This is a genomic window from Comamonas humi (assembly GCF_054782535.1).
Genome location: NZ_BAAGSH010000007.1, coordinates 278,320 through 333,286, shown reverse-complemented (window position 1 = coordinate 333,286; position 54,967 = coordinate 278,320). Strand labels below are relative to the sequence as shown.

The following is a 54,967-nucleotide window of genomic DNA, read 5'->3' as shown; positions in this document are numbered from 1 at the left end:
GAGCCGGTCAAGGGCCGGCTGCAGCACGAGGGCGCCGATCCGGCGCGCCTCGCACCCGCCGCGTTCGGCGAAACGCTGCAGCAGGAGCTGGCGCTGTGGCGCAAGGTGGCCGCCGCGCCTGGCATGCAGTTGCGCTAGGCGCCGAATCCGGCCAGGCCCGCAAGCGCGTTCTTCAACCTGTCAACGAATGGAAACCCTTCATGAAAATCGTCGTACTTCCCGGGGACGGCATCGGCCCGGAAACCATGGCCGCCACGGTCGAGGCGCTGCAGGCCGCCTCGCAGCGCTTCGACCTGAACCTGGCGCTCGACCACGACCTGGCCGGGCATGAGAGCCTGCGCCGCCACGGCGCCACGGTGACGCCGGCGCTGCTGGCCAAGGTCAAGGCCGCCGACGGGCTGATGCTCGGCCCCATGTCCACCTACGACTTCAAGGATGAAAGCAAGGGCGAGATCAACCCATCCAAGTTCTTCCGCAAGGAACTCGACCTGTACGCCAACATCCGGCCGGCGCGCACCTGGCCCGGCGTGCCCAACAAGGTCGGCGCGTTCGACCTGGTGGTGGTGCGCGAGAACACCGAGGGCTTCTATGCAGACCGCAATATCGCCTCGGGCGGCAGCGAAATGCTGATCACGCCGGATGTCGCGGTCTCGCTGCGCCGCATCACGCGCGAATGCTGCGCGCGCATCGCGCGCTCGGCGTTCGAGCTGGCGATGACCAGGCGGCGGCACGTGAGCATCGTGCACAAGGCCAATGTGCTGCGCATCGGCGACGGCATGTTCATCGAGGAATGCCAGCGCATGGCGCGCGATTTTCCCGAGGTGCTGGTGGACGAATTCATCGTCGACGCCATGATGGCCCACGTGGTGCGCGCACCGCAGCGCTTCGACGTGATCGTGACCACCAATATGTTCGGCGACATCCTGTCGGACCTGACCGCGGAGCTGTCCGGCAGCCTGGGCCTGGGCGGCTCGGTAAATGCCGGCCGCGACCACGCCATGGGGCAGGCCGCGCACGGCTCGGCGCCCGATATTGCCGGGCAGGACATCGCCAACCCGTTCTCGCTGATCCTTTCGGCGGGGCAACTGCTGGGCTGGCACGGGCAGCGCCACGGCCTGCAGGCTTTCCTGGCCGCGGCCGAGGCCATCGAGCGTGCCGCCGGCGCGGCCGTGCAGGCGGGTGAGGTCACGCGGGATGCGGGCGGCCGCCTGGGCACGGCCGCCACCGGCCAGGCCTTCGCGCGGCGCCTGCTGGCGGCCTGAACGTGAACGGAGCCTAGACGGGCGCCGGGACGGGCTGGGCCGGGTGCGACCACTGCCACAGCAGTTGCGCCACCTGTTCCACGCCCTGCTTCTTGAGGGCCGAGAACAGCATCACCTCGCCGCCGCCGGCATTGAGTCGCGTAATGGACAGCACCTTGGCCTGCTCGGCGCGGGTCAGCTTGTCGGCCTTGGTCAGCAGCACCAGGAACTTCAGGCCCTGCTCGACGCGCGGGCGGATGATCTCCAGCAGCGCCTCGTCCAGCTCGGTCAGGCCCAGGCGCGGATCGCACAGCAGCACAATGCCGGTCAGGCCCGGCCGGCTGACGAGGTAGTTCACCATCACCTGCTGCCAGCGCAGCTTGTCGTCGCGCGACACGGCGGCGTAGCCATAGCCCGGCAGGTCGGCCAGCACGGCATCCGTCACGCCCTGCTTGCCCAGCGCGAACAGGTTGATGTGCTGGGTGCGGCCGGGCTTCTTCGAGGCGAAGGCCAGCTGCTTTTGCTGCGTGAGCGTGTTGATGCAGGTGGATTTGCCTGCGTTCGAGCGGCCCACGAAGGCGAACTCCGGCACCTGCGCCTCGGGCAGGTGGTGCAGCTGGGCAGCCGTGGTCAGGAAGCGGGCGGTGTGCATCCAGCCCATCGCGGCCTTGCCGTCGATGGTTTGTGCTGCGTCAAGCGCGGGCGCGCTACTAGGTGTTGTCGTCATGTGCAGTTGAGCTCTAATGAGGCATCATTGTAGAATCGCGCCGATTTGGCCTCATAACCATAAACATTAGACAAAGACCCCCGATATGAAGTTGCTAGCCTCCCTGCTGACTGCTGCTGCTCTGGCTGTCCCTGCTTTTTCTGCATTTTCCGCATCGGAGGCGCCTGCCGCGGCAGCCAAGCCGGACCTGGCCAAGGGAGAAGCCAGCTACACGGCGGTGTGCGCCGCCTGCCACAACGCCGACGGCAACGCATCGATCGCCATCAACCCCAAGCTGGCGCAGCAACACCCCGAATACCTGATCAAGCAGCTGCAGGAATTCAAGTCCGGCAAGCGCAACGACCCGGTCATGAAGGGCATGGCGGCCGCGCTGTCCGATGCTGACATGCGCAACGTCTCGTACTGGCTGGCCACCAAGCCCGCCAAGGCCGGCTTCGCCAAGGACAAGGACACGGTCGCCATGGGCGAGCGCATCTTCCGCGGCGGCATCCCCGACCGCCAGATCGCCGCCTGCGCCGGCTGCCACAGCCCCAACGGCGCTGGCGTGCCGGCCCAGTACCCGCGCCTGTCGGGCCAGAATGCGGACTACACCGTCAAGCAGCTGCACGACTTCCGCGACGGCAAGCGTGCCAACAGCACGCCGATGGTGCAGGTCGCCGCGAAGATGAACGACAAGGAAATCAAGGCAGTTTCCGACTACATCGCCGGCCTGCGTTGATCGGCGCGATCCGGCAGGCTTGCCGGGCATGTGTGATATTCAATCGGGGCGAATCCATCTTCTGAGATGATTCGCCCTTTGTCTTTGTTGTGAGATAGGTCGTCTATGTCGGAAATGTCCGGCAGCCCGCCAAGGGGCGCCGCCGTGTCGCGGCGCTCGCTGCTGGAGCTGCTGTCCTCGATGCGCTTCGCCATCGCCTTGCTGACGGTGATCTGCATCGCCTCGGTGATCGGTACCGTGCTCAAGCAGGGCGAGCCCGCCGTCAACTACGTGAACCAGTTCGGGCCGTTCTGGGCGCAGCTGTTCCTGGCGCTCAAGCTCAACACGGTATACAGCGCCTGGTGGTTCCTGCTGATCCTGGCCTTCCTGGTCACCAGCACCTCGCTGTGCATCTCCAAGCACGCGCCCAAGTATTTGGCTGACCTGCGCAGCTACAAGGAGAACATCCGCGCGCAGAGCCTGCAGGCCTTCCACCACAAGGCCGAGGCCACGCTGGCCGAGGCTCCCGGCGAGGCCGCGCAGCGCATCGGCCAGGCCATGGCCGGCGGCGGCTGGAAGGTGCGGCTGCAGCAGCGCGAGACCCCCGCCGGCGCGGGTTGGATGGTGGCCGCCAAGGCCGGCGCGGCCAACAAGATCGGCTACCTCGCCGCGCACAGCGCCATCGTGCTGATCTGCCTGGGCGGCCTGCTCGACGGCGACCTGATCGTGCGCGCGCAGATGCTGCTGGGCGGCAAGAGCACCTACAGCGGCGGCGGGCTGATCTCCGAGGTCGCGCCCGAGCACCGGCTGTCGGCACGCAACCCCACCTTCCGCGGCAACCTGCTGGTGGCCGAGGGCACGCAGTCCGGCTCGGCCATCCTCACGCAGTCCGACGGCATCCTGGTGCAGGAGCTGCCCTTCGCGATCGAGCTGAAGAAGTTCATCGTCGAGTACTACTCCACCGGCATGCCCAAGCTGTTCGCCAGCGAGGTCGTGATCCACGACAAGGAAACCGGCGCGCAGCTCGAAAAGCGCATCGAGGTCAACCACCCGGCGAGCTACAAGGGCGTGGAGATCTACCAGTCGAGCTTCGATGACGGCGGCTCCAAGATCAAGCTGCAGGCCGTGCCGCTGGCCACCGGCTTCAAGCCCTTCGACGTGAGCGGCGTGGTGGGCGGCTCCACGCGCATCTCCACCGGCGAGGGCAAGCCCCCGCTGACGCTGGAGTTCACCGGCCTGCGCACCATCAACGTCGAGAACCTCACGGGCGCCAGCGGCAGCAGCGGCGCCGACGTGCGCAAGGTCGACATCAAGACCACCATCGAATCGCACCTGGGTGCGGGCAACAAGACCACGACCAGCAAGGAGCTGCGCAACGTGGGCCCGAGCGTGAGCTACAAGCTGCGCGACGCCGCGGGCCAGGCGCGCGAGTTCAACAACTACATGCTGCCGGTGGACACCGGCGACGGCCAGCCGGTGTTCCTGTGGGGCGTGCGCGAGGCCGTGGCCGCGGAGTTCCGCTACCTGCGCATTCCGGCGGATGGCGACCGCAGCTGGCGCGGCTTCTTCGCGCTCAAGGCCGCGCTCGACGACCCGCGCCAGCGCGAGGAGGCTGTGCGGCGCTACGCCGAGATGTCGGTGGCGGGCGACCGCGCCGATCTGCGCGCGCAGCTGAGCCAATCGGCGCTGAAGGCCGTGACCATGTTCGCCGGCCAGGCGGGCGACAAGGGCGAGCGCGTGGGCGGGCTGCAGGCGGTGTCCGACTTCATGGAGGCCAACGTGCCCGAGGCCGAGCGCTCCAAGGCCGGCGAGGTGCTGGTACGCATCCTGAACGGCGTGCTGTTCGAGCTGGCGCAGATGAGCCGCGAGCAGGCCGGCAAGCCGCCGCTGCCGCAGGACGACGCGACCCAGCGCTTCATGACCCAGGCCGTGCTCTCGCTCAGCGACATCCAGCTCTACCCCGAGCCCATGGTGTTCGAGCTGGCCGACTTCCAGCAGGTGCAGGCCAGCGTGTTCCAGGTGGCGCGCGCGCCGGGCAAGAACGTGGTCTACCTGGGCTGCCTGCTGCTGATCCTGGGCGTGTTCGGCATGCTCTACGTGCGCGAAAGGCGCGTGTGGGTGTGGATATCGCCCGGGGCCTCGGGCGGCGCTGTCGCTAAGATGGCGCTGTCGTCGAACCGCAAGCTGCTGGACACCGACCGCGAATTTGAACAGCTGGCGCAGCAACTGATCGGCGCCACCCCATACCATTCTCCGGGCACCAGGCCCGCGCAAGGATCGTGATGAATACCATCGCTACCCCGTCGCCGCAGCAGCCGCGCGGCCAGACGGTGACGTTGAACCAAGGCTATTTCGCGCGGCGCAATGTGCTCGACTGGGTGTTCGCGCTCGCTGTCGTCCTGGGCGGCGCGTTCGCCTTCCAGCGCTACGGCCACGCCATGGACGTGTACGAGAAGGGCATCCTGATCGGCACCGTGCCCAGCGCGATCGCGCTGGGCTGGTTCTGGCGCCCGCTGCAGGTGCTGATGGCGGTGGTGGCGGCGCTGTCGCTGCTGGCGCTGTCGCTGTACCAGGCCGACGGCGCCGGCGCACTGGCGCGCTCGGAGACGGTGTTCGGGCTCAAGTACTTCCTGTCCAGCCAGTCGGCCATCCTGTGGATGAGCGTGCTGTTCTTCATGAGCACCATCTTCTACTGGGTGGGCATGTTCTCGCGCGGCGAGGGCGTGGCCATGTCGGCCATGGGCACGCGCATCGCCTGGGTGGCCATCACCATGGCGCTGGTGGGCACCATGGTGCGCTGGTACGAGAGCTACCTGATCGGGCCGGACATCGGCCACATCCCCGTCAGCAACCTGTACGAGGTGTTCGTGCTGTTCAGCTGGATGACGGCGCTGTTCTACCTGTACTACGAGCAGCACTACGGTACGCGCGCGCTGGGCGGCTTCGTGATGCTGGTGGTGAGCGCGGCCGTGGGCTTTCTGCTGTGGTACACGCTGGTGCGCCAGGCGCACGAGATCCAGCCGCTGGTGCCGGCCCTCAAGAGCTGGTGGATGAAGCTGCACGTGCCCGCCAACTTCGTGGGCTACGGCACCTTCGCGCTGTCGGCCATGGTGGCCTTTGCCTACCTGATCAAGCAGCAGGCCGGCGAGACGCGCTGGTACAAGCTCGCGCCGCTGTGGCTGCTGGGCGTGGTGCTGTGCTTCGAGCCCATCGTGTTCCGCCAGACGGCGACCGATGGCAAGGGCAGCAGCTACTGGATCGTGTACTTCGGCATCTCGGCGCTGATCGTGGCCGGCATCCTGCTGGGCCGCAAGCGCATCGCCGAGCGCCTGCCGGCGCCCGAGGTGCTGGACGACCTGATGTACAAGGCCATCGCCGTGGGCTTTGCCTTCTTCACCATCGCCACCGTGCTGGGCGCGCTGTGGGCCGCCGAGGCCTGGGGCGGCTACTGGAGCTGGGACCCGAAGGAGACCTGGGCGCTGATCGTCTGGCTGAACTACGCGGCCTGGCTGCACATGCGGCTCATCAAGGGCCTGCGCGGCACGGTGTCGGCCTGGTGGGCCTTGGTGGGGCTGGCGGTGACGACCTTCGCCTTCCTGGGTGTGAACATGTTCCTGTCGGGCCTGCACAGCTACGGGGCGCTGTAAGCCTTTCCATAAAAATAGCCTCCAGCGCTTATGTAATAAGCGCTGGAGGCTATTGTTTTTATAGCGTCAGCCTTGCTTGGCCAGCGCGGCGCCCTGGGCCTGGCCGGGCAGCGCGTCGATGGCGTTGGCGCGCAGCGCCGCGGGGCGGGCGCACAGCGGCTCGGCATAGGCCTGGAACACCTCCTTCTGCGGCAGCTGGCCCGTCATCATGGACCAGCGCAGGTAGCTCGCCATGTACAGGTCGGCGGCGGTGAAGTGGTCGCCGCAGAGGTAGCGCTTGCCGGCCACGGCCTGCTCCAGCGTGCGCACCAGGTCGTCGAAGCGGCCGTAACTGGCGGAGACGGCCTGCCGCGCGGTCTGGTCCTGCAGCCAGCCTTCGGACTTGGCCGTAGTGGCCGCCTCGACCGGGCCGCCGACGAAGAACAGCCAGCGGTAGTACTCGCCCCGCGCCGCGCTGCCCACGGCGGGCGCCAGCTGCTTGTGCGGGTACTTGTCGGCTAGGTAGGCGAGGATGGCGCCGGTCTCGGTGATGACCGTGCCGCCGTCGGTGATGGCCGGCACCTTGCCCATGGGGTTGATCGCCAGGTAGTCGGGCGACTTCATCGTGGTGCCGAACTCGAGCTGCACGCCCTCGTACTCGGCACCGCATTCCTCCAGCATCCAGCGCACCATGCGGGCGCGGGACATGGGGTTGAAGAAAAAGCGCAGCGTGGAAGATGTCATGGAAGCTCTCCTGAAGGTACCCAGCATGCGGGGTCTCCGTATCGCATGGCGACGGTGCCATGGCGCTACTCTAGGCAGGTATGCTGACAGTTTTTGTCAGCATGCGGCCCGACTTTCAGTCCATGCGGTAGCCCGTCTGCCGCGACCAGCGCTCGATCAGGCTCTGGCGGTGGTCGGGGTAGCGCTGCTGCCGGTCGACCACGCCGCGCACCCGGTCGGCGCGGAAGTGACGGAAGTCCTGGCGCAGCTCGCACCAGGCCGCGACGATGCGGCTGTGGTCGAAGAAGGCCATGGCAAACGGCCACACCAGCCGCTCGGTGGCCTGGCCCTGCTGGTCGGTGTACTGCAGCAGCACCTTGTGCTGCCGCCGGATGGCGATGCGCAGCGCGGCCTGCCAGGGCTCGGGCGCCGGCTCGCCATGCAGGGCCGGCACCAGCAGGCCACTGGTGTCCACGGCGATGCGCAGGTCCAGCGGCAGCGCGCTGCGGATGCGGTCCATGGCCGTGGCGGCCGCGCCGGCCAGCTGCGGGTCGGCCTGGCGGCTGGCCCAGCGCGCACCCAGCAGCAGGGCCTCCAGCTCGTCGGGCGTGAACATCAGCGGCGGCAGCACGAAGCCGGGCCGCATCTCGTAGCCCACGCCCGGGTCGCCCTCGATCACCGCGCCCTGCGTGCGCAGCGTGGCGATGTCGCGGTAGATGGTGCGCAGGCTCACGCCCAGCGCCTGGGCCAGCGCCGGGCCGCTGGTGGCCTGGCGCGCGCGCCGCAGCTGGTCGAGCAGTTGCAGCAGCCGGGCGGAGCGGCTCATGGCGTCAGTGGGCCATCACTTGGGCGGTGATCTCCAGCGAGCGCAGGCGCAGGTCGCCGTCGTAGACGTCGCTCACCAGGATCAGCTCATCGGCGCCGGTGTCGGCCTGCAGCTGCAGCAGGCGCTCGCGCACGCGGTCCGGCCCGCCGATGGAGGCCACGGCCAGGAAGTCGCCGATGGCATGGCGCTCCTGCTCGCTGAGCTGGGCGGTGTAGTTCTCGACCGGGCGCGGCAGCAGGCCGCGCCGGCCGGTGAGTATGCCCAGCACCCGCTGGTAGGTGCTGCTGGCCAGGTACTCGGCCTCGGTGTCGGTGGGGGCGGCGATCACCGGCGCACCCACGGCCACATAGGGCTTGGCCAGCTGGGCCGAGGGCTTGAACAGGTGGCGGTACAGCTGCACGGCCTGGTGCAGCATGCGCGGCGCGAAGTGCGAGGCGAAGGCATACGGCAGACCCAGGTGCGCGGCCAGCTGCGCCGAGAACAGGCTCGACCCCAGCAGCCAGATCGGCACATTGGTGCCGGCGCCCGGAGTGGCCACCAACTTCTGGCCCGGCTGGGCGGGGGCCAGCAGGCGCTGCAGCTCGGCCACGTCGCGCGGGAAATCGTCCTCGGTCTCCACGCGGTCGCGGCGCAGCGCGCGCATGGTCATGCCGTCGGTGCCGGGCGCGCGGCCCAGGCCCAGGTCGATGCGGCCCGGGTACAGCTCGGCCAGCGTGCCGAAGGCCTCGGCCACCACCAGCGGCGCGTGGTTGGGCAGCATGATGCCGCCCGAGCCGACGCGGATGTGCTGCGTAGCCTGGGCGATGTGGCCGATCAGCACGGCGGTGGACGAACTGGCGATGCCCGGCATGTTGTGGTGCTCGGCCAGCCAGTAGCGCGAAAAGCCCAGCGACTCGACATGCTGCGCGGTGCGCACCGCCAGCTGCAGCGCCTGGGCCACCGTGCCGCCCTCGCGCACGGCTACCAGATCGAGCATGGAAAGGCGGACGTCGGTAGCGGATGTCATGCTTGCTCCTCGTTGCGGCGCGCGATCTCGCGGGCGCAGGTGATGCCCAGCACCACGCACCAGACCAGGGGCGTGATGGCGGCGGTGAGATGGTTTTCGCCCTGCTGGATGGCCAGCCAGGACAGCGGCAGCGCCACCAGTGCCGCCAGGCGGATGATGCGGCGCAGCTGGGCCGCGGAGAGGCGGGACTTGAACCGCCACAGGACGAGGTAGCTGACGAGACTCAGCAGGGCAACCCACAGGAACAGGTCGCCGCCATAGGGAGCGCTCCAGGCGCGAAGGGATTCCAACATGCCGGCCATTGTGGCAAAGAGGGATGCCCCTTGCCAGGCAGGGTTGGGGCCGGGGCTACCGGCCGCCGAAGCGGGGCTGGCGCTTGCCGAAGAACGCGGCAATGCCCTCGGGCAGGTCGGCGGTGTGGGCACAGGCATTGAAGGCCGACGCCTCGGCCGCTAACTGCGAGGCCAGGTCGCGGTCGAAGCTGGCGCGCATCAGGCGCCGCATGTGGCCGAGCGCGGTGGTGGGGCCGCTGGCCAGGCGCTCGGCCAGCTGCCGTACGGCGACCTCCAGCTCCGCGGCGGGCACGGCCCGGTTGATGAGGCCCAGGCGCTGCGCCTCGTCGGCTTCCAGGGTGTTGCCCAGCATGGCTATCTCAAGGGCATGGCGCAGGCCGACCAGGCGCGGCAGCGACCATGAGGCGCCTACGTCGCAACTGGTGCCGATGTTGATGTAGGCCAGGTTGAAGCGCGTGCCTTCGGCGGCGAGCACGAAATCGGCCAGCAGCATCAGCGACATGCCCCCGCCGGCGGCCACGCCATGGACCTGTGCGATGACCGGGGCATCGAGCTGCGCCAGCAGCGCGGCCACCTCGTTCAAGGCGCACAGCAGATCGGCCGCGCCCTGCACCGGGTTGGCCTGCAGGGTGGCCAGGTCGCCACCGGCCATGAAGGCCTTGCCCGCGCCCTTCATGACGACGGCGCGCACGCCGCGATCGGCTGCCGCCTCGCGGGCGGCGGCCAGCAGGGCCTGGGCCAAGGGCACGTCCAGCGCATTCAGTGCATCGGGGCGGTTGAATTGCCAGGTGACGATGCCGCCCTGGCGGCTGGTGAGCAGTGGGGATGTGGTCATGGGCGTCGGGTTGGGGCTTGTGCAGGCACGGGCTGGCGCCCGGCGCTACTGGTACATGGCTTCGATGGCTGCGGCATGGGCTTGGTAGATGCTGCTGCGCCGTACCTTCATGGTGGCGGTGACTTCGCCGTCATCGTGGTCCAGCTCCTTGGTGAGCAGATGGAACCGGCGGATGTGCGAGACCGGGGCCAGGCGGGCATTGCCGCGCTGGATCTCGCCGTCGATCAGCTCGCGCACCTGCGGGGCCTCGGCCAGCGAGCGGAAATGCGTGAACGGAATGCGCTGCGCCTCGGCCCACTTGCCGACGGTGTCCAGATCGATCATCACCAGCGCGGCCACGAAGCGGCGGCCCTCGGCCACGATGATGCATTCCTTGATGTAGGGGCTGCCCTTCATCGTGTTCTCGATCTCGGACGGGGTCAGGTTCTTGCCGCCGGCGGTGATCATGATGTCCTTCAGGCGATCGACGATCCTGATCTGGCCATCGGTTTCGCGCACCACGTCGCCCGTGTGCAGCCAGCCGTCGCGGATGGTCTGCGCCGTGGCCTCGGGGTTCTTGTAGTAGCCGGCGAACACCATGTCGCCCCGGATCTGGAGTTCGCCGTTGCCGGCCTCGTCCGTCGGGCCGAGGCGGTATTCCACGCCTTGCGTGACCGGGCCGACGGTGCCGACGGCCACGCGGTCACGCACGTGGCCGGTGACCATCCCGGTGGACTCGGTCAGGCCATAGACCTCCACCAGCGGCACGCCCAGCACGCGGAAGTAGCGCACCACGTCGGGCGGGATGGGCGCTGCGCCGGTCAGGGCCACCTTGGCCTCGCGCAGGCCGATGAAGTTCTGCAGCGCGCGGAACACCAGCCAGTAGCTGGCCGCGAAGCGCAGCCTGTCGCCCAGCGTCCAATCCTGGCGCGGCTTCTCGGCCAGCGGCGTGCAGGCGGCATGGGCCTTGGCGTACAGCGCGCGGCGCAGGCGCCCGGTTTCCAGCATCTTGATGGTGATCGCCGCGTGTAGCTTCTCCCAGATGCGCGGCACGCCGAGGAACATGGTCGGCGCGACCTCGCGCAGGTCCTCCTGCACGGTGCGTATCGATTCGCCGAAGTTCACCTGCGAGCCCAGGTAGATGGGGCAGAAGGTGGTGAGCATCTGCTCGGCCACATGGCACAGCGGCAGGTACGACAGGTGGGTGGTGGCGGCGTCGAGCCGCAGCCGGTCGATGATGCCTGGCGCCACGCCGCGCATGTTGCGCCACGAAATCATCGCGCCCTTGGGCTTGCCGGTGGAGCCGGAGGTGTAGATCATCAACCCGATGTCGTCCAGCGCCTGGCGCGCCAGCGCGGTGTCGATGGCGGCGCGGTCGCGGCTGGCCGCGCCCAGCTGCTCGACCTCCGCGAACGTGCTGATCAGCGCCCGCACCTCGGGCGCGAAGCTGCGCAGGCCCTTGGTCTCCATGACGATGATCCTGCGTAGGCGCGGCAGCTGGCTGCGCGCCTCGAGCACCTTGTCGGTCTGCTCCTGGTCCTCGCAGACCATGATCTCGATGTCGGCATGGCCGACCACGTAGGCGACCTCGGCGGCCGGGCTGGTGGGGTAGACGCCGACGGTGATCGCGCCGATCAGGCCCGCCCCCATCTGCGCCAGCACCCATTCGACGCGGTTCTCCGCGATCACCCCGACATGGCCGCCGGCGCCCAGGCCCAGTGCCGACAGGCCCAGGCCGACATCGCAGGCGCGTTGGTGGTACTGCGCCCAGCTGATGGGTTTCCAGATGCCGAAGTCCTTTTGCCGTATCGCCACGCGCGCGGCGTCGCTCGCGGCCCGCTGGCGCAGCATCTGCGGCAGGGTGAGTTCGGGGAGGTTCATGAGAGCCACCTTTTGCGGCGCTTGTAGTGCTTGAGGTCCTTGAAGCTCCTGGCCTCGCCGCTGCCGCCCATGCCCAGATAGAACTCGCGTACATCCGGGTCGCTCGCCAGGCGGGCCGCGGAGCCGTCGATGACGATCTTCCCGTTCTCCATGATGTAGCCGCTGTGTGCCACGGCCAGCGCGACGGTGGCGTTCTGCTCCACCAGCAGCATGGAGGTGGAGCGCTCGGCGTTGATGCGGGCGATGATGCCGAAGATGTCTTCGGTCAGCTTGGGCGACAGGCCCAGGGACGGCTCGTCGAGCAGGATCAGCTCGGGCTGCGCGATCAGTGCGCGGCCGATGGCCAGCATCTGCTGCTCGCCGCCCGACAGGTAGCCGGCCAGGCCCTTGCGCCGCTCGTGCAGGCGCGGGAAGTAGCTGTAGACCAGGTCGAAATCGGGCCTGGCGGCCTGGCCGCGGCCGGTGAGCGCGTAGGTGGAGGCGACCAGGTTCTCCTCGACCGTGAGGTCTTCGAACACGCGGCGCCCCTCCATCACGTGCGACAGCCCCTGGCGCACCAGCTGCTGCGGTGCGGCGCCAGCGGTGTCCCGGCCCTTGAAGCGCACGGTGCCGGACTCGAGTTCGCCATTCTCCAGCGCGAGCAGGCCCGAGATGGCCTTGAGCGTGGTGCTCTTGCCGGCGCCGTTGCTGCCCAGCAGCGCCACGATCTCGCCGCGCGGCACGGCCAGCGACAGGCCCCGCAGGGCCTGGACGGCCTTGTTGTAGATGACCTCGATGTTGTTCACCTCGAGGACATGGTCGGCATGCGCAGTGGTCATGGCGGGGTTCTGCTTAAATTTTGATAGCTTGCAGCGCTTACTGTTCGGTGGTTTCAATGCATTTCTATTTTGAAAATGCCATGTATCAAGCGCAGGAAGCTATCAAAATTGAGTCCTCTCAGAGCCTGATCCAGTCCGAAGCGGCGACCATCTTCTGGCTCTTCATGTCGGCCCGGTAGACGCGGCCCACGGGAATGGAGTTGCCGCCGATGGTGATCGGCACGCCGATCAGGCCACCGGTGTCGAAATCCTTCAGACTGTTGAGCGCCGCCTTGAGGTTGGCGCCGCTCAGGGGCTTGCCCGCGTCCAGGCAGCGCCTGGCCGATTCGAGGAACAGCATCGCCGCCAGGAAGCCCTGGATGTAGGCGGTGCTCTGGTAGTCGGGGCGCATGGCGCGGATCTTCTCCAGCATCGGCGCCTTTTCGGTGTCGTAGTAGTAGCGGAAGGGCATCACGCCCATGAAGCCGTCGGCGGCCTCGCCCATCTTCATCACCGTGGAGCTGTCCATGGTCCAGAACGTGCCCATCCACTGGCTCTTCATGCCCTGCTGCTTGCCCTGGTTGATGAACTCGGGGATGGGCGCGAGGATGTAGCCGTGGAAGATGGTGTAGTCGGGCGCGGCGCGGCGCAGCTTGATCACCTCGGTCGACACGTCCACGCTGCCTGCGGGCGTCATGATCTTGATGGGCACCGACAGGCCCAGCTTCTTCGCCTCGGCCTCGCTGCGCTCGATCGGGTCGCGGCCGAACTCCGAATCGGAGTAGACGAAGGCCACCTTGGCGCCGGGCTTCTCCTTGGCGATGTGCTTGAGCAGGATGCCGATCTGCTCGGTGTAGTCGGGGCCCACCAGGAACTGGTTGGGGTACTTCTTGGGATCGTTGAGCTCCGACGCGAACGAGGCGCCGGCCATCATGATCTGGCCGTTGCGGTCCAGCTCGGGGTTGATGGTCTTGGCAAAGCCGGTCGAGTCGCCGTAGTACAGGTGGATCTTGTTCTGGCTGGTCAGCTTCTTGAAGGCGGCGACCGAGACATCGACCTTGTAGCCCGTGTCCTCCGGCACGTACTTCACCTTGCGGCCCATGATGCCGCCGGCGTCGTTGATGATCTTCACGTAGTCCTGGATGCCGGCGTTGATGCCCACGCCGGCAAAGGCGAACACGCCCGTCATCGGGATCGATCCGCCGATGACGATGTCCTCGGCGCTCTGCGCCAGCACCGCCAGCGGCTGCGTGAGCGCGGCGGCCCCGCTGGCGGCTGCGCCCAGCATGAGGCGGCGGCGTTGGGTGGAAATGCGTTGCTGTGCCATGTCTTGGTCTCCTAGGGATTTAGTTTCGGAAGGGCCACAGGTGGAAGAAGCGGCGCACGCGGCGCCACATTTCTGCGAGCCCCAGCGGCTCGAACACCAGAAAGGCAACGATCAGCCCGCCGAAGACGATGAGGCGCACGGGCGAGAGAAAGACGGTGAGTTCGGCGCCGCCGGGCAGCAGATCGACGATGAGCTTGAGCAGCTCGGGCACCATGGTCATGAATGCCGCGCCTAGGATGCCGCCCAGGATCGAGCCCATGCCGCCGACGATGATCGCGGCGAGGAAGAAGATGGACATGCTGAGCGGGAAGCTCTCGGGCGTGACGACGCGGAAGAAACAGGCCCAGAGACCGCCCGCCACGCCCGCATAGAACGACGACAGCCCGAACGACAGCAGCTTGTAGCGCAGCAGGGGAATGCCCAGCACCTCGGCCGAGATGTCGCGGTCGCGGATGGCGATGAAGGCCCGGCCTATGCGCGTGCGGAACAGGTTCGCCGCCCCCAGCAGCATCAGCACCGTGACCGGCACGATCAGCCAGTACAGGCGGAACGAGGTGTCCAGCTCGATGCCGAGCAGGCGGGCCGGCTGCATCGAGATGCCCGCCGTGCCGCCCGTGACCTTGAGGTTGGCGAACAGGAAGTGTGCGATGAACGAGGCGGCGATCGTCGCGATGGCCAGGTACAGGCCCTTCACGCGCAACGACGGTATGCCGACGATGATGCCGCCGACCATGGCCACCACGCCACCGGCCAGCAGGTTGAGCGCCAGCGGCGTGCCCCAGCGCGTCTGCAGGATGGCCACGGTGTAGGCGCCCAGCCCCATGAAGGCGGCCTGGCCCAGGCTGACGAGGCCGGTGTAGCCGGTCAGGATGTTGAGCCCCGTCGCGCTGGCCACGTTGATGGCGACCAGGCAGGCCAGGTACAGCCAGTAGTCGCTGGCGACGAAAGGCAGCAGCACCAGCAGCGCCGCGCCCAGGCCCAGCCAGACCTTCTGGGTGCGCGAGTCGAACAGGGCCGCATCGGCGACATAGCTTTCCTTGAGGGTTCCGATGCGCATGGTCTACAGCCTTTCGATTTCATGCGTGCCGAACAGGCCGTAGGGGCGGACCATCAGAATGGCGACCAGCACAACGAAGGTGGCGAGCAGCTTGTATTCGCCGCCCAGGTAGCCGCCCGCCAGCGCCTCGACCAGGCCGATGACGAGACCGCCGACCAGGGCGCCCAGCACGCTGTCGAGCCCGCCCACGATCACCACCACCAGCACCGACAGTCCGAACACCCCCATGCTCGACGAGATGCCGCCGATCGAGCCGACGATGATCCCAGAGATGGCCGCGAGCATGGCCGATGCCGCCCAGGCCAGCGAGAACACGCGGGGCACGTTGATGCCGACCGAATAGGCCGCGGCCTGGTCGCTGGCGGTGGCGCGCAGCGCGACCCCACCCCGCCAGAACCGGAAGACCAGCAGCACGGCGGCGATGAACACGGCGGCCACCACGGCGCCCCAGAAGACCTTGGGTGCGAGGAAGGCCTCGCCGATCACGATGGGCTCGGTCGGCATGAACTCGGGCAGGCGGCGCTGGTCGGCGGTCCAGATCATTTCGACCAGGCCAATCAGCACCGAGGACAGCCCGACCGTGACCATGAAGACGGAGATCGGCGGCTCGCCGAGCAGGGGGCGGATCATGGTGCGCTCGATCACCGCGCCCAGCAGCCCGCAGGCCAGGACGGCCGCCGGAATCGCCAGCCACAGCGGCATCGCCCACATGGCGGCGAAGGTGAAGAACAGGTAGCCGCCGGCCATCAGCATTTCGCCGATGGCGATGTTGACCACGCGCGTGGCCTTGTAGACCATCACGAAGGCCAGGGCGGCCAGCGCGTACAGGCCGCCGCCGGCCAGGCCGGTGAGGCTGATCTCGAACAGGTAGGCCCAGTCCATCACGCGGCTCCCGCGGTGGCGGGCCGTGCAGCGGCCTGCAGCTTGCGGCGCAGTTCACCCACGTCGCCCGAGCCCAGGTAGGCGCGGGCGACCTCGGGGTCGGCCTGCACCATGGCGGGCGTGCCCTGCGCGATCACCTGGCCGAAGTTGAGCACCACCACATGGTCGGACAGGTCCATCACCATGCCCATGTCGTGCTCCACCATCAGCACGGTCACGCCCCATTCGGCCCGCACGTCGAGGATGAAGCGCGCCATGTCCTCGGTCTCTTCGCGGTTCATGCCGGCCACCGGCTCGTCCAGCATCAGGATCTCGGGCCGCATGGCCAGGGCCCGCGCCATCTCCACGCGCTTTTGCAGGCCATAGGGGAGGGCGGCCACCGGCGCATGGCGGATGTGGTCGATTTCCAGGAAATCGATGATGCGCTCCTCGATGTCGCGGCGCAGCTCGGCCTCTTCGCGGCGGGCCCGGCCCAGGTAGAACAGGGCGTCGAACACGTTGGTCCTGAGGTGCGCGTGGCGGCCGAGCTTGATGTTGTCGAGCACCGTCATGCCGCGGAACAGCGCGATGTTCTGGAAGCTGCGGCCCAGGCCCATCCGGGCACGCCTGGGCGCCGGCACCGTGGTGATCTCCGTGCCCTGGAAGCGGATGCTGCCGCCGGTCGGGCGGTAGAAGCCGGAGATGGTGTTGAACAGCGAGGTCTTGCCCGCGCCGTTGGGGCCGATGACGGCGGTGATGGAGCCCGGCTGCACGCCGAAGCTCACGCCGGACAGCGCCTTGACGCCGCCGAAGGCGAGCGTCACTCCGTCCACCTCCAGCAGGGGGGCCGGCGCGGGAGCGCTGCCCGGGTGCGTTGTCTCCATCGGTCTCCTCTACGGGTATGTGCGGGCCGGTGTGGTTTTACTTTTGCGTAGACTGTTTACTTGCGAGTAGATTCTGTAGACCATGACTCGGTGCAGCATCGGGATTTTCCCGGTGCATGGGGATGACGACGATGGCGCCTGCGCGTGCGAAGACCACCAAGAACACCCGGGCCGCGCCCAAGGGCAAGGCGGCCGCCCCGGATTCGCCCTGGGCGGCCCCGGTGGACCGGCGGCAGCAGCGCGAGGCCAAGCGCAATGCGGTCCTGACGACGGCGGCGCAGATGTTCAACGAGCGCGGATTCCAGGCGACTTCGCTCGACGACATCGCGGCGCGCCTGAACGTGACCAAGCCGACCTTGTACTACTATGTCAAGAACAAGGACGAGATCCTGCTGGAGTGCGTGCGCAAGGGCCTGCGCATGACGCTCGACGGCATCGAGGCGTCGCGCCAGGCCGGCGGCAATGCGCTCGACCAACTGCGGGCCTGCATGCGGGTCTATGCGGGCATCGTCGTCCAGCCTTTCGGCACCTGCCTGATCCGCGTGGGCGACGAGCAGGTGCCGGCCGACAGCCGCAAGGAGCTGCGGCGCATGAAGTCGGCCATCGACCAGGAGTTCCGCAAGCTGGTGGCGCTGGGTATCGAGCAGGAGCTGCTGCGGCCGTGCGACCCCAAGATGGCCGCGTTCGTGATCGCCGGGGCGCTGAGCTGGATCGGCCGCTGGTACCAGGAAGAGGGCGAATACACGCCCGAGCAGATCGCGGACCAGTGCATCGAGCAGTTGCTGTCGGGCGTGCTGCTGGCCACGCCCCCTGCCCGCAAGCGTGCGGCCGCGCCCAGGCGCTGAGCATCGCGGCCGCCAGGCCCGTGCAGGGCCCTCAGTCCCGCGTCACGCGGACGACTTCTTCCGCCGTGGTGATGCCCTCGCGCACCAGGCGTTCGCCGTCGTCGCGCATCAGGTGCATGCCGGCGGCCTGCGCGGTGGCGCGGATGTCGCCCTCGGCGGCCTGGTTGTGGATCTGCTGGCGGATGGCGTCGTCCACCACCAGCAGCTCGAAGATGCCGGTGCGGCCCTTGTAGCCGCTTTCCTCGGTGGCGTCGATCTTGCGCACCAGGCGCTGGGCCAGCACGCCCAGCAGCGACGACGACAGCAGGAAGGGCTCCACGCCCATGTCGGTCAGGCGGGTGATGGCGCTGGTGGCGTCGTTGGTGTGCAGCGTGGCCAGCACCAGGTGGCCGGTGAGCGAGGCCTGGATGGCGATCTGCGCGGTCTCGAAGTCGCGGATCTCGCCGATCATGATGACGTCCGGGTCCTGGCGCAGGATGGCGCGCAGCGCCTTGGCGAACGTGAGGTCGATCTTGGGGTTGACCTGGGTCTGGCCGATGCCGGGCAGCTCGTACTCGATGGGGTCTTCCACCGTCATGATGTTGCCCTGCGTGGCGTCCATCTGGCCCAGCGCGGCGTACAGCGTGGTGGTCTTGCCCGAGCCGGTGGGGCCGGTGACGAGCACGATGCCGTGCGGCTGCGCGATGAGCTGGTTGAAGCGCGCCAGCGTCTGGCCCTGCATGCCCACGGCCTGCAGCGTGAGCTTGCTCTCGCTCTTGTCGAGCAGGCGCAGCACGGCGCGCTCGCCGTGGGCGCTGGGCAGCGTGGAGACGCGCACGTCGATGGCGCGCGTGCCCAGGCGCAGGCTGATGCGGCCGTCCTGCGGCAGGCGCTTCTCGGAGATGTCGAGGTCGGCCATGATCTTCAGGCGCGAGATCAGCGCCGCGTGCAGCGCGCGGTGCGGCTGCACCACCTCGCGCAGCGCGCCGTCGATGCGAAAGCGCACGCTGGAGTGGCGCTCGTAGGGCTCGATGTGGATGTCGCTGGCGCCGTCGCGCGCGGCCTGCGTGAGCAGGGCGTTGAGCATGCGGATGATGGGCGCGTCGCCGGCGGATTCGAGCAGGTCTTCCACCGCCGGGATGTCCTGCATCATGCGCGACAGGTCGGCATCCGACTCGACCTCGCTGATCACCGTCGCGGCGTTCGAGTCGCTGTGCGAGTAGGCCTGGCTGATGCGCTGCGCGAGCTGGTCGGCGGCCAGCGGCGCCAGGTGCTGCACCGGGTACTTGCGCAGCACCTCGGACAGCGCGCTGGCATTGGGCTGCGGGCCGTGCCACAGCACGGTCTGGCCGGCGTCTTCCTCCAGCAGCAACTGGCTGCCGCGGGCAAAGGCGTAGGGGAGCGGGTGGCGCATGGGCTGGAAGTGACTATGAAAAAATGAGCTGCTGGCGCTTGTTATTGAAGGGTTTCAAGTATCTTTAGTATTGAAATGCTTTTATACCAAGCGCAAGCAGCTATGGTTTTTGCGGGGGCGCCTTACTGCGGCTGCATGCCCTGCGGCGTGACCACCAGCGGCGCGGCCTGCACCACCGGGGTTTCGGAATGGCCCAGCGGCGCGCCAATGGTCTGCTGCTGCAGCGGCGTCATGATGGCCGACTCGTTGATCGGCACCGTGCTGCTGCGCTCGGGCTGGTGGGCCTGCTGCACGCCGCGCATCAGGTCGTAGCGGTCCATGCTGAGCTGCTGGCTGGCATTGGCGTCGCGCACCACCACCGGGCGCAGGAAGACCATCAGGTTGGTCTTGGTGCGGGTGCGGGTGTCGCTGCGGAACAGCGCGCCCACGCCGGGGATGTCGCCCAGCCATGGCACCTTCTGCACCGAGCCCTGGTACTGGTCCTGCAGCAGGCCGCCGAGCACGATGATGGAGCCGTCCTCGACCAGCACCGTCGACTCGATGGAGCGCTTGGTGGTGGTGGGCCCGTTGGTGTTGTTGGCCGTGCCGTCCTTCACGGACGAGGTCTCCTGGTAGATGGTGAGCTTGACCGTGCCGTTGGCATTGATCTGCGGGCGCACGCGCAGCGTCAGGCCCACGTCCTTGCGCTCCACCGTGGTGAAGGGGTTGACCGTGCTGGTGCTGCCGGTGGTGGCGTACGAGCCGGTCACGAAGGGCACGTTCTCGCCGATCAGGATCTGCGCCTCCTGGTTGTCCAGCGTCAGCAGGTTGGGGGTGGAGAGCACGTTGCCGTCGCCGCTGGCCTGCAGCAGGTTGGCCAGCGCGCCCAGTACGAACTCGCCGTTGTGCCGCACGCCCACGCCCAGGTTCATGCCGGGCGAGGGCTTCACGCCGCTGTAGTCGCCCGAGGCGCTGCCCGCGGCAATGCCCGCCGCCAGGTTGAAGAGGTTGGTGCCGCCCACGGTGAAGTTGCTGCCCACCAGGCCGACCACGCTGTTGCCGCGCCCCAGCAGGCTCTGCCACTGCACGCCGAACTGCGCGGCCTTGTCCACGTTCACCTCGGTGATCAGGCTCTCCACCAGCACCTGGGCGCGGCGGCTGTCGAGCTGGTCGATCACCGCGCGGATCTGCCGGTACAGCGGTTCGGGCGCGGTGATGATGAGCGAGTTGGTCGCCACGTCGGCCTGGATGATGCCACCGGTGGCGCTGGCGCCACCGCTGGTGCCGCCCAGCGAGGAGTTGGCATTGAGCCGGCCGCCGCCCAGGCCGCCGCTGCCGAGGCCGCTGTTGCTGCTGCCCGTGCTGCCGCCGATGCTGGTGCTGCCTGACGACAGGCCCGTGCCGCGGTTGCCCGACGACAGGCCGCCGCTGCTGCCGGTGGACGAGAGCCCGCCGGTGGACAGGCCGCCGCCCGCCCCGCCGTCCTGCCCCGACAGCGCGGCGCGCAGCGTGCCCGCGAGCGCGGTCGCGTCGGCGTTCTTCAGGTAGACCACATGGATGTTGCCCGCGCCCTCGGGGCCGCCGCTGCCGCTGCGCGAGGGCAGGTCGAGCTTGGCCACCAGGGCCTTGACCTGGGCCACGCGCGCCGGGTTGGCCGCGCGCAGCAGGATGGTGTTGGTGCGCGAGTCGGCCAGCAGCGTGGTGCGGTACGAGCTGTCGGCCTGGCCCGTGGCGGTGGCGGGCGCGGCGCCGGAGCCGCCGCCGTCCACCAGGCGCTGCAGCAGCGGCACCACGTCGGAGGCGATGGCGTGCTGCAGCGGGATCAACTCCACGTCGCTGGCGTTGGCCACGTCCATGCTGGCGATGATGCGGGCGATGCGCTGCAGGTTGTCGGCGTAGTCGGTGATGACCAGCGAGTTGTTGCCGGGGTTGACGTTGATGGTGTTGTTGGGGCTGATCAGCGGGCGCAGCACCGGCACCAGGTGGTTGGCGTTCTCGAAGTTGAGCTTGAAGATCTGCGTCACGATCTGGCCGCCGCCTTGCCCGCCGCCCTGCGCGCTGCGCGTGCTGCCGCCCTGGGTGATGCGCACCGTGTTGCCCTGCAGCTTGGCATCGGCCTCGGGCACGACCTTGTACAGGCCCGCGGCCTCGACCACGGTGTAGCTCTGCAGCCGGAGCGCCGCGAGGAACTGTTCGAACGCGGCGGCGGGCGTCACCGCCTTGTCCGTCACCAGGTTCATCGTGCCCTTGACGCGCGGGTCCACCACCACGTTCTTGCCGGTGATGGTGGCCATGGTGCGGGCCACCGATTCGATGTCGGCATTGGCGAAGTTCAGCGTGACCGGTTCGCCGGCGCGCACGCTGCTGGTGCCGGCGTTGACCGCGGTTTGTGCATGGATTTGGCCTGCAGAGCAGATCAGGAAAGCGCCAGCAGCTATGGAATGCAGAGCAAATCGAACGCTGTGCTGTGTCAAGTGTTTCATAAATTCAGCCCACCGAGAGCAAGGAGCGCGTACCCCGGCGCTGCCCAATGATATTCAACAGATTGCCCAGCGCGGCCTCGCTGCCTTCCGCAGCCCAGGCCTCGCCGGTGAAGCGCAGGCGCTGGCCGACCCACTGGCCGCTGCCCTGCACGAAGAACGGCCCCTGCAGGGTCTTGACCGAGAGGGAGGCCATGTCACCGCCTTGCAGCAGTGCCTGGTAGCTGCCCAGCGGCCGCACGGTCGAGAGGCGCGACGTCACCGCCAGCGCCTCCAGCGTGGCCTCGCCGCTCAGCTGCAACCGGCCGGCGTTGAGCTGCAGCTGCAGGCCGCTGCTGCGCAGGCGCAGCTGGCCCTGCGGCTCCATGGTATTCCACGGCGTGCCCAGGCCGGTCAGCAGTGACGCGGGCCACTGGCTTTCGTGCGCCGGCAGCGACAGCGTGGCGCCGCCCCAGCGCGGCGCGATGGCCATGGCCAAGGGCTCGCGCATGCAGCAGTCGGCATGCCAGCGCAGCAGCGCGCCGGACCACGAGGGCCGCAGCTGCCACTGCACACGGCCGGGCAAGGCCATGCGGTCGCGGCTGTGCGCGCCGCCGGTCAGCACCCACTGGGCCGAGCCGTTCCACACGGTGCCGCGCGGCTCGACGAACTGCAGCTGGCCCTGGCTCGCCCAGGCCACGGCGCCGGCCAGCCAGTGTGCCGGCGCCCACAGCAGCGCAGCGGCCGCGCCGCCCAGCAGCGCGCCGGTGGCGGCCCAGCGCCAGGGCGGAGTGCCGCTGTGCGCTGCGGGGAAGGGAGAGCGGGCGCGCCTGGACATTTTGAGCGTGTTATGCACTTTTACGTGCCCGCGAAAGCCGGGGAAAGGCCCGGCAACGCGACGCAGGCCGTGCAGCGGTTCGCACACCGCCAGCGGACTGCAACAAAGTGGCCGGGCCTTTCCCCGGCTTTCCCTCCGGGTTGGCCCGCAGGCCGGCGCTCGCCGCGTTGCAGCGCTTGCCAAGGCACCCAGCCTTGGCTGCGCACTGCGCCTTGCGATCATCCGGCCTGCGGGCCAACGCGGGTACGTAAAAGTGCATAACACGCTCTAGGGCGCAGGCAGGCTGAACACGATGCTGCCCGACCAATGCGACGGCGCAGCGGCATCGGCCTTGGCGTCTGCCTTGCCAGCGCCGGCCGTGCCGCGGGTGATCCGCATGTCGAGGGGCACCGCGTGCGCATTGGCGCGCACCTGGGCCAGCCATTGCTGCAGCGGCGCCGCGGCGGCGTTGGTCAGGGTGACGGTGATGCGGTCGCCCTGGCGGGCCAGCGTGGCGCTCTTGCCGAGCTGCTGGGCGAGCGACGATTCGACCTGCTGCAGCGCCTGCGTGGCGGACAGCCGGGTGCCGCCCTGCAGCTGGCGGGCCTGGGTCTCGAGCGCCTGCATCTCGGCGAGCTGCTGGTCCAGCCGCTGGTGTTCGGCGGGCGCGCCGCGCAGCGTGGCGATGGCGGGCGCCAGCAGCAGCCACCACAGCACGGCGAGCACGACCAGCAGCGCGGCGATGGACACCAGGCGCCGCTCGCGCGGCGCCAGCGCCTGCCAGCGCTGGCGCAGCAGGGTGGTGGCGGCGGAGGCGTTGCGGTTGGATTGGGTGGCGCGCTTCATTGGCGGGCCTCCCGGACCACCCACTGGTCGTTCTGCACGTCGACCTGGGCGCCCTGGGTCTGCAGCCGGCCGCGGAAGGCGTCGAGGCTGGCGGCGGGCAGGCCGCGCAGGCGCAGCTCGTGGTTGGCGTATTCGATCTGCCTGGGCATGCTGCCCGGTGGCAGTGCGGTCAGCGCCTCGCCGGCAGCGGCCAGCAACGGCTCCAGGTCGCCGGGCGTGAGCCCGCCCGAGGCCTGGCGCAGCAGCGCGACCTCGCGCGCCATCTGCATGGGCGCGTCGACCACGACCTGCACCTTGGGAAAGCTGGTGGTCAGGATGTTGCGCACCATGGTCTGCTTGGCCTTCAGTTGCTGGCGCTCTTGCCAGGCGCGGGCGTTGACGCCGACCAGCGCCACCACCGCGAGCGCCAGCGCGCCCCAGCGGGCCGGGCGCCAGGCGGGCGCGTGCAGCACGTCGTTGAGGCCGCTGCCCAATCGCCTTTGCATGCGCTGGCGGCCCGAGTTGGCAAAGTCGAGCTGGGCCAGATCCCAGTCGCTGGCGGCGGCATCCAGCATGGTCTGCGCCGCGCTGTAGAGCAGCACCGGCCGGCCAAGCAACTGCTCGGCCACGGCCACGGCGGCGGGCTCGGCATGAAAGACCGGCGCATCGGATGGAGCCTCGGAAGTGGCAGGCAGCAGCGCGGCGGTCTCGCGCGTGAGCGGCAGCGGCACGACAGCCTCGCCCAGGCCGTAGCACAGCGCCTGGGCCGCCTCGGGCGTGCCGGTGACCAGCACGGTGGCGCCATCGGGCGAGGCCGTGTCGGGGGTGTGGCTGGGCACGATGCGGCCGATGGCGCGGCCCGCGGCCTCGAGCGCCTGCAGGTGCTCGCGCAGCCAGGCGCGGGGGCAGGTGGCCACCCACACGGGCGCGCCGGCATGGGCCTGGGGCTGCAGCGCAAAGTGCAGCTGGCCCGGCTCGTCGAGCAGCCATTCTTCCAGCAGGCCCTCCAGCACGGCGCGCAGCCGCGGCGATTGGGCCGAAACCCCCTGCGGCAGCGTGACGCGGTGCCACGACAGCAGGCGCGCCGGCACCACGGCCACGGTCTCGCCGGCCCGGCCCGGGTGGGGCAGCAGCGCGGCCGTGGTGCTGCCATGCTGGGCCATGCTGCGCCCGTCGGGCGACAGCGCGTAGCTGTACAGCGCCTCGGCGCCGTCCGGCATGGGCAGGGTAAGGATCAAGGTACTCATGGTGTGCGCCGCATTGTAGGGGTGCAGGGTTCACACAGATGCAATATGTTTGTCACGATCGGCTTCCCGGTTCGCTGGGTAGCGCGGCGCCGCGCTCGCGCACCACGGTGGTCACCGCCAGGCCCTGGCGGTAGACCAGCGAGCGCTCCTGCACCACCAGGTCGTCGAAGCGCAGCCGCGCCCAGACCTCGAAGTAGTTGGTGCTGGTGGACAGCGGGTTGCCGGCGCGGTTGACGGCCTCCTGCAGCGCCGGCCGGGGTACGCGCTGCAGCAGGTCGGCCGTGTCCTTGAACGGCGCGCTCTGGCGCAGCTGCGTGATCTGCTGCGCGGCGGCGGGGTCGAGCTTGTCCACCGCGGCGTAGAGCACGGTGGCCGACGCGGTGTTGATGTTGACCGGGGTCTTGATCGGCAGGATGGTCGCGTAGGGCTCCAGCGCCTGCAGCGTGGCGGGCGACAGGCCCCACCAGGCCAGCTCCTTCCAGGTGCGCGGCACCAGCGGCGCCGTGCCTTCGACCTTGTCCTCGCGCAGCGCGAGCAGGGCGGCCTGGGTCAGCCGGGTCAGCTCGGCGCCGGACAGGCCCAGGCGGGAGAACAGGCGCGAGAACTGCTGCAGCGCGAATGGATCGATCTGGTTGGCGCTGATGAGGTTGCGCACATTCAGGCGCGATTGCGCGTCCACCACCATGCCCGAGAGAAAGGCCGCCTGCGCATCGATGGTGTCGTCGCCCACCTGGCTCTGGTTGTTCTGCGCCTGCAGGAAGGTGGACAGGCGCGCCTCGGCCAGCGGCACGGCCCAGGGTTCGGAGAGGTCGTCCACGCCGCCCTGGCGCGCGTCCTCGCGCAGGATCAGCCGCGAGAAATCCAGCCCCGCCAGCAGCAGCCATGCGGCCTGTACGCGGGTGCGCTCGGCGCCCTCGACCTCGAGGTTGCGCCACTGCTGCCAGACGGCGGCGGCGGCGATGGTCGCCACCAGGGTGACGGTGAGCATGGCGGCCAGCAGGGCCACCCCGCCTTGCTGCAGCCGGGAGCGGCGCCTCATGACTTGTTGCTCCCCAGCAGCGGGTTCACCCAGTCCTGCACCAGGGTGCCGGCCAGCGCGCCCGGCGCGGGCAGCTGCAGCGTCAGGCGGATGCCGTCGGGCAGCGGCTGGCGGTTGCCGCGCGCGGTGGGGTCGTTCACGTCGGCCGGGGCGTTGACGTTGCCGGCCGACAGCGGGTTGGTCCAGCTGTTCTCGCGGAAGTACAGCAGCTGCCAGCCCAGCACCGGCATCAGCCGTGTTTCGTTGCTGCGCAGGTCGGCCCCGGGGCTGCCGGACCAGACGGCGGCGCTGGCCCAGGCCTGGCGCCATTCGTCGACGGTGCGCAGCGGCGGCGACTGCCAGCGCAGCCAGTAGGTGGTGCCGTCGCGCTCCTGCTGGCTCCAGGCCACCACGCGCAGGCCGCGCTCCTCGATGTCGCTGCCGCGCCGGGTCATGCGCAGCAGGCGGCCGTCCCACTCCAGCGGCGTGGTCTGGGCCACGCGCTCGATGGCGTTCAGGTCGGTGCTCCACTGCGCCAGCGCGGCCTGCGCCACCATCACCTCGTCGCTGTAGGCGCGGGCCTGCTGCTGGGCCTGCACCATGCCGTCGATGCCGCGCCAGCTGAGCACCGTCATGCCGGCCAGGATCGCGATGGCGATCAAGAGCTCGATCAGCGTGAAGCCGCGGTGGATATTGCGCATGCTGCTATGGTTTCAGTTGCGGCCGACGACCGTGGAGACGCGCACGATAGGGCTGCCGCCGCGCAGCGCCTGCGCATCGATGCGGCGGAACAGCGGGTTGGGCGTGGGGAAGACATCCACCCGCACCTCGTAGGCGCGGCCGGCCTGCTCGCAGGGCACGGTGGTGTTGCCCAGCCCCGGCAACTGGTTGGACAGGCGCGCGGCCACCAGCTGGTTCTCGGCGCAGATCTGCGCCAGCATCACGTCGCTCTGCCGATCGGCCGTCTGCGTCAGCGCCTGCATGGCCTTGCCGCCCGCGAGCAGCGCGATGGCGACGATGGCCAGCGCCACCAGCACCTCGATCAATGTGAATCCGTGTGCGCGCCGGGCCATCACTGGGGCTGGACCGCAAAGGGCCGGGCGCCGTCGGTGGCCACGGCAATGGCGGCGGCCGGGCTGCCGGGCTGGCTGAGCCAGATGGCCTGCGGGCCGATCAGCGGCTCGGGGCCCAGCACCACGTCTGCACCGGTGCGGACAGTCACCGGCGGGTACAGCCAAGCGACCTGGCGGCTGCCGCCGAGCAGGCCTTCGATGATGAAACCCTGGCTGTCGGCACGCCAGCGCGCGGGCAGGCCGCTGGCGCGCGACTGCGCGCGGGCCGACTCGAGCTGCGCCGCGAGCCGCTGGCCTTCGCGCTGCAGCCGGTCGCCGCTGCCGTCGCCGATGGCGAAGACCACGCCGACGCCGACCAGCGCCATGAGCGAGATCACGACGAGCATCTCGACCAGCGTGAAGCCGCGGGCAGGCCTGGCGGTCATGCGGAGCAGGTGACCGGTTATTGCCAGCTGCCCAGGTCGGCGTTGTTGCCTTCGCCGCCCGACTGGCCGTCGGCGCCGAAGCTCATCACGTCGACCTCACCCTTGATGCCGGGGTTCAGGTACTGGTACGGATGGCCCCAGGGGTCGTTGGGCAGCTTCTCGAGGTAGGGCTTCCAGTTCATGGGCTGGGGGCCGGACGTGGGGCGCGCGATCAGCGCCTGCAGGCCCTGCTCGGCGGTGGGGTAGCGCTGGTTGTCCAGCCGGTAGCGCTTGAGCGCGCCCATGACGTTGGTGATGTCGGTGCGCGCGGCGGTGACGCGGGCCTCGTCGGCGGCGCCGATCACATTGGGCACGATCAGCGCGGCCAGCACGCCGATGATGACCAGCACCACCATCAGCTCGATCAGGGTGAAGCCTTGCTGCACGCGGCGCCGCAGGCGCGAGGGAGAGAAAGTCATTGCGGTGTCTGTATCCAAATTGCCACGACCCTGCATCATAATCCGCGAACCATGACACTCTCGCGCAACCCCTGGTCTTCGCGGCTGGCAGCCGGCATTTTGTGGGCGGGCGCCGCGGCCCTCGCCGTTTTCTGGGGCCTGCGGCTGTCCGCGCCCGGCGGCGTGGCCACGGCACCGCAGGCGGGCGCCGGCCCGCTGGCGCAGGCCGATCCGCAGGGCCTGGCACGCATCTTCGGCGCCCGCAGCGACGGCACGGCCGAGGCCGCGGCGGCGCCTGCCGGCGACCGCTGGAAGCTGCTGGGCGTGCTGGCCGGCAAGAGCAGCGGCGGCGGCGCCGCGGTGATCGCGCTGGACGGCAAGCCGCCCAAGGTCTACCGCGTGGGCGCGGCGGTGGCCGACGGCCTGGTGCTGCAGGCCATGCAGTCGGACGAGCCCCGCGTCGTCACGCTGGGCGCCAGCGTCGATGGGCCGGCCAGCGTGACCATCAGCCTGCCGGCGATCAAGGCCCTGGGCGCGCCCGCCAGCCCGGCGAGCGTGGCGATTCCCGCGCCGGTGGCCAATACCGCAGCGCCGGCATCGGCTCCGGTTCCTCCGCCGGCTGCGGCGGCCCCGGCGCAGCCGGCGCCCATCCTCGATCCCAACAACAGCTTCACCGACCACTGAGCGGCAAGGGCAGCCGCAGCCATTCACCATAGGCCGGTCGTACCGACGGCCACTCGCGGGCGCTCGGCTGCCGGCCCCCGCGGGTGAGCTGCCAGTGCAGGCCCTGGATGACGCCGGCATGCGTGATCCACAGCACCGGCGCTTGCATTGCGTGGCTCCGGGCATCCTGCAGTGCGCGGGCGATGCGCTCCATCATCTGCGCCAGCGGCTCGCCGCCGCCGGGCGCGTAGTGCCAGAAGTCGTCGGTCCACGACTGCAGCTCCTGGCGGTCGATATCGTCCCAGCGCCGGCCTTCCCAGGCGCCGAAGTCCATTTCGCGCAGCGCGTCGCACCGATTCAAGGTGAAATCAGGCTCCAGCGCTTGAATGGTATGCGCCAGCTGCTCGCATCTTTGTAGCGGTGAGTGCCAGAGCCTGCCAGGCGGCAGGCCGGCCTCGCGCCAGTCGTGCAGCAGGGCCTGGGCGGCGGCCTCGGTAGCCTTGGCATCGGCGGGCATGTCGGTGGCGCCGTAGCAGATGCCGCGCGCCACCAGCGGCTGGGCGTGGCGCTGCAGCCAGATCGCGGCTGAGGCGGTCGTCATGCCTGCCCCAGCCACGCCCCCAGCGGGCCCAGCGACGCGGCGATGCCCAGGTAGAACGCGATCTCGCTCACCTGCTCGGTGGCGCCCAGCCCGTCGCCGGTGAAGCCCTGCAGCCGGCGCTGCAGCCACTGGCGCATCCACAGCGCGGCCGCGGCGCTGGGCAGCAGGGCCAGCACCAGCACCGGCCAGCCCTGCCACCAGGCCAGCAGCGCGGCCGCGGGCAGGGCCCACAGCGTGGCGCTGACGACGCCGCGCCGGCTGATGAACTCGGCCAGCGGCTTGCTCTTGGACTGGGCGGTGTCGCCCACATGGGGCAGGCTGCGCACCACGTACAGCGGCCAGAGCCGGGCGATCACATGGCCCGACAGCAGCGTGGCTATCGCCAGCGCCAGGCTGTGGCTGGCCAGCAGCGCCAGCAAGGCCGTCTTGGCGGCCACGGCCAGCACCATGGCCATGGCGCCGTAGGCGCCGATGCGCGAGTCCTTCATGATGGCCAGGGCCTTGTCGCGGTCGTGGCTGCCGCCCAGACCGTCGACCACGTCGCTCAGCCCGTCTTCATGAAAGCACCCGGTGAGCAGCACGGTGGCCAGCGTGCTGAAGATGGCTGCGGCGAGCGGCGCATAGGCATTGCCCTGCGGCAGCAGCAGCTGCACCGCCGCCAGCATGCCGGCCGCTACCAGCCCCACGATCCAGCCCACGCCCGGAAAATGCCCGGCGCTGGCGCGCAGCAGGGCCGGGCTGTAGCCCACCCAGTCGGCGAGCCGGCCAGTGACGGGGATGCGGGTGAAGAACTGCACCGCCAGCAGGAAGTGGCGAACGGCTTGCATGGGAAGCGTTGGTTGCTCCTGTATTGATAGCTGTTAGCGCTTGTCCATCAAGCGCTGGAGGCTGATTTGGCTGGAAGCCTATTGCCCGGCCTGCAGGAACAGCTTGTAGGCCGGGTTCTGGGTTTCCTCCACCCAGGGATAGCCCAGGGTGTTCAGGAAGGCCTCGAAGGCCTGGGCGTCTTCGGGCGGCACCTGCATGCCGACGAGGATGCGGCCGTAGTCCGCGCCCTGGTTGCGGTAGTGGAACAGGCTGATGTTCCAGGTCGGCGCCATCAGGCTGAGGAACTTGAACAGCGCGCCTGGCCGCTCGGGGAAGACGAAGCGCAGCAGGCGCTCGTCGCGCGCCAGCGCCGAGCTGCCGCCGACCAGGTGGCGCAGGTGCTCCTTGGCCAGCTCGTCGAAGGTCAGGTCCAGCGCGTCGAAGCCCTGCTTCTGGAAGTTGCGGGCGATCTTCTCCGACTCGCCCTTGCTGTGCGTGGAGACGCCCACGAACACATGGGCGCGCCGGGCGTCGCTGATGCGGTAGTTGAACTCGGTCACGCTGCGCGGCCCGCCGGGCAGGTTGCCCACGACCTCGCAGAAGCGCTTGAAGCTGCCGCGCTCCTCGGGGATGGTGACGGCGAGCAGGGCTTCCTTCTCCTCGCCCACGTCGGCGCGCTCGGCCACGAAGCGCAGGCGGTCGAAGTTCATGTTCGCGCCACTCAGGATGGCGGCGTAGGTCTCGCCCTTGGTCTTGTGCTTGGCCACGTACTGCTTGACGGCCGCCACGGCCATCGCGCCCGACGGCTCGACGATCGAGCGGGTGTCGACAAAGATGTCCTTGATCGCGGCGCAGACGGCGTCGGTGTCGACGATGATGTACTCGTCCACCAGGCCCTGGGCCACGCGGAAGGTCTCCTCGCCCACCAGCTTGACGGCCGTGCCGTCGGCAAACAGGCCCACGTCGGGCAGCGTCACGCGGCCACCCTGGTGCACCGACTGCACCATGGCGTCCGAATCGTTCATCTGCACGCCGATCACCTTGATCGACGGGTTCACCGCCTTGATGTAGTTGGCCACGCCGCTGATCAGGCCGCCGCCGCCGATGGCCACGAACACCGCGTGGAGCTGGGCCGAGCCGATCTTCTGCACCTGGCGCATGATCTCCATGGCCACCGTGCCCTGGCCGGCGATCACATCCGGGTCGTCGAAGGGGTGGACGAAGGTCAGCCCTTCTTCCAGCTGCAGGCGCACGGCGTGCTCATAGGCATCGCTGAAGCTCTCGCCGGCCAGCACCACCTCGCCGCCCAGGCCCTTGACGGCATCGACCTTGATCTGCGGCGTGGTGGCGGGCATCACGATCACGGCGCGCGCGCCCAGCCGGTTGGCCGCCAGCGCCACGCCCTGGGCGTGGTTGCCGGCCGAGGCGCAGATCACGCCCTTGTGCAGTTGCTCGGGCGTCAGGTGCGCCATCTTGTTGTAGGCGCCGCGCAGCTTGAAGCTGAACACCGGCTGCTGGTCCTCGCGCTTGAGCAGCACCTTGTTGTGCAGCCGGCGGCTCAGGTTCTTGGCCGCATCCAGGTCCGACTCGATGGCCACGTCGTAGACGCGGGCGGTCACGATCTTCTTGAGGTAGTCGGCTGGGGTCAGGGCTGCGGCAGGGGATTTCGACATACGAGGGATTCAACGGTAAGCGGTAAATGGCGAAGGCCGATCATAGGCCCAACCGGGCCGCCGCCCCGTTCACTGGGACAAGACGAAAAAAAGCCCCTGATTTGCATCAGGGGCTAGAACCACCTTTGAGAGGTGGAGGAGACAACTTGCATGCTACATTCGACGCCCCGCCGGGTTGGCGGCTATCGGCTTCGAAGAGCAGATGGCTAGAGTATAACCCTAGGTTTGTTGCGTCGCAACAAGCATACTGGCGCAACTGACAATTTTTGAATTTCTCCGGGCAGGCCTGCCTGGGAGCACACGGGAGTAGCAAATGGAATGCACGGTTAGCTGGACGGGCGCGAGCGGTACCCGCTCCGGCATGGGCTTTGTGGCGGAGACCGGCAGCGGCCATGTGCTGGCCATGGACGGCGCGCCGGATGCGGCCAACCCGGCCAATGGCGGCCAGAACCTGGCACCGCGCCCCATGGAGACGGTGCTGGCCGGCACGGGCGGCTGCACGGCCTACGACGTGGTGCTGATCCTCAAGCGCGGCCGCCACGATGTGCGCGGCTGCTCGGTCAAGCTCACCTCCGAGCGCGCGGACACTGATCCCAAGGTCTTCACCAAGATCCACATGCAGTTCACCGTGACTGGCCGGGGTATCCCTGCCGCCGCCGTGGAGCGCGCGATCGCGATGAGCCACGAGAAGTACTGCTCCGCCAGCATCATGCTGGCCAAGACGGCGGAGATCACCACCGGCTTCGACCTGGTCGAGGGTTGAGCGCGCTCTTATCCGCTCTTATAGCGCGCTCTTATCCGCTCTTATAGATAGTGGGCCGTCGTCGTCATGACCTTGGCGGCGGCCGCCATCAGCGACTTGACCGGCGGCGGCAGCGGTAGGGCACCGGCATCGACGGCGGCGTCGGCATGGCGCTCCTCGTCCGCCTTCATCCGGGCCACTACGGCCAGCGAGGCCGCATCCTGCGGTGGCAACCGGTGCAGGTGCGACTGCAGGTGCGCCGACACCTGGTTCTCCGTCTCCTCGACAAAGCCCAGGCTGGCCTGGTCGCTCACCTTGGCGGCGGCCAGCCCGATCAGGAAGGCGCCGCCGAACCACAGCGGGTTCAGCAGGCTGGGGCGGTCGCCCAGCGCCGCCAGCCGCTCGCGCGTCCAGGCCAGGTGGTCCATTTCCTCCTGGGCGGCTTCCAGCAGGTGGCGCCGCAGGCCCTCGTCGCGGGTCACCATCGCCTGGGCCGTATACAAAGCCTGGGCGCAGACCTCGCCCACGTGGTTCACCCGCATGTAGGCGCCCGAGAGCTTTTTCTCCTGCGGCGACAGCTCGGCCTCGGCCGTGCCGGCGGCCGGCGAAGGCTGGGCGGAGCGGGGTGTTGCAAACAGGGTACGCAGCGCCGTGTCCGCTGCCTGGAGGAATCTATCTTGCATGGGTGCCAATGGTACGCCTGTGAGCGAACTACTTGGGCAGCCTGACTTGTGCTCGTCTGACTGCTATCAAAATCATGTGAAAATGCCGGCGTGGCAAGCCTGGGGTGGACGTTGCAATCATGCAACGGAATAGGCCGAATTGGCCGGGATGTGCGGGATTTTGTTTGCGCAACCGCCGGCGGTCTGTTGAAATACCCTTAACTTCCACACTAGGAGGTTGGCGCGGGAGCAGGTAGAAGTTGTGCAGAACCGTGAGGCTGACATCAACCCCCCCGTACCAGCGCCGTCTGTTAAACCTTGGAGTAACTCGCAATGAAAAAATCTCTTGTTGCCTTGGCAGTGCTGGCCGCTTCCGGCGCCGCAATGGCTCAATCTTCCGTGACCCTGTTCGGTATCGTTGACGCAGGTTTCACCTACGCCAAGTCCAGCGGTAGCGACTCCGTCTACGGTCTGACCAACAGCGGCAACGCTACCAGCCGTCTGGGCTTCCGCGGCGTGGAAGACCTGGGTGGCGGTCTGAAGGCTGGCTTCTGGCTGGAAGGCGCGATCCAGAACGACGACGGCACCGCTTCCGGCGGTGGCGCTACGGGCCCTGGCTTCGAATTCAAGCGTCGTTCGACCGTGAGCCTGATGGGCAACTTCGGTGAAGTGCGTCTGGGTCGTGAACTGACCACCGCTTACAACGAAATGATCCAGTACGACGTGTTCGGTCAAGTCGGCATCGGCCAATCGCTGGCCTACGGCAAGCTGGGCTCGCCCACCCGCGTCAGCAACATGATCAGCTACTACACCCCCGCACTGTCGGGCTTCAAGGCTGGCATCAACTACGGCTTCGGTGAAAAGGCTGGCGACAACTCCGCTAACCGCTACATCGGCGCTTCCGTCGGCTACGCCAACGGCCCTCTGAGCGTGACCTTCGCTGCTGACCAGCTGAACGACGCTGTGGTGGCTACCGTTGCTACCGACAACGTGCGTTCCTACGCTCTGGGCGCTTCGTACGACTTCGGCGCCGCCAAGGTGCTGGGCTACGTCCGTCAACAGCGCGACAAGTTCGCTGGCAACACCACCAAGTTCAACGCTGGTGGCCTGGGCGTGAGCGCTCCCGTCGGCGCCGCTGGCGAAGTGCGTGCAGCCTACAACTTCTACGACGTCAAGGGCGTGGAAGGCAAGGCTCACCAACTGTCGCTGGGCTACGTGCACAACCTGTCCAAGCGCACCGCTCTGTACGGTACCTACGCGTACCTGAAGAACAAGAGCGACGAGCAGTTCAGCGTTGGCGCCAACGGCCTGGGCATCCCCGCTCCGGCAGGTGGCAAGGCTCAGAACGCTCTGACCGTTGGCGTTCGCCACGCCTTCTAATCAGTGGCTGGGGTAACCCAGCTCTGGATAGAACCAAAGGGCCCGTCGCAAGACGGGCCTTTTTCATTGCGGCATCGTGTTCGGTGATGCCGATCCTGCCCTTCGATGTAGCTATATGGCCAGATTGCCCCGTCTGACGTTGCCAGGCCTGCCGCACCATGTGCTGCACCGGGGCAACAACCGGCAAAGTATCTTCCTCGACGACGAAGACCGGGCCCGCTTCGTGGACCTGCTCCAGGCTTGTGCGCAGCAGGCCAGGGTGGACGTGCATGCGTTCGTGTTGATGCCCAGCGATTTTCAGCTGCTGCTGACGCCTGTCGATGCGTCAGGGGTGTCCGGGTTTATGCAATCGCTGGGGCGCAGCTATGTGCGCTATTTCAACCAGCGCCACCAGCGCAGCGGCACCTTGTGGGAGGGTCGTTACCGTTCCACCGTGGTGCAGGCGGACAGGCACCTGCTGCAGTGCATGGTGCATCTCGACGCGCTGCCGGTCGGGGCCGGGCTGGCGCAGGCTCCTGCGCAATACGCCTGGTCCAGCTGCCGCCACTATCTGGGCATGGCGCAGATGCCCTGGCTCAGGCCCCATGCGCTGTGGTGGGGGGTGGGGAACACGCCGTTTGCGCGCGAGGCCGAGTATGCGCGCCTGCTGTCCGATGGAATCGGCCAGGCGCTGGCCATGGCTTTTGCCCAGGCGGTCGAGAGCGGCTGGGTGCTCGGAAGCGAAGACTTTGTTGCTGGTTTGCAAAAGGCAGCGAGCCGGCGGGTGGTCAAAAAGTCTGCTGGCCGGCCGCGAAAGACGCCGCCAGGCGACTAAGAAATCTTTCAAAAACGCATATTTACATAGGGGTTTTGCTCTTATTTTTAATATGTCCCTAATTATTTTTGTGTTTCTGAAATGGTTTTTAAATATTAATCTGACCCCTATTAAATCATTTGCTCAGGTATTTAATGCACCGCACAATGGCATTCCCTGCGATCGACACTGAAGGAATGCGCCATGTCCACGGCTGCTGCAAAAGAACAATTGCAACAAGCGGGTCTGTATGACCCCGCGAACGAACACGATGCCTGCGGCGTCGGCTTCGTGGCCCACATCAAGGGCCAGAAGAGCCATGCCATCGTTACCCAGGCGCTGAAGATCCTCGAGAACCTCGACCACCGCGGCGCCGTGGGCGCCGACAAGCTGATGGGCGACGGCGCAGGCATCCTGATCCAGATTCCCGATGCGCTGTACCGCGAGGAGATGGCGGCCCAGGGCGTGACGCTGCCGCCGCTGGGCGAGTACGGCGTGGGCATGATCTTCCTGCCCAAGGAGCATGCCTCGCGCCTCGCCTGCGAAGAGGAGATGGAGCGCGCGATCAAGGCCGAGGGCCAGGTGCTGCTGGGCTGGCGCGATGTGCCGGTGAACCTCGACATGCCCATGTCGCCCACCGTGCGCGAGAAGGAGCCGATCATCCGCCAGGTCTTCATCGGCCGCGGCACCGACGTGATCGTGCAGGACGCGCTGGAGCGCAAGCTGTACGTGATCCGCAAGACGGCCAGCGCCGCCATCCAGAACCTGCAGCTGAAATACAGCAAAGAGTACTACGTGCCCAGCATGAGCAGCCGCACGGTGATCTACAAGGGCCTGCTGCTGGCCGACCAGGTGGGCACCTACTACCGCGACCTGCAGGATGCGCGCTGCGTCTCCGCGCTGGGCCTGGTGCACCAGCGCTTCTCGACCAACACCTTCCCCGAGTGGCCGCTGGCCCACCCGTACCGCTACGTGGCGCACAACGGCGAGATCAACACCGTCAAGGGCAACTACAACTGGATGCGCGCCCGCGAAGGCGTGATGAGCTCGCCGGTGCTGGGCAATGACCTGAGCAAGCTCTACCCGATCAGCTTCGCGCACCAGTCCGACACGGCCACCTTCGACAACTGCCTGGAACTGCTGACCATGGCCGGTTACCCGCTGGCCCAGGCGGTGATGATGATGATCCCCGAGCCCTGGGAGCAGCACACCACCATGGACGAGCGCCGCCGCGCGTTCTACGAATACCACGCCTCGATGATCGAGCCCTGGGACGGCCCGGCCTCCATCGTGTTCACCGATGGCCGCCAGATCGGCGCCACGCTGGACCGCAACGGCCTGCGCCCCGCGCGCTACTGCGTGACCGACGACGACTTCGTCATCATGGGCTCCGAATCCGGCGTGCTGCCGGTGCCCGAGCACAAGATCATCAAGAAGTGGCGCCTGCAGCCGGGCAAGATGTTCCTGATCGACCTGGACCAGGGCCGATTGATCGACGATGAGGAAGTGAAGTCCTCGCTGTCCAATGCCAAGCCCTACATGCGCTGGATCGAAGACCTGCGCATCCGCCTGGACGACGTGGCCGTGCCCGAGGCCGGTGAGTCGCCCGTGGAGCAGGCTGGCGCGCTGGCCGAGTACGGCGCCATCGGCGACACCGTGCACCAGTCCGACCTGCTGGACCGCCAGCAGGCCTTTGGCTACACGCAGGAAGACATCAAGTTCCTGATGAGCCCGATGGCCGCCAGCGGCGAAGAGGGCATCGGCTCCATGGGCAACGACAGCCCGCTGGCCGTGCTGTCGAACAAGGACAAGTCGCTGTACAACTACTTCAAGCAGTTGTTCGCGCAGGTGACGAACCCGCCGATCGACCCGATCCGCGAAGCCATCGTGATGAGCCTGGTGTCCTTCGTCGGGCCCAAGCCCAACCTGCTGGACATCAACCAGGTCAACCCGCCCATGCGCCTCGAGGTGAGCCAGCCGGTGCTCAACTTCGAAGACATGGCCAAGCTGCGCGACATCAAGCAGCACACGGCCGGCAAGTTCAGCTCGGCGGTGCTCGACATCACCTACCCGCTGGAGTGGGGCTCGGAAGGCGTCGAGGCGCGCCTGGCCTCGCTGGGCGCGCAGGCCGTGGACGCGATCAAGAGCGGCCACAACATCCTGATCATCAGCGACCGCGGCGTGGCTGAAGACCGCGTGGCCATCCAGGCGCTGCTGGCGCTGTCGGCCATCCACCAGCACCTGATCCGCGAAGGCCTGCGCACCGCCTGCGGCCTGGTGGTCGAGACGGGCAGCGCCCGCGAGGTGCACCACTTCGGCGTGCTCGCCGGCTACGGCGCCGAGGCCGTCCACCCCTACCTGGCGCTGGAGACGCTGTGCGCCATCCACAAGCACCTGCCGGGCGACCTGTCGGCGGACAAGGCCATCTACAACTACACCAAGGCGATCGGCAAGGGCCTGTCCAAGATCATGTCGAAGATGGGTGTGTCCACCTACATGAGCTACTGCGGCGCCCAGCTGTTCGAGGCCATCGGCATCAACAGCGAAACGATCAACAAGTACTTCACCGGCACCCCGAGCCGCGTCGAGGGCCTGGGCGTGTTCGAGATCGGCGAGGAAGCCATCCGCCGCCACAAGGCGGCCTATGGCGACGATCCGGTGCTCTCCAACATGCTGGAGGCCGGCGGCGAATACGCCTGGCGCGCCCGCGGCGAAGAGCACATGTGGAGCCCCGATGCCATCGCCAAGCTGCAGCACAGCACACGCGCCGGCAACTTCGGCACCTACAAGGAATACGCGCAGATCATCAACGACCAGAACCGCCGCCACATGACGCTGCGCGGCCTGTTCGAGTTCAAGATCGATCCCGCCAAGGCCATTCCGCTGGAGCAGGTCGAGTCGGCGGCCGACATCGTCAAGCGCTTCGCCACCGGCGCGATGTCGCTGGGCTCGATCAGCACCGAGGCGCACGCCACGCTGGCCATTGCCATGAACCGCATCGGCGGCAAGAGCAACACCGGCGAAGGCGGCGAAGACCCGGCGCGCTACCGCAACGAGCTCAAGGGCATCCCGATCAAGCAGGGCGACACGCTCAAGAGCATCGTCGGCGTCGAGAACGTCGAGGTCGACCTGCCGCTGAAGGACGGCGACTCGCTGCGCTCGCGCATCAAGCAGGTGGCTTCGGGCCGTTTCGGCGTGACGGCCGAGTACCTGGCCTCGTCCGACCAGATCCAGATCAAGATGGCCCAGGGCGCCAAGCCCGGCGAAGGCGGCCAGCTGCCCGGCGGCAAGGTGTCCGAATACATCGGCAAGCAGCGCTACTCGGTGCCCGGCGTGGGCCTGATCTCGCCGCCGCCGCACCACGACATCTACTCGATCGAGGACCTGGCCCAGCTGATCCACGACCTGAAGAACGTGGCGCCGCACGCCAGCATCAGCGTCAAGCTCGTGTCCGAAGTGGGCGTGGGCACCATCGCGGCCGGCGTGGCCAAGTGCAAGAGCGACCACGTGGTGATCGCCGGCCATGACGGCGGCACGGGCGCTTCGCCCTGGTCGTCGATCAAGCACGCCGGCTCGCCCTGGGAAATCGGCCTGGCCGAAACCCAGCAGACCCTGGTGCTCAACGGCCTGCGCAACCGCATCCGCGTGCAGGCCGACGGCCAGATGAAGACCGGCCGCGACGTGGTGATCGGCGCGCTGCTGGGCGCCGACGAGTTCGGCTTCGCCACCGCGCCGCTGGTGGTCGAGGGCTGCATCATGATGCGCAAGTGCCACCTGAACACCTGCCCGGTGGGCGTGGCCACGCAGGACCCGGTGCTGCGCGCCAAGTTCTCGGGCAAGCCCGAGCACGTGGTGAACTACTTCTTCTTCGTCGCCGAGGAAGCCCGCCAGATCATGGCGCAACTGGGCATCGCCTCGTTCGACGAGCTGATCGGCCGCTCCGACCTGCTCGACATGAAGCAGGGCATCAGCCACTGGAAGGCCAAGGGCCTGGACTTCAGCCGCCTGCTGGCCAAGGCCGAATCCCCGCTGGGCACGGCGCTGTACCACACCGATTCGCAGGAGCATGGCCTCGAGAAGGCCTTCGACAACGTGCTGATCGAGAAGTCGCGCCCCGCCATCGACAAGGGCCAGTCGGTCAAGATCCTCGAGACGGTGCGCAACGTGAACCGCTCGGTCGGCGCCATGCTGTCGGGTGCGGTCACCAAGGCCCACCCCGAGGGCCTGCCGGACGACACCATCCACATCCGCGTGGAAGGCACGGGCGGCCAGTCCTTCGGCGCCTTCCTGTGCAACGGCATCACGCTGTACCTGATCGGCGATGCCAACGACTACACCGGCAAGGGCCTGTCGGGCGGCCGCGTGGTGGTGCGCCCCAGCCTGGACTTCCGCGGCGAAGCGCACCAGAACATCGTGGTGGGCAACACCGTGATGTACGGCGCGACCACGGGCGAGGCCTTCTTCAGCGGCGTGGCCGGCGAGCGCTTCGCCGTGCGCCTGTCGGGCGCCACCGCGGTGGTCGAAGGCACGGGCGACCATGGCTGCGAGTACATGACCGGCGGCACCGTGCTGGTGCTGGGCAAGACCGGGCGCAACTTCGCCGCGGGCATGAGCGGCGGCGTGGCCTACGTCTACGACGAGGACGGCCAGTTCGCCAGCCGCTGCAACACCGCGATGGTGTCGCTCGACAAGGTGCTGCCGCAGGCCGAGCAGGAAGCCAGCGTGGACAAGGCGGTGTGGCACCGCGGCCAGGCCGACGAGGCCCAGCTCAAGCAGCTGCTGGCGGACCACAGCCGCTGGACGGGCAGCAAGCGTGCCCGCGAGCTGCTGGACCACTGGACCGAGGCGCGCGCCAAGTTCGTGAAGGTGTTCCCGAACGAGTACAAGCGCGCGCTGGGCGAGATGCACGCCCGCGCCGAAGCCAAGGCCCAGGTGGGCAAGGCCCAGGCCGCCGCGAAGAAGACCACGGCCGCAGCCAAGTAAGCACGCCGCCAATACCTACCACGATCGCATGCGGGCGCCACGCCGCCGCATGCGCCAAACAAGAGATCCGATCATGGGAAAAGTCACCGGCTTCATGGAATTTGCGCGCATCGAAGAGGGCTACAAGCCCGTCGCTGAGCGCCTGAAGGACTACGACGAGTTCGTCGTCGGCCTGAACTCGGCACAGGCCAAGCAGCAGGGTGCGCGTTGCATGGACTGCGGCACGCCGTTCTGCAACAACGGCTGCCCCGTCAACAACATCATTCCGGACTTCAACGACCTCGTGTACCGCGGCGACTGGGCCAATGCCTTCGCGGTGCTCGACTCGACCAACAACTTTCCGGAGTTCACCGGCCGCATCTGCCCCGCGCCCTGCGAGTCGGCCTGCGTGCTGAACATCAACAACGACCCCATCGGCATCAAGTCGCTGGAGCACGCCATCATCGACCGCGCCTGGGAGGAAGGCTGGGTGCAGGCCCGCGTGGCCCCCGCCAAGAGCGGCAAGAAGGTCGCCGTGGTCGGCTCCGGCCCCGCCGGCATGGCCGCGGCCCAGCAGCTGGCGCGCGCCGGCCACGACGTGACGCTGTTCGAGAAGAACGACCGCATCGGCGGCTTGCTGCGCTACGGCATCCCCGACTTCAAGCTTGACAAGCACCACATCGACCGCCGCGCCAAGCAGCTCGAGGCCGAGGGCGTTACCATCCGCACCGGCGTGCTGGTGGCCGGCAAGGACGGCCTGGGCAAGGATTCCAAGGTCACCAACTGGGCCAAGGAAACCGTGTCGCCCGAGCAGCTCCGGGCCGAGTTCGACGCCGTGCTGCTGACCGGCGGCTCCGAGCAGTCGCGCGACCTGCCCGTGACGGGCCGCGACCTGGACGGCGTCCACTTCGCGATGGAGTTCCTGCCGCAGCAGAACAAGATCAACGCCGGCGACAAGCTCAAGGGCCAGATCCGTGCCGAAGGCAAGCACGTCATCGTGATCGGCGGCGGCGACACCGGCTCCGACTGCGTGGGCACCAGCAACCGCCACGGCGCCAAGAGCGTGACCCAGTTCGAGGTCATGCCCATGCCGCCCGAGGAAGAGAACAAGCCCCTGGTCTGGCCCTACTGGCCGATCAAGCTGCGCACCAGCTCCAGCCACGAAGAGGGCTGCGAGCGCGAGTTCGCCATCTCCACCAAGAGCTTCAACGGCGAGAAGGGCAAGGTCAAGAGCCTGACCACGGTGCAGGTCGAGGTCAAGGACGGCAAGCTGGTCGAGGTGCCCGGCACCGAGAAGACCTGGCAAGCCGACCTGGTGCTGCTGGCCATGGGCTTCGTGCACCCGGTGGCCACCGTGCTGGAGGCCTTCGGCGTGGACAAGGACGCGCGCGGCAACGCCAAGGCGACGACCGAATTCCATGGCGGCTACGCAACCAACGTGGGCAAGGTGTTCGCCGCCGGCGACATCCGCCGCGGCCAGTCGCTGGTCGTGTGGGCGATCCGCGAGGGCCGGCAGGCGGCGCGTGCCGTGGACGAATTCCTGATGGGGTTCAGCGACCTGCCTCGCTAAGCATCGGCGGGTAACCGCAAAATTGATAGCTGCTGGCGCTTGCTATGCAAGGATTTCAGATATGAAAATATCTGAATCCATTGTGTGGAAAGCGCCAGCAGCTATTGTTTTGTGTAGAGCAGCTCGGCCACCGTATCGGCGCCGCACCACACCACGGCCAGCTGCTGCCAGTCCTGCGCCCAGCGCAGCGCATCCTCGCGGCCCATGCCGATGGCGAGAAAGCCCGGTTCGGCGGGCCAGCCGTTGTCCGGGTGCTGCGCCACGGTGGGCAGGGTCGCATAGCGCGCGGTGTCCAGCGCGAACTGCAGGCGGCGGTGGCGGGCGATGTTGTCGGCCTGGCTGGCGGGCTGGCCCATGGGATTGAACGCGGTGATCACGCAGGCGCAGTCGGTCTGGTGCTGGCGCAGCCAGGGCACGAGCGCCGCGCAGGGCTCACCGATGCGCAGCGTGAACGGCGTGCCGTGCAGCACGTGGTAGTGGGTCTGCGCAAAGGCGGCTTGCAGGTCGGGAGGGGCGGTGGGCATCCGGAGGAGAAGTCAGTGGGCGGGTGGGGGCAGAGCGCCCAGGCGGTCCAGCAGCTCTTGCCGCGACGCTATGCCCAGGCGGTTGTAGATCTGGCGGCGGTGGTAGACCACCGTGTTGGCGCTCAGGCCCATATGCTGCGCGATCTGCGATTCGGGCAGGCCGCGCGCCAGCCACCAAGCCAGTTCGTGCTGGCGCGGCGGCAGCCGCAGCGCCTGCAGCGCAGCCCGCAGGCGCGTGCCGTGGGCCACGCGCTGGGTGATGTACAGGCCCGCGGCGTCAGTCTCGGCGCCCGAGCCGGCGGCGGCCAGGTGCGTGGCCCGCAGCGAGAACCAGCCGTGGGCATTGCGCAGCTCCAGCTGCGCCGGCAGCAGCGGTGCGCCGGCGGCCGGCCGCAGCCGCTGCAGCAAGGCCTGCAGCGCGGGCGGCAGCTCGGCGCCGCGCCGCCAGCGCCAGCCAAACGCCAGCGGCATCAGCGCTTCGGCCTCGGGCGAGATCCACAGTGGCCGGCCCTGCAGCGTGGCCACCAGCAGGCCCTGGGCCTGGACTTCGCTGCCGTCGGCGTCGAGCTCGCCCGGCTGCAGGCTGCGCGCCAAGCTGCCTTCGAGCGGCGCGAGTACGGCCATGTCGCCGGCGTCGAAGGGCCGCGAGCCCGCGTGGCGGTAGAGGATGAGGTTGCCCAGGCCCCGGCCCTGCGGCGTGCGCAGCACCAGGCTGGCCCAGTGGGCCACGCCGGCGGGGCGCAGCAGCACGTTGTAGAAGTCGCTGCGCAGCCACTCGGCGCCGGGCACCCGCAGCTGCTGCTCCATCAGCAGCGGGCCGTGCTCGCGCTGCACGGCGGCGCCGAAATGGCGCAGGCTGCGGTGGAACAGCCGGTGCTCGTCCTGCAGCATGCGCGGCGCGAAATAGTCGGGCACCGCCGCCAGCATGGCGGGGTTCTCCACATAGGTCTCGATCGCATCGTCGCCGCCGTCGAAGCCGGTGTGCATGTAGGCGCTGGCGTCAAAGCCTATGCACTGGCGCAGGGCCTGCAGCAGGGGCGCGATGTGCTGCGGGCCGCCGTCGTCCACGCAGGCCATCTGGTGCAGGCGTGCGAGGGCGGAGTGCGGCGGGCGGGCAGACATGGCGGGGGTGGTGCGAAAGTGCTCCATCGTAACCGCGTGCCGCCCACGGCGGTGCCGCCGGGCGCCGGCCGACCCTACCCCGGCGGGGTGGGGCGCGGGCCGGCGGCATCCGCTAGGGTGCGGGGGGCTGCGGCCCGGGCCGCCCGGGTCCGCGCCTTTGCCATCTTTTTCAGGAGACTTCCATGCCCCTTTCCCGTCTTGCCGCCACGCGGTCCGCCGCTGTTTCCCTCTGCCTGGCCCTGGCGGTGCTGCTGGCCGGCCCCGCCTGGGCCGCCGATGGCGCCGATCCGGCGCGCTTTCGCCTCAGTCCGGCCTTGCTTGACCGCATGGATGCCGTGGCCGCCGAGCTGAAGCGATCCGGCCCGGCCCCACAGGACGAGGACGACGACAGCGACGCCGAATCGGTGGAGGACATCGCGCGCAAGCTCGACACGCAGCCGAAGGTGCGCGCCGCGCTGGCGCGGCAGAAGCTGTCGAGCCGGGAGTACGCCACGGCCGTGCTCGCCGCGCTGCATGCGGGCATGTACCTGGCGGTGGAAAAGGGCACGGGGCCCAAGGCCATGGCGTCGTTCACACCCGAGCAGCGCGCGAATATCGAAGTGATGCGCATGCGCCGCAAGCCCTGATTTCATAAAAAAGAGAGCAACTGGCGCTTGTGGCGTGGGGGCTTCCACACCGCTTCCTGCAGAGGAGGGTGCCCAAGCGGGGCGACGGCTTCGGGGCCTTTTTTCCGGTCCGGCGGGATCGGCGACAATACGCGTTTTGCCGGCGTGCGCCCTCGGTGGCCGTGTACCGGTTTTCATGATCGATATTGTGGGGATGCACCAATGATGAACAAACGCACTCTCGTGGCGACGCTGGCGCTGAGCGCGCTGCTGGCGGCCTGTGGCAAGACCGAGGCGCCCAAGCCCACGGCCGAGGCACCGGCTCCTGCACCGGCAGCGGCCACGAAGGTGGTGGTGGGCCTGGACGACAACTTCCCGCCCATGGGCTTCCGCGACGACAAGAACGAGATCGTGGGCTTCGACATCGACATGGCCCGCGAGGCCGCCAAGCGCCTGAACCTGCAGGTCGAGTTCAAGCCTATCGACTGGAGCGCCAAGGAAGCCGAGCTGTCGGGCAAGCGCGTGGACGTGCTGTGGAACGGCCTGACCATCACCCCCGAGCGCAAGGAGAAGATCGCCTTCACCGCGCCCTACATGGAAAACCACCAGATCATCGTGGTGGCGGCCAAGTCCGGCATCAAGGCCAAGGCCGATCTGGCCGGCAAGGTGGTGGGCGCGCAGGACGGCTCCAGCGCCGTGGACGCGGTGAAGAAGGAAGAAGCCGTGGCCAAGAGCTTCAAGGAGTTCAAGACCTTCGGCGACAACATCACCGCGCTGATGGACCTGTCCACCGGCCGCCTCGATGCCGTGGTGCTCGACGAGGTGGTGGGCCGCTACCAGGTGGCCAAGAAGCCCGATGAGTACACCGTGCTCGACGACAACTTCGGCACCGAGGAATACGGCGTGGGCCTGCGCAAGGAAGACACCGAGCTGCATGCCAAGCTCGACGGCGCGCTGACCGAGATGAAGAAGGACGGCACCGCCGGCACCATTGCCACCAAGTGGTTCGGCAAGGACGTGACCAAGTAAACGATTGTTTTAAGTAAAAATGGCTGCCAGCGCTTATCCATAAAGCGCTGGCAGCTATTATTTTTGAAGTATGGACTACATACTCTCCCTTCTCGGGCCGCTGGCGCAGGGTGCGCTGGTGACCCTCAAGCTCTTCGTCATCACGCTGGCGCTGGCCGTGCCGCTGGGCCTGGCCCTGGCGCTGGCGCGCATCTCGCGCTCGGGCGTGCTGAGCCGGGCGGTGGGCGGCTATATCTGGCTGATGCGCGGCACGCCGCTGATGCTGCAGATGCTGTTCATCTATTTCGCGCTGCCCTTCGTGCCGGTGGTTGGCGTGCGCCTGCCGGACTTTCCTGCGGCGGTGGTGGCGTTCGCGCTCAACTACGCGGCCTACTTCGCCGAGATCTTCCGCGCCGGCATCCAGTCGGTGGACCGGGGGCAGTACGAGGGCGCCAAGGTGCTGGGCTTCAGCTACGGCCAGACCATGCGCCGCATCGTGCTGCCGCAGATGGTGCGCACCATCCTGCCGCCGATGAGCAACGAGACCATCACGCTGGTGAAGGACACCTCGCTGATCTACGTGCTGGCGCTCAACGACCTGCTGCGCGCCGCGCGCGGCATCGTGCAGCGCGACTTCACCACCACGCCGTTCGTGGTGGCGGCCGCCTTCTACCTGGTGATGACGCTGGTGCTGACCTGGGGCTTCAACCGCCTGGAAAAACGCTATGCCAAATACGATGCCTGACGACGTGATGCTGCAGGCGCGGGACATCCGCAAATCCTTTGCCGGCCACGAGGTGCTCAAGGGCGTCTCGCTGCAAGTGGCGAAGGGCGAGGTGGTGGCGGTGATCGGCCCCTCGGGCTCGGGCAAGAGCACCTTCCTGCGCTGCCTGAACCACCTGGAGGTCATCGACTCCGGCTCGGTGGTGGTCGAGGGCGCGACGCTGGCCAGCACCAATGCGCAGGGCGTGTGCCAGTACGCGCCGGATGCTGAGCTGCGCACCATCCTGCGCCGCATGGGCATGGTGTTCCAGTCGTTCAACCTGTTCCCGCACCTGACGGTGCTGGAGAACGTCATCGAGGCGCCCATGGTCGTCAAGGGCCTGGCCCGCGACGCCATCGTGCCCCGCGCCGAGGAGCTGCTGCGCAAGGTGGGCCTGCTGGAGAAGGCGAACAGCTACCCCGCGCGCCTGTCGGGCGGCCAGAAGCAGCGCGTGGCGATTGCCCGCGCGCTGGCGATGGAGCCGGACATCATGCTGTTCGACGAGCCCACCTCGGCGCTCGACCCCGAGCTGACCGGCGAGGTGCTGCGCACCATGCGCCAGCTGGCCGAGGAGCGCATGACCATGATGGTCGTGACCCACGAGATGGGCTTTGCACGCGAAGTGGCGCACACCGTGGCCTTTATGGACCAGGGCGAGCTGATCGAGGCCCAGCCGGCGAAGGCGTTCTTCGGGCAGTGCAGCCATCCGCGCATCCAGGCTTTCCTGAACAACATGCTCTGACCGCACGCGCTCCGTGCCCATGGCCGCCACCGGAAACGGGGCGGCCATATTTGTTTTTGTAATACCTAAGCCGGTTTTTCTTCCTTCGCCGGCGTAGGACTCCTTCCTACAGTGGTGGTCATGGACGGCAGCTGCCGCCGCCACTGCACAAGGAGTCTCTATGTCCGACCAAGCCACCGAAACCACGCTCGCCCCCGCGCTGGAGCAGGCGCTCAGCCACGCGCTCGAACAGGGCCTGGGCTACGCGGGCGGCGTGCCGCCGCAGCAGGCCTGGGCGCTGGTGCAGGCGGGCGACGCCGTGCTGGTCGACGTGCGCACCGCCGAGGAGCGCAGCTTCGTCGGCCATGTGCCGCAGAGCCTGCACGTGGCCTGGGCCACCGGCACCTCGCTCACCCGCAACCCCCGCTTCGTGCGCGAGCTGGAGGCCAAGCTGGCGGCCTGGGGCGGCAAGGAGGCCGTGGCGCTGCTGCTGTGCCGCTCGGGCAAGCGCTCGGTCGAGGCGGCCAGGGCCGCGGCGCAGGCCGGGTTCGTGCATGTCTTCAACGTGCTCGAAGGCTTCGAGGGCGAGCTCGACGAGCTGCAGCACCGCGGCGGCAGCGACGGCTGGCGCTTCCGTGGCCTGCCCTGGGTGCAGGGTTGAGCGATGGCAGACCATTCCATCGACCACATCGTGGACGAGCTGCGCGCGGCCCGCCACGAATGGCGCGACTCGCAGCGCCGCGCCCGCGAACCCGCGGCGCGCGAGCTGCCGTCCAAGGACGCGGTGCGCGCCATCATCGGCCAGTTGGCGGGGGCGCTGTTCCCCATGCGGCTGGGGCCCGAGGAGCTGCACCACGAGAACGAGGATTTCTACGTCGGCTTCACGCTGGGTGCCGCGCTGCGCAGCCTGTACCGCCAGGCGCGGCTCGAGATCGCCTTCCATGCGCGCCACCAGGGCCTGGCCGAGCCGCAGCTGCACGAGCAGGCCGATGCCGCGGTGCAGGCGCTGGCTCAGCAGCTGCCGCCCATCCGCCGGCTGCTGGACAGCGACGTGCTGGCCGCCTACCGGGGCGACCCGGCGGCGCAGGGGGTGGACGAGATCCTGCTGTCCTACCCCGGCGTGCACGCCATGGTCCACCACCGCATCGCGCATGTGCTCCACCGCCATGGGCTGCGCCTGCTGGCGCGGCTGATCGCCGAGCAGGCGCACAGCAGCACGGGCATAGACATCCATCCCGGTGCCGAGATCGGCGCGGGCTTCTTCATCGACCACGGCACCGGCGTGGTGATCGGCGAGACCTGCCGCATCGGCCGCGACGTGCGCATCTACCAGGCGGTGACGCTGGGCGCGCGGCGCTTCGAGAGCGACGAGGCCGGCAACCTGCGCAAGGGCGAGCCGCGCCACCCCATCGTCGAGGACGAGGTGGTGATCTACGCGGGCGCCACCATCCTGGGCCGCGTCACGCTGGGCCGGGGCGCGGTGATCGGCGGCAACGTCTGGGTGACCGAGAGCGTGCCGCCCGGCGCCAGCGTGTCGCAGGCCTCGCTGCGCCACGAGGTGCGCAAGCCGGCCAGCCCGCAGGCGTCGGCATTGGCGCCCGCCCACTGAATTTTTCCATCCCCCACAGAACGGAGTTTGTATGAGTGCAACGGTAGGCGGTACCACCGCATTGGGCGACAACGCAGCACGGCAGTTGGCGAATGCCACCAAGACCGCGCCACAGCTGGCCACGATCAGCCCGCGCTGGCTGACGCACCTGCTGCAATGGGTGCCGGTGGAGGCGGGCATCTACCGCGTCAACCAGGTCAAGAATCCCGAGTCCATCAAGGTCACCTGCACCGCCAAGGAGGCCGAGAACCAGCTGCCGCGCACCTTCGTCGACTACGACGAGAAGCCGCGCGAGTACTTCCTGAACGCCGTCTCCACGGTGCTCGACGTGCACACGCGCATCTCCGACCTGTACAGCAGCCCGCACGACCAGATCAAGGAGCAGCTGCGCCTGACCATCGAAACCATCAAGGAGAACCAGGAAAGCGAGCTGATCAACAACCCCGACTACGGCCTGCTGGCCCAGGTGACGGACGAGCAGCGCATCTTCCCGCTCAACACGGCCAACGGCGCGCCGACGCCCGACGACCTGGACGAGCTGCTGACCAAGGTGTGGAAGGAGCCGGCCTTCTTCCTGGCGCACCCGCTGGCGATCGCCGCTTTCGGCCGCGAGGCCACGCGCCGCGGCACGCCGCCGCCCACGGTGAGCCTGTTCGGCTCGCAGTTCATCACCTGGCGCGGCATTCCGCTGATCCCCAGCAACAAGGTGCCGGTGGCCGACGGCAAGAGCAAGATCCTGCTGCTGCGCGTGGGCGACCGCCGCCAGGGCGTGGTCGGCCTGTTCCAGCCCGGGCTGCCGGGCGAGCAGAGCCCGGGGCTGTCGGTGCGCTTCATGGGCATCAACAACCACGCGATCGCGTCGTACCTGATTTCGCTGTACTGCTCGCTGGCCGTGCTCACGCCCGATGCCATCGCGGTGCTGGACGACGTGGAGATCAACCGCTACCACGACTACTCCGCGCTGGACACCTACAAGTAAGGAGCCGCCTTGACCGCCATCGCCCCCGACGCGCTGCAGGCCAGCGCGCCCCTCAATCCCGCCGACCTGGCGCAGCTGGCCAACGCGTTCTTCCGCGCGCTGCCGGGCGAGGCGCCGGTGGGTGTGCAGCCGCCCACGCAGCTGGCGCCGCCCGGCTCGCCGCTGGCCAGCCCCGTGGGGCTGGCGCCCAATGTGCCGGGCCATCCCATTCCGATCGGCCAGGTGCCGGGCACGAACCTGCTGCCCAGCTCGCACGCGCCGGTGCTGGCGTTGGCCAATCGTGCGCACGTGGCAGTGCCCGATGCGGTGGCCGGCAACGGCGTGCCCGACAAGGCGTACTCCACGCTGCCGGGCTACGAGCCGCGCCTGGGCGGATTGACCCAAGGTGTGCAGGGCGCGGCGCTGCCCGCATCCGGCGCGCCGCAGTTCTACTTCGTCGATGCGGTGCGGCTGCCCGATGGCTATGTCACACCGGCCAAGGCGCAGCCGCAGGGCGCGCAGCCGGCGGCCGATCGCAGCCACGTCGCCGGCTTCGACGTGCAGGCGGTGCGGCGCGACTTTCCCATCCTGGCCGAGCGCATCAACGGCAAGCCGCTGGTGTGGCTGGACAACGCCGCCACCACGCACAAGCCGCGCCAGGTGATCGAGCGCATCCGCCACTTCTACGAGCACGAGAACTCCAACATCCACCGCGCCGCGCACGTGCTGGCGGCGCGCGCCACCGATGCCTACGAGCATGCGCGCGAGGTGGTGCGCCGCTTCATCAACGCGCCCGATGCGCGCGAGGTGATCTTCGTGCGCGGCACCACCGAGGCCATCAACCTGGTGGCGCAGAGCTGGGGCGGGCGCCACGTGGGCGAAGGCGACGAGATCATCGTCAGCCACCTCGAGCATCACGCCAACATCGTGCCCTGGCAGCAGCTGGCGCAAGCCAAGGGGGCGAAGCTGCGCGTGATTCCTGTGGACGAGCAGGGCCAGATACGTCTCGACGAGTACGAGAAGCTGCTGAACGAGCGTACGAAGATCGTCGCCATCGGCCATGTCTCCAACGTGCTCGGCACCGTGGTGCCGGTCAAGGAAGTGGTGGCGCGCGCCCGGGCGCGCGGCATCGCCACGCTGATCGACGGCGCCCAGTCCATCGCCCATACGCCGGTCGACGTGCAGGACCTGGGCGCGGACTTCTTCGTCTTCTCTGGTCACAAGATCTTCGCGCCCACCGGCATAGGCGCGCTCTGGGGCCGCCGCGAGGTGCTGGAAGCCATGCCGCCGTGGCAGGGCGGCGGCAACATGATCGCCGACGTGACTTTCGAGAAGACCCAGTACCAGCCGCTGCCCAACACCTTCGAGGCCGGCACCGGCAACATCGCCGACGCGGTGGGCCTGGGCGCGGCGCTGGAGTATGTGGAACGCATCGGCATAGCCAACATCAGCCGCTACGAGCATGCGCTGGTCGACTATGGCATGCAACAGCTGGGCGCGCTGCCCGGCCTGCGGCTGATCGGCACCGTGCCGGGCAAGGCCAGCGTGCTGTCGTTCACGCTGGAGGGCTACAGCACCGACGAGGTGGGGCAGGCGCTGAACGCCGAGGGCATCGCGGTGCGCACCGGCCACCACTGCGCCCAGCCCATCCTGCGCCGCTTCGGCGTCGAGACGGCGGTGCGCCCGTCGGTCGCGTTCTACAACACCTTCGACGAGATCGACCAGCTGGTGGCCGTGGTGCGGCGCCTGGTCTACGCGCGGCGCGGGTAGCGCGGTGGCGCCTGGCACGGGGCTGCGTTAGCATGGCTCCATGCCACGACTCTCCCAGCTTCTTCCCTGCGGCCTGGCCCTGCTGGCCGGCCTGGCGGCGGCCCAGGCTCCGGCATTGAGCACCAGCACCGTCGCCAGCGGCCTGGAGCACCCATGGGCGCTGGCCTTTCTGTCCGATGGGCGCTACCTGGTTACCGAGCGGCCGGGCCGCATGCGCATCGTCGAGCGCGACGGCCGACTGGGCGCGCCGCTGCAGGGGCTGCCCGCCGTGGCCGCCGCCGGCCAGGGCGGCCTGCTTGATGTGGTGCTGGACAGCGATTTCGCCCGCAACCGCACGCTGTACTTCTGCTTTGCCGAGCCCGGCGAGGGCGCCGACCGCGGCAAGAACGGCACGGCGCTGGCCCGGGCGCGCCTGTCGGACGACGCCACGCGGCTGGAGCAGCTGCGCGTGCTCTTCTCGCAGCGCCCCAAGTACGCGAGCAGCCTGCATTTCGGCTGCCGCATCGCCGAGCGCATGGTCGACGGCCGCAGCGACGGCACGCTGTTCCTCACGCTGGGCGAGCGCTTCCAGTACAAGGAAGAGGCGCAAAACCTGCAAAGCCACCTGGGCAAGATCGTGCGCGTGGGCAAGGACGGCAGCGTGCCCGCAGACAACCCGTTCGTGGGTCGCAGCGACGCCCGGCCCGAGATCTGGAGCTATGGCCACCGCAATGCGCAGGGCGCCGCACTGGCGCCCGACGGCAGCCTGTGGATGCACGAGCACGGCCCGCAGGGCGGCGACGAGGTCAACCGCCCCGAGCCCGGCAGGAACTATGGCTGGCCGGTCATCACCTACGGCGAGAACTACGGCGGCGGCAAGATCGGCGAGGGCATCACGCACAAGGACGGCATGGAGCAGCCGCTGCACTACTGGGTGCCGTCGATTGCGCCCTCGGGCATGGCCTTCATCACCAGCGAGCGCTATGGCGCGGCCTGGAAGGGCTCGCTGGTCGTTGGCACGCTCAAGGCCCAGCGGCTGGAGCGTCTGACGGTGCAGGGTGGCCGCATCACCGGCACCGAGGTGCTGCTGCCCCGCCTGGGCCAGCGGGTGCGCGATGTGCGCCAGGGGCCGGACGGCTGGCTCTACCTGCTGACCGATGCCGCGCAGGGACAGTTGCTGCGCGTGGAAGCGGCCCGCTGAAGCCGCGGCAGGCGTTTGTTATAAAAAATTGAATCCTGCGGGCGCGCAGGTGTCTTATGGTCAGGGTGTGCCGGTCGTCTCCGGTGCGAAGGATCATCATGTTGATACAGACGTCGTCTTCGGGGTTCGTGCATCCCCATTCCAGCGAGATCACGCCGCAGGCGCTCTACCTGCGCCGCCGTGCCTATCTGCAGGCCATGGCCGGCGCCGGGCTGCTGGCCGCCGCCGGCGGCACCTGGGCCAGGGAGGCCGAGGTGCTGAAGCCCCTGGCTTCCACCAAGTCGGCCGTGCCGGGCGCCATGACCATGGAGACCGCCACCTCGCGCGAGGACGCGACCAGCTACAACAACTACTACGAGTTCGGTACGGACAAGTCCGACCCCGCCCGCTACGCGCACACGCTGCCCACCACGCCCTGGTCCATCACGGTAGAGGGGCTGGCGCACAAGCCGAAAGTGTTTGGGCTGGAGGACCTGCTCAAGCTCAGCGCGCAGGAAGAGCGCATCTACCGGCTGCGATGCGTGGAGGGCTGGTCGATGGTGATCCCGTGGATCGGCTATTCGCTGGCCAAGCTGCTGGCCCAGGTCGAGCCCATGGGCAGCGCGAAGTTCGTGGAGTTCGTGACCCTGGCCGACCCCAAGACCATGCCCGGCATCCGCAGCTCGGTGCTGGACTGGCCCTACACCGAGGGCCTGCGCATGGACGAGGCCATGCACCCGCTCACGCTGCTGGCCTTTGGCATGTACGGCAGCGAGCTGCCCAAGCAGAACGGCGCGCCGGTGCGGCTGGTGGTGCCGTGGAAGTACGGTTTCAAGAGCGCCAAGAGCATCGTCAAGATCCGCCTGCTCGACAAGGAGCCGCCCACGGCCTGGAACAAGGCGGCGCGCAACGAGTACGGCTTCTATTCCAATGTGAACCCTGACGTGCCGCATCCGCGCTGGAGCCAGGAGACCGAGCGCCGCATCGGCGAAGGCGGCTTGTTCGCCAAGAAGCGCAAGACCCTGCTGTTCAATGGCTACGAAGCCCAGGTGGGCCAGCTGTATGCCGGCATGGACTTGCGCAAGAATTATTGATGAAATTGGCCGGAGAATGAGTCGTGACAAGCGCGAGCAGCTCTGCTATCAATAGCAAATCCTGGACCTCCGGCTTCAGCCGGCAGGCCGCCGTGCGGCTGGCGTTGCACCTGCTGTGCTGCGTGCCGCTGGCCTGGCTGGTGTATCTGGCCGCGACCGACGGCTTGGGCGCGAACCCGGCCGAGGCGCTGATCCGCGGCCTGGGCCTGTGGGCGCTGCGCTTCGTCTGCATCGCGCTGGCGGTGACGCCGCTGCGCCAGCTGCTGCACTGGAACCCGCTGGCGCGCTACCGGCGCATGCTGGGCCTGTACGCGTTTGCCTATGCCAGCCTGCACTGGACGGCCTATGTGGTGTTCGACATGGAACTCAACTGGGCCGACATCTGGGCCGACCTGGGCAAGCGCCCCTTCATTCTGCTCGGCACGCTGGCCTGGCTGATCCTGCTGGCGCTGGCGGTCACCTCGATCCCGCGGCTGATCCGCGCCATGGGCGGCAAGCGCTGGCAGCGCCTGCACCGGGCCGTCTATGCGATGGCCGGGCTGGCGCTGGTGCACTTCTGGTGGATGCGCGAGGGCAAGAACAACCTCGCGGACGTGTGGTTCTACGCGGCCATCGTGGCCGCGCTGCTGCTGTGGCGCGTGGTGCAGCGCCTGCGAAAGGGTTAGCGCTGCTGCGCGGGGGCGGAAAGTTCGGGCTGAGGCCGGTCGGCGCTCGGGTCCAGCGTCTGCGGCAGGGTGGCGCGGCCGGCCGAGGCGGGTTCGGTCGGGTGGAACAGGGGGCCCTTCTGCCCGCAGCCTGCCAGCACCGCCGCAATGCCACCAAGGGCAATGGTTCTCACTAGAATTTGGGGCATTCTCAACATCAGCGCATTGTAATGAACGATTTGGACTACCTGGACGCTGCGGAAAAGCTGCTGCTCGCCGTGGAGCAGAGCTGTGATCGCATCAACGACGACACCGACGCGGACATCGACAGCCAGCGCGTGGGCGGCATGGTGACGCTGACCTTCGCCAACCGCAGCCAGATCGTGGTGAACCTGCAGAGGCCGCTGCACGAGGTGTGGCTGGCGGCCCAGTCGGGCGGCTACCACTACAAATTCGACGGCCAGCACTGGCGCGACACCAAGGCCGGCAGCGAGTTCTTCGCGGACCTGACGCGGGATGCGTCGAAGCAGGCGGGACAGGCTCTCGTGTTTGCGGCGGTCTGAACCTTTTGCAGGGAGCTAGAACAAAGCCGGGCATTGCCCGGCTTTGTTCTTGATGGAGGCTTGCCGCCCCTAGTTCCGGAACAGGTCCAGGATCTTGTTGCGCTCCTCGGGTGCCGGGGCCGGCACGGCTGAGGTGGATGCGCCGCTGTCCAGGCCCACGCTGGCCACGCCGCCGCGGGCATATTCCTCGTAGTACCACTCGCCGCCCACGTTGACCACGCCCGGCGGCGTGGTGGCCTGGGCAACGGGCACGCCCTTGAGCGCATGGCTCATGAAGCTGACCCACACCGGCAGGCTGAGCCCGCCGCCGGTTTCGCGGCTGCCCAGGTTGCGCGGCGTATCATAGCCGATCCAGGTCACCGCCACCAGGCTGGGCTGGTAGCCGGCGAACCAAGCGTCCATGGCGTCGTTGGTGGTGCCGGTCTTGCCGTAGATGTCGGGGCGCTTGAGCATGGCCTGGGCCCGGGCTGCGGTGCCGCTGCGGGCCACTTCCTGCAGCAGCGATCCCATGATGAAGGCGTTGCGCGCATCGATGGCGCGGGGCAGCTCGCTCGTGGGCGGCGGGTTGAATTCGGACAGCACCCGGCCGCGGTGGTCGGTGATCTTGGTGATCAGGTAGGGGTTGACGCGGTAGCCACCATTGGCGAACACCGAGTAGGCGGCCGCTTCCTGCATCGGCGTGACGGAGCCCGCGCCCAGTGCCATCGGCAGGTAGGGCGGGTGCTTGTCGGCATCGAAGCCGAAGCGGGCCACCCACTCCTGGGCCTTCTTCGGGCCCACGGCCTGCATGATGCGCACCGTAGCCAGGTTCTTGGACTTGGCCAGCGCGGTGCGCATGGTCATCGGGCCGTCGAAGCGGCCGTCATAGTTCTTGGGCTCCCAGGGCTGGCTGCCGGTGGAGCCGGGGAAGGAGATGGGCGCGTCGTTGATGACGGTGGCCGGGGTGAAGCCTTTTTCGAGCGCGGCCGAGTAGATGAAGGGCTTGAAGCTCGAACCCGGCTGGCGCCAGGCCTGCGTCACATGGTTGAACTTGTTCTTGTCGAAGTCGAAGCCGCCGACCAGCGCCTTGACCGCGCCCGTGGCCGGGTCCATGGCCACGAAGGCGCCTTCCACCTCGGGCAGCTGGGTGACTTCCCAGTTCTTCTTGGCCGTCTCCATGATGCGCACCACGGCGCCGGGGCGCAGCTTCAGGTTGGGCGGGGCCTTGTCGCTCAAGCCCGACTGCACGGGCTTGAGGCCGTCGCCGGTGATCTCGATCGGATCGCCGTCGGTGCGGGTGACCACCAGCTTGCGCGG

At 68.4% G+C, this 54,967-nt stretch carries 54 protein-coding genes (2 of these 54 running past the window's edge); 24 read left to right on the top strand and 30 right to left on the bottom strand.

Going from position 1 to position 54,967, the window contains the following annotated elements; all coding sequences use genetic code 11:
* Together ACYVKR_RS08745 and ACYVKR_RS08740 are read left to right on the top strand one after the other, a co-directional pair.
* Positions 1 to 138 carry the 3' end of a tripartite tricarboxylate transporter substrate binding protein gene (locus ACYVKR_RS08745; RefSeq protein WP_460480419.1) on the top strand. 831 nt of this gene lie to the left of the window's left edge, so the window shows 138 of its 969 coding nt (coding positions 832–969); its start codon lies beyond the left edge, outside the window; the stop codon is at positions 136 to 138.
* Between the two features lie 62 nt (positions 139 to 200).
* Positions 201 to 1,262, top strand: coding sequence for an isocitrate/isopropylmalate dehydrogenase family protein (locus ACYVKR_RS08740; protein WP_460480418.1), 1,062 nt, complete (start codon positions 201 to 203; stop codon positions 1,260 to 1,262).
* Positions 1,263 to 1,275: 13 nt separating this feature from the next.
* On the opposite strand, the gene yihA is transcribed toward ACYVKR_RS08740, so the two are convergent.
* Positions 1,276 to 1,968, bottom strand: a complete 693-nt coding sequence (gene yihA, locus ACYVKR_RS08735) for a GTP-binding protein (RefSeq protein WP_460480417.1) — start codon at positions 1,966 to 1,968, stop codon at positions 1,276 to 1,278.
* Positions 1,969 to 2,053: 85 nt separating this feature from the next.
* Between yihA and ACYVKR_RS08730 the strand changes: the two genes are divergently transcribed.
* From ACYVKR_RS08730 to ccsB, 3 genes are all read left to right on the top strand, one after another.
* On the top strand, positions 2,054 to 2,686 hold the full coding sequence (locus ACYVKR_RS08730) for a c-type cytochrome (protein WP_460480416.1): 633 nt from the start codon (positions 2,054 to 2,056) through the stop codon (positions 2,684 to 2,686).
* 105 nt (positions 2,687 to 2,791) lie between these two features.
* A complete protein-coding gene (locus ACYVKR_RS08725; RefSeq protein WP_460480415.1) occupies positions 2,792 to 4,948 on the top strand; it encodes a cytochrome c biogenesis protein ResB in 2,157 nt (718 codons plus the stop codon).
* Positions 4,948 to 6,312, top strand: a complete 1,365-nt coding sequence (gene ccsB, locus ACYVKR_RS08720) for a cytochrome c biogenesis protein (RefSeq protein WP_460480414.1) — start codon at positions 4,948 to 4,950, stop codon at positions 6,310 to 6,312. The genes ACYVKR_RS08725 and ccsB overlap by 1 nt, the downstream gene beginning before the upstream one ends.
* Positions 6,313 to 6,378: 66 nt before the next feature.
* On the opposite strand, the gene ACYVKR_RS08715 is transcribed toward ccsB, so the two are convergent.
* The 11 genes from ACYVKR_RS08715 to ACYVKR_RS08665 all read right to left on the bottom strand — a co-directional run bounded on the left by ACYVKR_RS08715 (position 6,379) and on the right by ACYVKR_RS08665 (position 16,760).
* On the bottom strand, positions 6,379 to 7,035 hold the full coding sequence (locus ACYVKR_RS08715; protein WP_460480413.1) for a glutathione S-transferase family protein: 657 nt from the start codon (positions 7,033 to 7,035) through the stop codon (positions 6,379 to 6,381).
* 115 nt (positions 7,036 to 7,150) lie between these two features.
* Positions 7,151 to 7,840, bottom strand: a complete 690-nt coding sequence (locus tag ACYVKR_RS08710; protein ID WP_460480412.1) for a helix-turn-helix transcriptional regulator — start codon at positions 7,838 to 7,840, stop codon at positions 7,151 to 7,153.
* A 4-nt stretch (positions 7,841 to 7,844) separates the two neighbouring features.
* On the bottom strand, positions 7,845 to 8,846 hold the full coding sequence (locus ACYVKR_RS08705) for an LLM class flavin-dependent oxidoreductase (RefSeq protein WP_460480411.1): 1,002 nt from the start codon (positions 8,844 to 8,846) through the stop codon (positions 7,845 to 7,847).
* Entirely contained in the window at positions 8,843 to 9,139 is a 297-nt protein-coding gene (locus tag ACYVKR_RS08700) for a hypothetical protein (protein ID WP_460480410.1), read from the bottom strand. Before ACYVKR_RS08700 ends, ACYVKR_RS08705 begins: the two co-directional genes overlap by 4 nt.
* Before the next feature lie 55 nt (positions 9,140 to 9,194).
* Positions 9,195 to 9,974 (bottom strand): enoyl-CoA hydratase/isomerase family protein, encoded by a 780-nt coding sequence (locus ACYVKR_RS08695; RefSeq protein ID WP_460480409.1) that lies wholly within the window; start codon positions 9,972 to 9,974, stop codon positions 9,195 to 9,197.
* Between the two features lie 45 nt (positions 9,975 to 10,019).
* Entirely contained in the window at positions 10,020 to 11,834 is a 1,815-nt protein-coding gene (locus ACYVKR_RS08690; RefSeq protein ID WP_460480408.1) for an AMP-dependent synthetase/ligase, read from the bottom strand.
* Positions 11,831 to 12,652: an ABC transporter ATP-binding protein gene (locus tag ACYVKR_RS08685; RefSeq protein WP_460480407.1), complete on the bottom strand. Its 822-nt coding sequence runs from the start codon at positions 12,650 to 12,652 to the stop codon at positions 11,831 to 11,833. Before ACYVKR_RS08685 ends, ACYVKR_RS08690 begins: the two co-directional genes overlap by 4 nt.
* A 118-nt stretch (positions 12,653 to 12,770) precedes the next feature.
* Positions 12,771 to 13,958: an ABC transporter substrate-binding protein gene (locus tag ACYVKR_RS08680; protein ID WP_460480406.1), complete on the bottom strand. Its 1,188-nt coding sequence runs from the start codon at positions 13,956 to 13,958 to the stop codon at positions 12,771 to 12,773.
* A gap of 19 nt (positions 13,959 to 13,977) precedes the next feature.
* Positions 13,978 to 15,015, bottom strand: coding sequence for a branched-chain amino acid ABC transporter permease (locus tag ACYVKR_RS08675; protein WP_460480405.1), 1,038 nt, complete (start codon positions 15,013 to 15,015; stop codon positions 13,978 to 13,980).
* Positions 15,016 to 15,018: 3 nt separating this feature from the next.
* Positions 15,019 to 15,897 carry a branched-chain amino acid ABC transporter permease gene (locus tag ACYVKR_RS08670; RefSeq protein ID WP_460480404.1) on the bottom strand — a complete coding sequence of 293 codons (879 nt, stop codon included), beginning with the start codon at positions 15,895 to 15,897 and terminating at the stop codon, positions 15,019 to 15,021.
* Positions 15,897 to 16,760 carry an ABC transporter ATP-binding protein gene (locus ACYVKR_RS08665; protein WP_460480403.1) on the bottom strand — a complete coding sequence of 288 codons (864 nt, stop codon included), beginning with the start codon at positions 16,758 to 16,760 and terminating at the stop codon, positions 15,897 to 15,899. Before ACYVKR_RS08665 ends, ACYVKR_RS08670 begins: the two co-directional genes overlap by 1 nt.
* 122 nt (positions 16,761 to 16,882) lie before the next feature.
* Here ACYVKR_RS08665 and ACYVKR_RS08660 point away from each other — a divergent pair, with 122 nt between their 5' ends.
* A complete protein-coding gene (locus tag ACYVKR_RS08660; protein WP_460480402.1) occupies positions 16,883 to 17,605 on the top strand; it encodes a TetR/AcrR family transcriptional regulator in 723 nt (240 codons plus the stop codon).
* A gap of 31 nt (positions 17,606 to 17,636) precedes the next feature.
* On the opposite strand, the gene ACYVKR_RS08655 is transcribed toward ACYVKR_RS08660, so the two are convergent.
* The 10 genes from ACYVKR_RS08655 to gspG form a co-directional block, all read right to left on the bottom strand.
* A complete protein-coding gene (locus ACYVKR_RS08655; protein WP_460480401.1) occupies positions 17,637 to 18,998 on the bottom strand; it encodes a GspE/PulE family protein in 1,362 nt (453 codons plus the stop codon).
* A 122-nt stretch (positions 18,999 to 19,120) separates the two neighbouring features.
* Positions 19,121 to 21,460: a type II secretion system secretin GspD gene (gene gspD / locus ACYVKR_RS08650; RefSeq protein ID WP_460480400.1), complete on the bottom strand. Its 2,340-nt coding sequence runs from the start codon at positions 21,458 to 21,460 to the stop codon at positions 19,121 to 19,123.
* Between the two features lie 4 nt (positions 21,461 to 21,464).
* Positions 21,465 to 22,274, bottom strand: a complete 810-nt coding sequence (locus ACYVKR_RS08645; RefSeq protein WP_460480399.1) for a type II secretion system protein N — start codon at positions 22,272 to 22,274, stop codon at positions 21,465 to 21,467.
* 267 nt (positions 22,275 to 22,541) lie between these two features.
* Positions 22,542 to 23,099, bottom strand: coding sequence for a type II secretion system protein GspM (gene gspM / locus ACYVKR_RS08640; protein ID WP_460480398.1), 558 nt, complete (start codon positions 23,097 to 23,099; stop codon positions 22,542 to 22,544).
* Positions 23,096 to 24,325 carry a type II secretion system protein L gene (gspL, locus tag ACYVKR_RS08635; RefSeq protein WP_460480397.1) on the bottom strand — a complete coding sequence of 410 codons (1,230 nt, stop codon included), beginning with the start codon at positions 24,323 to 24,325 and terminating at the stop codon, positions 23,096 to 23,098. The genes gspM and gspL overlap by 4 nt, the downstream gene beginning before the upstream one ends.
* 52 nt (positions 24,326 to 24,377) lie before the next feature.
* Entirely contained in the window at positions 24,378 to 25,364 is a 987-nt protein-coding gene (gene gspK, locus ACYVKR_RS08630) for a type II secretion system minor pseudopilin GspK (RefSeq protein WP_460480396.1), read from the bottom strand.
* Complete coding sequence (locus ACYVKR_RS08625; RefSeq protein ID WP_460480395.1) at positions 25,361 to 26,044, bottom strand: PulJ/GspJ family protein; 684 nt, start codon at positions 26,042 to 26,044, stop codon at positions 25,361 to 25,363. Before ACYVKR_RS08625 ends, gspK begins: the two co-directional genes overlap by 4 nt.
* A 12-nt stretch (positions 26,045 to 26,056) precedes the next feature.
* Positions 26,057 to 26,416 carry a type II secretion system minor pseudopilin GspI gene (gene gspI, locus ACYVKR_RS08620; RefSeq protein ID WP_460480394.1) on the bottom strand — a complete coding sequence of 120 codons (360 nt, stop codon included), beginning with the start codon at positions 26,414 to 26,416 and terminating at the stop codon, positions 26,057 to 26,059.
* A complete protein-coding gene (locus ACYVKR_RS08615; RefSeq protein WP_460480393.1) occupies positions 26,416 to 26,841 on the bottom strand; it encodes a prepilin-type N-terminal cleavage/methylation domain-containing protein in 426 nt (141 codons plus the stop codon). Before ACYVKR_RS08615 ends, gspI begins: the two co-directional genes overlap by 1 nt.
* A 17-nt stretch (positions 26,842 to 26,858) precedes the next feature.
* Entirely contained in the window at positions 26,859 to 27,299 is a 441-nt protein-coding gene (gene gspG, locus ACYVKR_RS08610) for a type II secretion system protein GspG (protein WP_460480392.1), read from the bottom strand.
* Between the two features lie 51 nt (positions 27,300 to 27,350).
* Here gspG and ACYVKR_RS08605 point away from each other — a divergent pair, with 51 nt between their 5' ends.
* Entirely contained in the window at positions 27,351 to 27,962 is a 612-nt protein-coding gene (locus ACYVKR_RS08605) for a type II secretion system protein N (RefSeq protein ID WP_460480391.1), read from the top strand.
* Here ACYVKR_RS08605 and ACYVKR_RS08600 read toward each other — a convergent pair.
* The 3 genes from ACYVKR_RS08600 to ilvA form a co-directional block, all read right to left on the bottom strand.
* Complete coding sequence (locus ACYVKR_RS08600) at positions 27,949 to 28,542, bottom strand: histidine phosphatase family protein (protein ID WP_460480390.1); 594 nt, start codon at positions 28,540 to 28,542, stop codon at positions 27,949 to 27,951. The two genes, ACYVKR_RS08605 and ACYVKR_RS08600, sit on opposite strands and share 14 nt — an antisense overlap.
* Positions 28,539 to 29,369, bottom strand: a complete 831-nt coding sequence (gene cobS, locus ACYVKR_RS08595; RefSeq protein ID WP_460480389.1) for an adenosylcobinamide-GDP ribazoletransferase — start codon at positions 29,367 to 29,369, stop codon at positions 28,539 to 28,541. The genes ACYVKR_RS08600 and cobS overlap by 4 nt, the downstream gene beginning before the upstream one ends.
* Positions 29,370 to 29,447: 78 nt before the next feature.
* Positions 29,448 to 31,022 (bottom strand): threonine ammonia-lyase, encoded by a 1,575-nt coding sequence (ilvA, locus tag ACYVKR_RS08590; protein WP_460480388.1) that lies wholly within the window; start codon positions 31,020 to 31,022, stop codon positions 29,448 to 29,450.
* 313 nt (positions 31,023 to 31,335) lie between these two features.
* On the opposite strand from ilvA, the gene ACYVKR_RS08585 reads away from it, so the two are divergent.
* Entirely contained in the window at positions 31,336 to 31,785 is a 450-nt protein-coding gene (locus tag ACYVKR_RS08585) for an OsmC family protein (RefSeq protein ID WP_460480387.1), read from the top strand.
* A 41-nt stretch (positions 31,786 to 31,826) separates the two neighbouring features.
* Here the strand turns inward: ACYVKR_RS08585 and coq7 are convergent, their stop codons facing one another.
* The gene (gene coq7, locus ACYVKR_RS08580; RefSeq protein WP_460480386.1) at positions 31,827 to 32,447 is read right to left on the bottom strand and encodes a 3-demethoxyubiquinol 3-hydroxylase; all 621 of its coding nucleotides are present in this window, start codon (positions 32,445 to 32,447) and stop codon (positions 31,827 to 31,829) included.
* Between the two features lie 312 nt (positions 32,448 to 32,759).
* On the opposite strand from coq7, the gene ACYVKR_RS08575 reads away from it, so the two are divergent.
* From ACYVKR_RS08575 to ACYVKR_RS08560, 4 genes are all read left to right on the top strand, one after another.
* Entirely contained in the window at positions 32,760 to 33,806 is a 1,047-nt protein-coding gene (locus tag ACYVKR_RS08575; RefSeq protein ID WP_460480385.1) for a porin, read from the top strand.
* A 115-nt stretch (positions 33,807 to 33,921) separates the two neighbouring features.
* Complete coding sequence (locus ACYVKR_RS08570; RefSeq protein ID WP_460480384.1) at positions 33,922 to 34,620, top strand: transposase; 699 nt, start codon at positions 33,922 to 33,924, stop codon at positions 34,618 to 34,620.
* Between the two features lie 183 nt (positions 34,621 to 34,803).
* Positions 34,804 to 39,582, top strand: coding sequence for a glutamate synthase family protein (locus ACYVKR_RS08565; protein WP_460480383.1), 4,779 nt, complete (start codon positions 34,804 to 34,806; stop codon positions 39,580 to 39,582).
* A gap of 73 nt (positions 39,583 to 39,655) precedes the next feature.
* Positions 39,656 to 41,131: a glutamate synthase subunit beta gene (locus ACYVKR_RS08560; RefSeq protein WP_460480382.1), complete on the top strand. Its 1,476-nt coding sequence runs from the start codon at positions 39,656 to 39,658 to the stop codon at positions 41,129 to 41,131.
* A 101-nt stretch (positions 41,132 to 41,232) separates the two neighbouring features.
* Here ACYVKR_RS08560 and ACYVKR_RS08555 read toward each other — a convergent pair whose 3' ends face one another.
* Together ACYVKR_RS08555 and ACYVKR_RS08550 are read right to left on the bottom strand one after the other, a co-directional pair.
* Positions 41,233 to 41,655, bottom strand: coding sequence for a DUF3293 domain-containing protein (locus ACYVKR_RS08555; protein WP_460480381.1), 423 nt, complete (start codon positions 41,653 to 41,655; stop codon positions 41,233 to 41,235).
* A gap of 12 nt (positions 41,656 to 41,667) precedes the next feature.
* Positions 41,668 to 42,777 carry a helix-turn-helix transcriptional regulator gene (locus ACYVKR_RS08550; RefSeq protein WP_460480380.1) on the bottom strand — a complete coding sequence of 370 codons (1,110 nt, stop codon included), beginning with the start codon at positions 42,775 to 42,777 and terminating at the stop codon, positions 41,668 to 41,670.
* A gap of 182 nt (positions 42,778 to 42,959) precedes the next feature.
* Between ACYVKR_RS08550 and ACYVKR_RS08545 the strand changes: the two genes are divergently transcribed.
* The 11 genes from ACYVKR_RS08545 to ACYVKR_RS08495 all read left to right on the top strand — a co-directional run bounded on the left by ACYVKR_RS08545 (position 42,960) and on the right by ACYVKR_RS08495 (position 53,129).
* Positions 42,960 to 43,403, top strand: coding sequence for a hypothetical protein (locus ACYVKR_RS08545; protein WP_460480379.1), 444 nt, complete (start codon positions 42,960 to 42,962; stop codon positions 43,401 to 43,403).
* A gap of 204 nt (positions 43,404 to 43,607) precedes the next feature.
* Entirely contained in the window at positions 43,608 to 44,411 is an 804-nt protein-coding gene (locus ACYVKR_RS08540) for an amino acid ABC transporter substrate-binding protein (RefSeq protein ID WP_460480378.1), read from the top strand.
* Positions 44,412 to 44,481: 70 nt separating this feature from the next.
* A complete protein-coding gene (locus ACYVKR_RS08535; protein ID WP_460480377.1) occupies positions 44,482 to 45,135 on the top strand; it encodes an amino acid ABC transporter permease in 654 nt (217 codons plus the stop codon).
* Positions 45,116 to 45,895, top strand: coding sequence for an amino acid ABC transporter ATP-binding protein (locus ACYVKR_RS08530; protein WP_460480376.1), 780 nt, complete (start codon positions 45,116 to 45,118; stop codon positions 45,893 to 45,895). The genes ACYVKR_RS08535 and ACYVKR_RS08530 overlap by 20 nt, the downstream gene beginning before the upstream one ends.
* Positions 45,896 to 46,055: 160 nt before the next feature.
* Positions 46,056 to 46,535 carry a rhodanese-like domain-containing protein gene (locus tag ACYVKR_RS08525; RefSeq protein WP_460480375.1) on the top strand — a complete coding sequence of 160 codons (480 nt, stop codon included), beginning with the start codon at positions 46,056 to 46,058 and terminating at the stop codon, positions 46,533 to 46,535.
* A gap of 3 nt (positions 46,536 to 46,538) precedes the next feature.
* Positions 46,539 to 47,483 carry a serine O-acetyltransferase gene (epsC, locus tag ACYVKR_RS08520; RefSeq protein WP_460480374.1) on the top strand — a complete coding sequence of 315 codons (945 nt, stop codon included), beginning with the start codon at positions 46,539 to 46,541 and terminating at the stop codon, positions 47,481 to 47,483.
* Between the two features lie 31 nt (positions 47,484 to 47,514).
* Entirely contained in the window at positions 47,515 to 48,462 is a 948-nt protein-coding gene (locus tag ACYVKR_RS08515; protein ID WP_460480373.1) for a family 2A encapsulin nanocompartment shell protein, read from the top strand.
* A gap of 18 nt (positions 48,463 to 48,480) precedes the next feature.
* Positions 48,481 to 50,211: a family 2A encapsulin nanocompartment cargo protein cysteine desulfurase gene (locus tag ACYVKR_RS08510; protein ID WP_460480681.1), complete on the top strand. Its 1,731-nt coding sequence runs from the start codon at positions 48,481 to 48,483 to the stop codon at positions 50,209 to 50,211.
* A 40-nt stretch (positions 50,212 to 50,251) separates the two neighbouring features.
* Complete coding sequence (locus ACYVKR_RS08505; RefSeq protein WP_460480372.1) at positions 50,252 to 51,391, top strand: PQQ-dependent sugar dehydrogenase; 1,140 nt, start codon at positions 50,252 to 50,254, stop codon at positions 51,389 to 51,391.
* 98 nt (positions 51,392 to 51,489) lie between these two features.
* On the top strand, positions 51,490 to 52,464 hold the full coding sequence (msrP, locus tag ACYVKR_RS08500; RefSeq protein ID WP_460480371.1) for a protein-methionine-sulfoxide reductase catalytic subunit MsrP: 975 nt from the start codon (positions 51,490 to 51,492) through the stop codon (positions 52,462 to 52,464).
* Between the two features lie 92 nt (positions 52,465 to 52,556).
* Positions 52,557 to 53,129, top strand: a complete 573-nt coding sequence (locus ACYVKR_RS08495; protein ID WP_460480680.1) for a protein-methionine-sulfoxide reductase heme-binding subunit MsrQ — start codon at positions 52,557 to 52,559, stop codon at positions 53,127 to 53,129.
* On the opposite strand, the gene lptM is transcribed toward ACYVKR_RS08495, so the two are convergent.
* The gene (lptM, locus tag ACYVKR_RS08490; protein WP_460480370.1) at positions 53,126 to 53,302 is read right to left on the bottom strand and encodes an LPS translocon maturation chaperone LptM; all 177 of its coding nucleotides are present in this window, start codon (positions 53,300 to 53,302) and stop codon (positions 53,126 to 53,128) included. The genes ACYVKR_RS08495 and lptM overlap by 4 nt on opposite strands.
* Before the next feature lie 36 nt (positions 53,303 to 53,338).
* On the opposite strand from lptM, the gene cyaY reads away from it, so the two are divergent.
* On the top strand, positions 53,339 to 53,671 hold the full coding sequence (gene cyaY / locus ACYVKR_RS08485) for an iron donor protein CyaY (protein ID WP_460480369.1): 333 nt from the start codon (positions 53,339 to 53,341) through the stop codon (positions 53,669 to 53,671).
* Between the two features lie 69 nt (positions 53,672 to 53,740).
* Here the strand turns inward: cyaY and ACYVKR_RS08480 are convergent, their stop codons facing one another.
* Positions 53,741 to 54,967, bottom strand: the 3' portion of a protein-coding gene (locus ACYVKR_RS08480) for a penicillin-binding protein 1A (RefSeq protein WP_460480368.1). Its footprint extends 1,137 nt past the window's final position; the window shows 1,227 of its 2,364 coding nt (coding positions 1,138–2,364); its start codon lies beyond the right edge, outside the window — the gene reads right to left on this strand; the stop codon is at positions 53,741 to 53,743.

Excerpts from the sequence above, each read along its gene's own strand:
- ACYVKR_RS08740 (WP_460480418.1), top strand. The coding sequence starts at position 201 with ATGAAAATCGTCGTACTTCCCGGGGACGGCATCGGCCCGGAAACCATG.
- yihA (WP_460480417.1), bottom strand. The coding sequence starts at position 1,968 with ATGACGACAACACCTAGTAGCGCGCCCGCGCTTGACGCAGCACAAACC.
- ACYVKR_RS08730 (WP_460480416.1), top strand. The coding sequence starts at position 2,054 with ATGAAGTTGCTAGCCTCCCTGCTGACTGCTGCTGCTCTGGCTGTCCCT.
- ACYVKR_RS08725 (WP_460480415.1), top strand. The coding sequence starts at position 2,792 with ATGTCGGAAATGTCCGGCAGCCCGCCAAGGGGCGCCGCCGTGTCGCGG.
- ccsB (WP_460480414.1), top strand. The coding sequence starts at position 4,948 with ATGAATACCATCGCTACCCCGTCGCCGCAGCAGCCGCGCGGCCAGACG.
- ACYVKR_RS08715 (WP_460480413.1), bottom strand. The coding sequence starts at position 7,035 with ATGACATCTTCCACGCTGCGCTTTTTCTTCAACCCCATGTCCCGCGCC.
- ACYVKR_RS08710 (WP_460480412.1), bottom strand. The coding sequence starts at position 7,840 with ATGAGCCGCTCCGCCCGGCTGCTGCAACTGCTCGACCAGCTGCGGCGC.
- ACYVKR_RS08705 (WP_460480411.1), bottom strand. The coding sequence starts at position 8,846 with ATGACATCCGCTACCGACGTCCGCCTTTCCATGCTCGATCTGGTAGCC.
- ACYVKR_RS08700 (WP_460480410.1), bottom strand. The coding sequence starts at position 9,139 with ATGTTGGAATCCCTTCGCGCCTGGAGCGCTCCCTATGGCGGCGACCTG.
- ACYVKR_RS08695 (WP_460480409.1), bottom strand. The coding sequence starts at position 9,974 with ATGACCACATCCCCACTGCTCACCAGCCGCCAGGGCGGCATCGTCACC.
- ACYVKR_RS08690 (WP_460480408.1), bottom strand. The coding sequence starts at position 11,834 with ATGAACCTCCCCGAACTCACCCTGCCGCAGATGCTGCGCCAGCGGGCC.
- ACYVKR_RS08685 (WP_460480407.1), bottom strand. The coding sequence starts at position 12,652 with ATGACCACTGCGCATGCCGACCATGTCCTCGAGGTGAACAACATCGAG.
- ACYVKR_RS08680 (WP_460480406.1), bottom strand. The coding sequence starts at position 13,958 with ATGGCACAGCAACGCATTTCCACCCAACGCCGCCGCCTCATGCTGGGC.
- ACYVKR_RS08675 (WP_460480405.1), bottom strand. The coding sequence starts at position 15,015 with ATGCGCATCGGAACCCTCAAGGAAAGCTATGTCGCCGATGCGGCCCTG.
- ACYVKR_RS08670 (WP_460480404.1), bottom strand. The coding sequence starts at position 15,897 with ATGGACTGGGCCTACCTGTTCGAGATCAGCCTCACCGGCCTGGCCGGC.
- ACYVKR_RS08665 (WP_460480403.1), bottom strand. The coding sequence starts at position 16,760 with ATGGAGACAACGCACCCGGGCAGCGCTCCCGCGCCGGCCCCCCTGCTG.
- ACYVKR_RS08660 (WP_460480402.1), top strand. The coding sequence starts at position 16,883 with ATGACGACGATGGCGCCTGCGCGTGCGAAGACCACCAAGAACACCCGG.
- ACYVKR_RS08655 (WP_460480401.1), bottom strand. The coding sequence starts at position 18,998 with ATGCGCCACCCGCTCCCCTACGCCTTTGCCCGCGGCAGCCAGTTGCTG.
- gspD (WP_460480400.1), bottom strand. The coding sequence starts at position 21,460 with ATGAAACACTTGACACAGCACAGCGTTCGATTTGCTCTGCATTCCATA.
- ACYVKR_RS08645 (WP_460480399.1), bottom strand. The coding sequence starts at position 22,274 with ATGTCCAGGCGCGCCCGCTCTCCCTTCCCCGCAGCGCACAGCGGCACT.
- gspM (WP_460480398.1), bottom strand. The coding sequence starts at position 23,099 with ATGAAGCGCGCCACCCAATCCAACCGCAACGCCTCCGCCGCCACCACC.
- gspL (WP_460480397.1), bottom strand. The coding sequence starts at position 24,325 with ATGAGTACCTTGATCCTTACCCTGCCCATGCCGGACGGCGCCGAGGCG.
- gspK (WP_460480396.1), bottom strand. The coding sequence starts at position 25,364 with ATGAGGCGCCGCTCCCGGCTGCAGCAAGGCGGGGTGGCCCTGCTGGCC.
- ACYVKR_RS08625 (WP_460480395.1), bottom strand. The coding sequence starts at position 26,044 with ATGCGCAATATCCACCGCGGCTTCACGCTGATCGAGCTCTTGATCGCC.
- gspI (WP_460480394.1), bottom strand. The coding sequence starts at position 26,416 with ATGGCCCGGCGCGCACACGGATTCACATTGATCGAGGTGCTGGTGGCG.
- ACYVKR_RS08615 (WP_460480393.1), bottom strand. The coding sequence starts at position 26,841 with ATGACCGCCAGGCCTGCCCGCGGCTTCACGCTGGTCGAGATGCTCGTC.
- gspG (WP_460480392.1), bottom strand. The coding sequence starts at position 27,299 with ATGACTTTCTCTCCCTCGCGCCTGCGGCGCCGCGTGCAGCAAGGCTTC.
- ACYVKR_RS08605 (WP_460480391.1), top strand. The coding sequence starts at position 27,351 with ATGACACTCTCGCGCAACCCCTGGTCTTCGCGGCTGGCAGCCGGCATT.
- ACYVKR_RS08600 (WP_460480390.1), bottom strand. The coding sequence starts at position 28,542 with ATGACGACCGCCTCAGCCGCGATCTGGCTGCAGCGCCACGCCCAGCCG.
- cobS (WP_460480389.1), bottom strand. The coding sequence starts at position 29,369 with ATGCAAGCCGTTCGCCACTTCCTGCTGGCGGTGCAGTTCTTCACCCGC.
- ilvA (WP_460480388.1), bottom strand. The coding sequence starts at position 31,022 with ATGTCGAAATCCCCTGCCGCAGCCCTGACCCCAGCCGACTACCTCAAG.
- ACYVKR_RS08585 (WP_460480387.1), top strand. The coding sequence starts at position 31,336 with ATGGAATGCACGGTTAGCTGGACGGGCGCGAGCGGTACCCGCTCCGGC.
- coq7 (WP_460480386.1), bottom strand. The coding sequence starts at position 32,447 with ATGCAAGATAGATTCCTCCAGGCAGCGGACACGGCGCTGCGTACCCTG.
- ACYVKR_RS08575 (WP_460480385.1), top strand. The coding sequence starts at position 32,760 with ATGAAAAAATCTCTTGTTGCCTTGGCAGTGCTGGCCGCTTCCGGCGCC.
- ACYVKR_RS08570 (WP_460480384.1), top strand. The coding sequence starts at position 33,922 with ATGGCCAGATTGCCCCGTCTGACGTTGCCAGGCCTGCCGCACCATGTG.
- ACYVKR_RS08565 (WP_460480383.1), top strand. The coding sequence starts at position 34,804 with ATGTCCACGGCTGCTGCAAAAGAACAATTGCAACAAGCGGGTCTGTAT.
- ACYVKR_RS08560 (WP_460480382.1), top strand. The coding sequence starts at position 39,656 with ATGGGAAAAGTCACCGGCTTCATGGAATTTGCGCGCATCGAAGAGGGC.
- ACYVKR_RS08555 (WP_460480381.1), bottom strand. The coding sequence starts at position 41,655 with ATGCCCACCGCCCCTCCCGACCTGCAAGCCGCCTTTGCGCAGACCCAC.
- ACYVKR_RS08550 (WP_460480380.1), bottom strand. The coding sequence starts at position 42,777 with ATGTCTGCCCGCCCGCCGCACTCCGCCCTCGCACGCCTGCACCAGATG.
- ACYVKR_RS08545 (WP_460480379.1), top strand. The coding sequence starts at position 42,960 with ATGCCCCTTTCCCGTCTTGCCGCCACGCGGTCCGCCGCTGTTTCCCTC.
- ACYVKR_RS08540 (WP_460480378.1), top strand. The coding sequence starts at position 43,608 with ATGAACAAACGCACTCTCGTGGCGACGCTGGCGCTGAGCGCGCTGCTG.
- ACYVKR_RS08535 (WP_460480377.1), top strand. The coding sequence starts at position 44,482 with ATGGACTACATACTCTCCCTTCTCGGGCCGCTGGCGCAGGGTGCGCTG.
- ACYVKR_RS08530 (WP_460480376.1), top strand. The coding sequence starts at position 45,116 with ATGCCAAATACGATGCCTGACGACGTGATGCTGCAGGCGCGGGACATC.
- ACYVKR_RS08525 (WP_460480375.1), top strand. The coding sequence starts at position 46,056 with ATGTCCGACCAAGCCACCGAAACCACGCTCGCCCCCGCGCTGGAGCAG.
- epsC (WP_460480374.1), top strand. The coding sequence starts at position 46,539 with ATGGCAGACCATTCCATCGACCACATCGTGGACGAGCTGCGCGCGGCC.
- ACYVKR_RS08515 (WP_460480373.1), top strand. The coding sequence starts at position 47,515 with ATGAGTGCAACGGTAGGCGGTACCACCGCATTGGGCGACAACGCAGCA.
- ACYVKR_RS08505 (WP_460480372.1), top strand. The coding sequence starts at position 50,252 with ATGCCACGACTCTCCCAGCTTCTTCCCTGCGGCCTGGCCCTGCTGGCC.
- msrP (WP_460480371.1), top strand. The coding sequence starts at position 51,490 with ATGTTGATACAGACGTCGTCTTCGGGGTTCGTGCATCCCCATTCCAGC.
- cyaY (WP_460480369.1), top strand. The coding sequence starts at position 53,339 with ATGAACGATTTGGACTACCTGGACGCTGCGGAAAAGCTGCTGCTCGCC.